The sequence below is a fragment of the Pantoea dispersa genome (assembly GCF_014155765.1).
Classification (GTDB): domain Bacteria; phylum Pseudomonadota; class Gammaproteobacteria; order Enterobacterales; family Enterobacteriaceae; genus Pantoea; species Pantoea dispersa.
In genome coordinates this window covers 1-57,671 of record NZ_SCKT01000009.1, presented here as the reverse complement: position 1 = coordinate 57,671, position 57,671 = coordinate 1, and the positions used below count along the sequence as shown (strand labels likewise).

52 protein-coding genes, 2 pseudogenes and 1 other annotated feature (1 of these 55 running past the window's edge) are annotated in these 57,671 nt (G+C 56.4%); of the genes and pseudogenes, 17 read left to right on the top strand and 37 right to left on the bottom strand.

All coding sequences use genetic code 11. The features are described 5' to 3' along the window. The 4 genes from H7K56_RS19965 to dnaK all read right to left on the bottom strand — a co-directional run. Positions 1–499, bottom strand: the 5' portion of a protein-coding gene (locus tag H7K56_RS19965; RefSeq protein WP_021314062.1) for a PadR family transcriptional regulator. Its footprint begins 41 nt before the window's first position; 499 of the gene's 540 nt are visible here — the first part of the coding sequence; the start codon lies at positions 497–499; its stop codon lies beyond the left edge, outside the window. An 85-nt stretch (positions 500–584) separates the two neighbouring features. After that, a complete protein-coding gene (locus H7K56_RS19960; RefSeq protein ID WP_132464497.1) occupies positions 585–1,358 on the bottom strand; it encodes a siderophore-interacting protein in 774 nt (257 codons plus the stop codon). A 375-nt stretch (positions 1,359–1,733) separates the two neighbouring features. Next, complete coding sequence (gene dnaJ, locus H7K56_RS19955) at positions 1,734–2,870, bottom strand: molecular chaperone DnaJ (RefSeq protein WP_021508663.1); 1,137 nt, start codon at positions 2,868–2,870, stop codon at positions 1,734–1,736. Between the two features lie 103 nt (positions 2,871–2,973). Then, positions 2,974–4,884: a molecular chaperone DnaK gene (dnaK, locus tag H7K56_RS19950; protein WP_021508662.1), complete on the bottom strand. Its 1,911-nt coding sequence runs from the start codon at positions 4,882–4,884 to the stop codon at positions 2,974–2,976. A 297-nt stretch (positions 4,885–5,181) separates the two neighbouring features. Here dnaK and satP point away from each other — a divergent pair, with 297 nt between their 5' ends. Further along, positions 5,182–5,742 carry an acetate uptake transporter gene (gene satP, locus H7K56_RS19945; RefSeq protein WP_058757128.1) on the top strand — a complete coding sequence of 187 codons (561 nt, stop codon included), beginning with the start codon at positions 5,182–5,184 and terminating at the stop codon, positions 5,740–5,742. Between the two features lie 39 nt (positions 5,743–5,781). On the opposite strand, the gene H7K56_RS19940 is transcribed toward satP, so the two are convergent. From H7K56_RS19940 to tal, 3 genes are all read right to left on the bottom strand, one after another. Beyond that, positions 5,782–7,092 (bottom strand): MFS transporter, encoded by a 1,311-nt coding sequence (locus H7K56_RS19940; RefSeq protein ID WP_058757129.1) that lies wholly within the window; start codon positions 7,090–7,092, stop codon positions 5,782–5,784. A gap of 113 nt (positions 7,093–7,205) precedes the next feature. After that, positions 7,206–7,793, bottom strand: a complete 588-nt coding sequence (gene mog, locus H7K56_RS19935) for a molybdopterin adenylyltransferase (RefSeq protein ID WP_021508659.1) — start codon at positions 7,791–7,793, stop codon at positions 7,206–7,208. A gap of 124 nt (positions 7,794–7,917) precedes the next feature. Beyond that, positions 7,918–8,871, bottom strand: a complete 954-nt coding sequence (gene tal / locus H7K56_RS19930; protein ID WP_058757131.1) for a transaldolase — start codon at positions 8,869–8,871, stop codon at positions 7,918–7,920. A 212-nt stretch (positions 8,872–9,083) separates the two neighbouring features. Between tal and yaaA the strand changes: the two genes are divergently transcribed. Continuing rightward, the gene (gene yaaA, locus H7K56_RS19925) at positions 9,084–9,857 is read left to right on the top strand and encodes a peroxide stress protein YaaA (protein ID WP_058757132.1); all 774 of its coding nucleotides are present in this window, start codon (positions 9,084–9,086) and stop codon (positions 9,855–9,857) included. A gap of 119 nt (positions 9,858–9,976) precedes the next feature. On the opposite strand, the gene thrC is transcribed toward yaaA, so the two are convergent. From thrC to H7K56_RS19900, 5 genes are all read right to left on the bottom strand, one after another. Next, the gene (gene thrC / locus H7K56_RS19920; protein ID WP_021508656.1) at positions 9,977–11,260 is read right to left on the bottom strand and encodes a threonine synthase; all 1,284 of its coding nucleotides are present in this window, start codon (positions 11,258–11,260) and stop codon (positions 9,977–9,979) included. Between the two features lie 3 nt (positions 11,261–11,263). Continuing rightward, positions 11,264–12,193 carry a homoserine kinase gene (gene thrB / locus H7K56_RS19915; RefSeq protein WP_031279903.1) on the bottom strand — a complete coding sequence of 310 codons (930 nt, stop codon included), beginning with the start codon at positions 12,191–12,193 and terminating at the stop codon, positions 11,264–11,266. Positions 12,194–12,195: 2 nt separating this feature from the next. Beyond that, entirely contained in the window at positions 12,196–14,658 is a 2,463-nt protein-coding gene (gene thrA, locus H7K56_RS19910; protein ID WP_021508654.1) for a bifunctional aspartate kinase/homoserine dehydrogenase I, read from the bottom strand. A 26-nt stretch (positions 14,659–14,684) separates the two neighbouring features. Beyond that, positions 14,685–14,808 (bottom strand) — a sequence feature (Thr leader region). Further along, positions 14,744–14,815, bottom strand: coding sequence for a thr operon leader peptide (gene thrL, locus H7K56_RS23210; protein WP_128601299.1), 72 nt, complete (start codon positions 14,813–14,815; stop codon positions 14,744–14,746). It overlaps the preceding feature by 65 nt. Positions 14,816–14,986: 171 nt before the next feature. After that, a complete protein-coding gene (locus tag H7K56_RS19900; RefSeq protein WP_150361804.1) occupies positions 14,987–15,706 on the bottom strand; it encodes a tRNA/rRNA methyltransferase in 720 nt (239 codons plus the stop codon). A gap of 609 nt (positions 15,707–16,315) precedes the next feature. Between H7K56_RS19900 and arcA the strand changes: the two genes are divergently transcribed. Continuing rightward, the gene (gene arcA, locus H7K56_RS19895) at positions 16,316–17,032 is read left to right on the top strand and encodes a two-component system response regulator ArcA (protein WP_021508652.1); all 717 of its coding nucleotides are present in this window, start codon (positions 16,316–16,318) and stop codon (positions 17,030–17,032) included. A gap of 50 nt (positions 17,033–17,082) precedes the next feature. Here the strand turns inward: arcA and creA are convergent, their stop codons facing one another. Then, positions 17,083–17,556 carry a protein CreA gene (creA, locus tag H7K56_RS19890; RefSeq protein ID WP_022548913.1) on the bottom strand — a complete coding sequence of 158 codons (474 nt, stop codon included), beginning with the start codon at positions 17,554–17,556 and terminating at the stop codon, positions 17,083–17,085. 193 nt (positions 17,557–17,749) lie between these two features. Between creA and robA the strand changes: the two genes are divergently transcribed. Then, positions 17,750–18,625: an MDR efflux pump AcrAB transcriptional activator RobA gene (robA, locus tag H7K56_RS19885; RefSeq protein ID WP_021508651.1), complete on the top strand. Its 876-nt coding sequence runs from the start codon at positions 17,750–17,752 to the stop codon at positions 18,623–18,625. 165 nt (positions 18,626–18,790) lie between these two features. Here robA and gpmB read toward each other — a convergent pair whose 3' ends face one another. Then, positions 18,791–19,438, bottom strand: coding sequence for a 2,3-diphosphoglycerate-dependent phosphoglycerate mutase GpmB (gpmB, locus tag H7K56_RS19880; RefSeq protein ID WP_104093703.1), 648 nt, complete (start codon positions 19,436–19,438; stop codon positions 18,791–18,793). Positions 19,439–19,489: 51 nt separating this feature from the next. On the opposite strand from gpmB, the gene yjjX reads away from it, so the two are divergent. Continuing rightward, on the top strand, positions 19,490–20,008 hold the full coding sequence (yjjX, locus tag H7K56_RS19875) for an inosine/xanthosine triphosphatase (RefSeq protein WP_021508686.1): 519 nt from the start codon (positions 19,490–19,492) through the stop codon (positions 20,006–20,008). Here yjjX and trpR read toward each other — a convergent pair whose 3' ends face one another. Next, positions 20,009–20,317 carry a trp operon repressor gene (trpR, locus tag H7K56_RS19870; protein WP_021508685.1) on the bottom strand — a complete coding sequence of 103 codons (309 nt, stop codon included), beginning with the start codon at positions 20,315–20,317 and terminating at the stop codon, positions 20,009–20,011. It abuts the gene before it with no gap. A gap of 43 nt (positions 20,318–20,360) precedes the next feature. Next, positions 20,361–22,280, bottom strand: coding sequence for a murein transglycosylase (gene sltY / locus H7K56_RS19865; RefSeq protein WP_150361806.1), 1,920 nt, complete (start codon positions 22,278–22,280; stop codon positions 20,361–20,363). A gap of 256 nt (positions 22,281–22,536) precedes the next feature. On the opposite strand from sltY, the gene atzF reads away from it, so the two are divergent. From atzF to ettA, 10 genes are all read left to right on the top strand, one after another. Then, entirely contained in the window at positions 22,537–24,333 is a 1,797-nt protein-coding gene (gene atzF / locus H7K56_RS19860) for an allophanate hydrolase (RefSeq protein ID WP_182689047.1), read from the top strand. Between the two features lie 2 nt (positions 24,334–24,335). Beyond that, on the top strand, positions 24,336–27,953 hold the full coding sequence (gene uca, locus H7K56_RS19855; RefSeq protein ID WP_150361298.1) for an urea carboxylase: 3,618 nt from the start codon (positions 24,336–24,338) through the stop codon (positions 27,951–27,953). Positions 27,954–27,962: 9 nt separating this feature from the next. Then, positions 27,963–28,664, top strand: a complete 702-nt coding sequence (locus tag H7K56_RS19850) for a GntR family transcriptional regulator (protein ID WP_150361297.1) — start codon at positions 27,963–27,965, stop codon at positions 28,662–28,664. Positions 28,665–28,694: 30 nt separating this feature from the next. After that, on the top strand, positions 28,695–29,963 hold the full coding sequence (gene urtA / locus H7K56_RS19845) for an urea ABC transporter substrate-binding protein (protein WP_031279577.1): 1,269 nt from the start codon (positions 28,695–28,697) through the stop codon (positions 29,961–29,963). A gap of 279 nt (positions 29,964–30,242) precedes the next feature. Then, complete coding sequence (gene urtB, locus H7K56_RS19840) at positions 30,243–31,808, top strand: urea ABC transporter permease subunit UrtB (protein WP_150361295.1); 1,566 nt, start codon at positions 30,243–30,245, stop codon at positions 31,806–31,808. Continuing rightward, complete coding sequence (gene urtC / locus H7K56_RS19835; RefSeq protein WP_150361294.1) at positions 31,808–32,884, top strand: urea ABC transporter permease subunit UrtC; 1,077 nt, start codon at positions 31,808–31,810, stop codon at positions 32,882–32,884. Before urtB ends, urtC begins: the two co-directional genes overlap by 1 nt. Further along, entirely contained in the window at positions 32,877–33,668 is a 792-nt protein-coding gene (gene urtD / locus H7K56_RS19830; RefSeq protein ID WP_058771510.1) for an urea ABC transporter ATP-binding protein UrtD, read from the top strand. The genes urtC and urtD overlap by 8 nt, the downstream gene beginning before the upstream one ends. 1 nt (position 33,669) lies before the next feature. Further along, on the top strand, positions 33,670–34,368 hold the full coding sequence (gene urtE / locus H7K56_RS19825) for an urea ABC transporter ATP-binding subunit UrtE (protein WP_021506813.1): 699 nt from the start codon (positions 33,670–33,672) through the stop codon (positions 34,366–34,368). Between the two features lie 113 nt (positions 34,369–34,481). Beyond that, on the top strand, positions 34,482–35,246 hold the full coding sequence (gene deoR / locus H7K56_RS19820; protein ID WP_058757230.1) for a DNA-binding transcriptional repressor DeoR: 765 nt from the start codon (positions 34,482–34,484) through the stop codon (positions 35,244–35,246). 116 nt (positions 35,247–35,362) lie between these two features. Continuing rightward, complete coding sequence (ettA, locus tag H7K56_RS19815) at positions 35,363–37,030, top strand: energy-dependent translational throttle protein EttA (protein ID WP_071813584.1); 1,668 nt, start codon at positions 35,363–35,365, stop codon at positions 37,028–37,030. Positions 37,031–37,079: 49 nt separating this feature from the next. On the opposite strand, the gene nadR is transcribed toward ettA, so the two are convergent. The 3 genes from nadR to serB form a co-directional block, all read right to left on the bottom strand. Further along, entirely contained in the window at positions 37,080–38,306 is a 1,227-nt protein-coding gene (gene nadR, locus H7K56_RS19810) for a multifunctional transcriptional regulator/nicotinamide-nucleotide adenylyltransferase/ribosylnicotinamide kinase NadR (protein WP_150361292.1), read from the bottom strand. Positions 38,307–38,530: 224 nt separating this feature from the next. Continuing rightward, entirely contained in the window at positions 38,531–39,913 is a 1,383-nt protein-coding gene (gene radA, locus H7K56_RS19805) for a DNA repair protein RadA (protein ID WP_021506810.1), read from the bottom strand. A gap of 13 nt (positions 39,914–39,926) precedes the next feature. Continuing rightward, positions 39,927–40,904 carry a phosphoserine phosphatase gene (serB, locus tag H7K56_RS19800; RefSeq protein ID WP_150361291.1) on the bottom strand — a complete coding sequence of 326 codons (978 nt, stop codon included), beginning with the start codon at positions 40,902–40,904 and terminating at the stop codon, positions 39,927–39,929. 107 nt (positions 40,905–41,011) lie between these two features. Between serB and H7K56_RS19795 the strand changes: the two genes are divergently transcribed. After that, positions 41,012–41,686, top strand: a complete 675-nt coding sequence (locus H7K56_RS19795) for a YtjB family periplasmic protein (RefSeq protein ID WP_150361289.1) — start codon at positions 41,012–41,014, stop codon at positions 41,684–41,686. 156 nt (positions 41,687–41,842) lie between these two features. Here H7K56_RS19795 and H7K56_RS19790 read toward each other — a convergent pair whose 3' ends face one another. The 3 genes from H7K56_RS19790 to H7K56_RS19780 form a co-directional block, all read right to left on the bottom strand. Further along, the gene (locus H7K56_RS19790; protein WP_150361288.1) at positions 41,843–42,115 is read right to left on the bottom strand and encodes a hypothetical protein; all 273 of its coding nucleotides are present in this window, start codon (positions 42,113–42,115) and stop codon (positions 41,843–41,845) included. Positions 42,116–42,127: 12 nt separating this feature from the next. Next, a complete protein-coding gene (locus H7K56_RS19785; RefSeq protein ID WP_150361287.1) occupies positions 42,128–42,397 on the bottom strand; it encodes a hypothetical protein in 270 nt (89 codons plus the stop codon). A 287-nt stretch (positions 42,398–42,684) separates the two neighbouring features. After that, complete coding sequence (locus H7K56_RS19780; RefSeq protein WP_150361285.1) at positions 42,685–42,912, bottom strand: hypothetical protein; 228 nt, start codon at positions 42,910–42,912, stop codon at positions 42,685–42,687. A gap of 565 nt (positions 42,913–43,477) precedes the next feature. Here H7K56_RS19780 and H7K56_RS23500 point away from each other — a divergent pair. Next, the gene (locus tag H7K56_RS23500) at positions 43,478–43,600 is read left to right on the top strand and encodes a hypothetical protein (protein ID WP_310736062.1); all 123 of its coding nucleotides are present in this window, start codon (positions 43,478–43,480) and stop codon (positions 43,598–43,600) included. 120 nt (positions 43,601–43,720) lie between these two features. Here the strand turns inward: H7K56_RS23500 and H7K56_RS19770 are convergent, their stop codons facing one another. From H7K56_RS19770 to tssI, 15 genes and pseudogenes are all read right to left on the bottom strand, one after another. Further along, positions 43,721–43,996 carry a DUF6966 domain-containing protein gene (locus tag H7K56_RS19770; RefSeq protein ID WP_150361284.1) on the bottom strand — a complete coding sequence of 92 codons (276 nt, stop codon included), beginning with the start codon at positions 43,994–43,996 and terminating at the stop codon, positions 43,721–43,723. Further along, positions 43,981–44,400 carry a hypothetical protein gene (locus H7K56_RS19765; protein WP_150361283.1) on the bottom strand — a complete coding sequence of 140 codons (420 nt, stop codon included), beginning with the start codon at positions 44,398–44,400 and terminating at the stop codon, positions 43,981–43,983. The genes H7K56_RS19770 and H7K56_RS19765 overlap by 16 nt, the downstream gene beginning before the upstream one ends. 502 nt (positions 44,401–44,902) lie before the next feature. After that, positions 44,903–45,220, bottom strand: coding sequence for a hypothetical protein (locus tag H7K56_RS19760; protein ID WP_150361282.1), 318 nt, complete (start codon positions 45,218–45,220; stop codon positions 44,903–44,905). Position 45,221: 1 nt separating this feature from the next. Then, positions 45,222–45,854, bottom strand: a pseudogene (locus H7K56_RS19755) (RHS repeat-associated core domain-containing protein); the annotation flags it as partial. Positions 45,855–45,963: 109 nt separating this feature from the next. After that, on the bottom strand, positions 45,964–46,170 hold the full coding sequence (locus H7K56_RS19750) for a hypothetical protein (protein ID WP_150361281.1): 207 nt from the start codon (positions 46,168–46,170) through the stop codon (positions 45,964–45,966). Positions 46,171–46,791: 621 nt separating this feature from the next. Beyond that, a complete protein-coding gene (locus tag H7K56_RS19745) occupies positions 46,792–47,112 on the bottom strand; it encodes a hypothetical protein (protein ID WP_150361280.1) in 321 nt (106 codons plus the stop codon). 448 nt (positions 47,113–47,560) lie between these two features. Further along, positions 47,561–47,821: pseudogene (locus H7K56_RS23560) on the bottom strand (RHS repeat-associated core domain-containing protein); the annotation flags it as partial. A gap of 125 nt (positions 47,822–47,946) precedes the next feature. Then, a complete protein-coding gene (locus H7K56_RS19735; RefSeq protein ID WP_150361278.1) occupies positions 47,947–48,318 on the bottom strand; it encodes a hypothetical protein in 372 nt (123 codons plus the stop codon). Continuing rightward, complete coding sequence (locus H7K56_RS19730) at positions 48,315–52,751, bottom strand: glycohydrolase toxin TNT-related protein (RefSeq protein WP_150361277.1); 4,437 nt, start codon at positions 52,749–52,751, stop codon at positions 48,315–48,317. The genes H7K56_RS19735 and H7K56_RS19730 overlap by 4 nt, the downstream gene beginning before the upstream one ends. Positions 52,752–52,753: 2 nt before the next feature. Then, the gene (locus H7K56_RS19725) at positions 52,754–53,194 is read right to left on the bottom strand and encodes a DcrB-related protein (RefSeq protein WP_127834554.1); all 441 of its coding nucleotides are present in this window, start codon (positions 53,192–53,194) and stop codon (positions 52,754–52,756) included. A 134-nt stretch (positions 53,195–53,328) separates the two neighbouring features. Next, positions 53,329–54,255 (bottom strand): hypothetical protein, encoded by a 927-nt coding sequence (locus H7K56_RS19720; RefSeq protein ID WP_150361276.1) that lies wholly within the window; start codon positions 54,253–54,255, stop codon positions 53,329–53,331. Positions 54,256–54,348: 93 nt separating this feature from the next. Then, on the bottom strand, positions 54,349–54,750 hold the full coding sequence (locus tag H7K56_RS19715) for a hypothetical protein (protein WP_249042743.1): 402 nt from the start codon (positions 54,748–54,750) through the stop codon (positions 54,349–54,351). After that, positions 54,741–55,493, bottom strand: a complete 753-nt coding sequence (locus tag H7K56_RS19710) for a hypothetical protein (RefSeq protein WP_249042742.1) — start codon at positions 55,491–55,493, stop codon at positions 54,741–54,743. Before H7K56_RS19710 ends, H7K56_RS19715 begins: the two co-directional genes overlap by 10 nt. A gap of 213 nt (positions 55,494–55,706) precedes the next feature. Beyond that, positions 55,707–56,054, bottom strand: a complete 348-nt coding sequence (locus H7K56_RS19705) for a hypothetical protein (protein ID WP_241494905.1) — start codon at positions 56,052–56,054, stop codon at positions 55,707–55,709. A gap of 11 nt (positions 56,055–56,065) precedes the next feature. Beyond that, positions 56,066–57,671 (bottom strand): type VI secretion system tip protein TssI/VgrG (gene tssI, locus H7K56_RS19700; protein ID WP_182689045.1); only part of this gene is annotated, 1,606 nt, incomplete at its 5' end.

Below are 57,671 nucleotides of genomic sequence, written 5' to 3'. Positions count from 1 at the left end.
CCACGACAATCTCCACCGTGGCCGGTGAAATCTGCTCCTGCGACAGCCGGTGATTGAGCGTATAGCGAAGCGTATGGATCGCCTGCTCCACCTGCGGAATGCTGCGGTTGTTGACCAGGATCGCCAGCGAAGTGAGCCGCCCGATAATCACCGCCACGTTTTCGCCATTTTCCGCCAGCAGCGCGCGGCCCGCATCGTTAAGCGCGTAGGCTTTGCGCGTGGCCTGGGCATCCACCACGCGAATGGCGTCCATCTCTTCCAGCAGCGTCAGGTTGGGATAAATAATGCCGGGGCTGGGGGAATATTCGCCTTTCGACAACTCTTCCACCGATTTGATCAGCTCATAACCGTGCGCCGCGCCGCTGGCCAGAAAGTGCAGCATCAGCAGGCGAATATCACTGGCATCCAGCATCCTTTCGCGCCGCTTTCTGCGTGCGCCGGCACAGCTGGCACGCTGTGCCGCATCGGCGTGCTCTGGAACATCCCGCTGCTGTTTCATCGCCTTCCCGGGGTCAGTTGAGGGAGGTTGATAGTAGTCTGGTGCCTGGTAAAATTCAACACAGGCGGCAGCGGGCGGGCGCCGGTTATTTCTGATGCCAGTAAGCGACGGCGCGCACCAGGTCGCTGTGCGCCGCGCGCTGCTGAGTAAAGTAATCGCTCAGCTGTTTCACCGCCGCGCCTTCGCCGGTCAGCCAGATGAAGTAGTCATCAGCAGGCAGCATAATCGGGTCCAGCAGCGGCGTCAGCGCCTCAGCCTGCATGTTGCCGCTGCCAAGCCAGCTCACCGTGACGTCCGGCAGGTCGCCAAGATACGCGCGGCCGACTGGCTCATCAACACAGGCCAGCAGATGAATCTGTTGTGCCTGCATTTCCTGATAGCGGCGCTTAAATGCCGGCAGACCGGTCTCATCACAGACATAAATCTGACAGGCATAATCCACCGGCACGACGCACGATCCGCGCGGGCCGCCCATCGCAATGCGATCGCCCGGCTGAGCGGCACTCGCCCAGCTACTGGCGACGCCGCCGTCGTGGATGTAAAAATCCAGCGTCAGCGAATCGCTGCCGTTAAAGGCCAGCGGCGTATAGTCGCGCGCCGCCGGACGCACGCCGTCAGGCCAGACGATACCTTCGTCGGTCATGTGTGGTAGCGCCAGCGCACCGCCCGGCGTATCCGGGAAAAACACTTTGATGTGGTCGTCAAAAGAGGGCGAGTGGAAACCCGCCAGATCGCTGCCGCTAAAGACGATGCGCCAGAAGGCATCGGCCACCCGCGTTTTGCTGGCGACGGTGATGTGACGGAAGCGTAATTCATTGCGCACGCGTTGTGGAGCGCGATAGTGAGTCGGGTTTGGCAACGTTTCTCTCCCTGCAGCGACGGTCCCGCGCTACTGCGCTGCCGCACACCGCTGATGGTGCATGTTATCGAAAATCATTCTCATTAAACGCCTTGCAAGATACCTATGATATATTTTCGACGCAATGCCGAAAAATGCTATTGGCGAAAACGGAACCAGTTTTTGCAATGTGAGGGGGCGTTTGTTGGCGGGGATTTTCACGGCTTGAGGTCGCCATAAATGGCGCCCCTACAGCGTGTCAGCGTATTTTTGAAAGGTAACGGCTGTCAGGGATGTGAATGACGAAAAACAATGCCGTTGAGTATTTGCACAGCAGAACTGCGCATAAAAAAAGCGGAGAGTTGCCTCTCCGCTTGTTACTGTCTGCGCACCCGATTAGCGGGTCAGATCGTCAAAGAACTTCTTTACGCCGTCGAAGAAGCTTTTCGAACGCGGGCTGTTTTTCTCGCCGGTAGGTCCGCCGAAGCTCTCTTCCAGCTCGCGCAGCAGCGCTTTTTGCTTGTCGTTGAGGCTGACCGGGGTTTCCACCACCACGCGACACAGCAGATCGCCGACCGCACCGCCGCGCACCGACTTCACGCCTTTGCCGCGCATGCGGAACAGCTTGCCGGTCTGGGTTTCTGCCGGCACTTTCAGCTTCACGCGACCGTCGAGCGTCGGCACTTCAATCTCGCCGCCCAGCGCTGCCATGGCAAAGTTGATCGGCACTTCGCAGTACAGGTTGTTATCTTCACGCTCGAAGATCGGGTGTTTCTTCACCGAAACCTGCACGTACAGATCGCCAGCCGGTGCGCCATGCTCACCCGCTTCACCTTCTCCGCTGAGGCGGATACGGTCGCCGGTATCGACGCCCGCCGGGATTTTCACCGACAGCGTTTTCTGGCGCTCAACGCGGCCGTGGCCGTGACAGGCGTTGCACGGATCTTTAATCACCGAGCCGCGACCGTGACAGGTCGGACAGGCTTGCTGCACGGTAAAGAAGCCCTGACGCATCTGTACCTGGCCCGCACCGTGACAGGTCGGACAGGTCTGCGGCTGGGTGCCCGCTTTGGCGCCGCTGCCGTGGCAGACATCACACTCTTCCAGCGTTGGAATGCGGATCTCTTTGGTCACGCCGCGTACCGCTTCTTCCAGCGTCAGTTCCATGTTGTAGCGTAAATCGGCGCCGCGTGAGGCGCGCTGACGGCGACCACCACCAAAGATATCGCCGAACACGTCGCCAAAGATATCGCTGAAGTCGGCACCGCCGCCACCAAAGCCGCCGCCGAAGCCGCCACCACCGCCCTGCTCAAACGCCGCATGACCGTACTGATCGTAAGCTGCACGCTTCTGCGCATCGGTAAGGATCTCGTAGGCTTCCTTGACCTCTTTGAATTTCGTCTCGGCCTCTTTATCGCCCGGATTACGGTCCGGGTGATACTTCATCGCCAGGCGCTTATAGGCCTTTTTGATTTCGCGCTCATCGGCGGATTTTGAGACGCCTAAGATCTCGTAAAAATCACTCTTAGCCATTTTTCTCTGCCCTTAACATGATCGCACGGGCGTGGAGAGATCTCCGACGCCCGTGCTGGTTTCAACGGCTGTCAGGCCAGCCGTCGCGCCCGGTCAGGGGCAATTATTTTTTATCTTTCACTTCTTCGAATTCAGCGTCGACAACGTCGTCATCTTTCTTCGCCGAAGCGTCGCCGGCATCCGCTGCGCCGGCCTGAGCCTGTTGCTGCGCCAGTTCCATCAGCTTGCTGGACACTTCCATCAGCGCCTGCATTTTGGCTTCGATTTCTGCTTTATCTTCGCCTTTCAGCGCGGTGTTCAGCTCGTTCAGGGCAGACTCGATCGGTGCTTTGTCTTCCGCTGACAGTTTGTCACCGGCTTCATCCAGCTGCTTACGCGTGCTGTGCGCAATCTGGTCACCCTGGTTGCGCGTCTGCACCAGCTCTTCGAATTTACGGTCTGACTCGGCGTTAGCTTCCGCGTCACGAACCATTTTTTCGATCTCTTCCTCGTTCAGGCCAGAAGAAGCTTTGATGGTGATCTTCTGCTCTTTACCGCTGTTTTTGTCCTTCGCAGACACGTGCAGAATACCGTCAGCATCGATGTCAAAGGTCACTTCGATCTGTGGCATACCGCGCGGCGCTGGCTGAATACCGTCGAGGTTGAACTGGCCCAGCGATTTGTTATCCGCCGAACGCTTACGCTCACCCTGCAGCACGTGAATGGTCACGGCAGACTGGTTGTCTTCAGCAGTCGAGAACACCTGGCTGTGCTTGGTTGGGATCGTGGTGTTCTTGCTGATCAGCGACGTCATCACGCCACCCATGGTTTCGATACCCAGCGACAGCGGGGTCACGTCCAGCAGCAGAACGTCTTTTACTTCACCGGCCAGCACGCCGCCCTGTACCGCAGCACCCACAGCGACTGCTTCGTCCGGGTTCACGTCTTTACGTGGCTCTTTACCGAAGAACTCCGCCACTTTCGCCTGCACCATTGGCATACGCGTCTGACCACCAACCAGGATCACGTCGTTGATGTCAGAAACCGACAGACCAGCGTCATTCAGCGCCACTTTCAGCGGCTCAATCGAACGGGTAACCAGATCTTCCACCAGTGATTCCAGCTTCGCGCGGGTCACTTTAATGTTCAGGTGCTTAGGACCAGTCGCATCCGCCGTGATGTACGGCAGGTTAACGTCGGTCTGCTGCGCAGAAGAGAGCTCGATTTTCGCTTTCTCTGCCGCTTCTTTCAGGCGCTGCATCGCCAGCGGATCGTTGTGCAGATCGATGCCCTGATCTTTCTTGAATTCGGCAACCAGGTAGTTGATCAGACGGCTGTCGAAGTCTTCACCACCCAGGTGGGTATCACCGTTGGTCGCCAGTACTTCAAAGGTTTTCTCGCCGTCGACTTCGTCGATCTCAATGATAGAGATATCGAAGGTACCGCCACCCAGGTCATATACCGCGATGGTGCGGTTGCCCTGACCTTTATCCAGGCCGTAAGCCAGTGCCGCTGCGGTCGGTTCGTTGATGATACGTTTTACGTCCAGACCCGCGATACGGCCGGCGTCTTTGGTCGCCTGACGCTGCGCATCGTTGAAGTAGGCTGGTACGGTGATAACCGCTTCGGTCACCGGCTCACCGAGGAAATCTTCCGCGGTTTTCTTCATTTTTTTCAGCACTTCTGCAGAGATCTGCGGCGGTGCCATTTTCTGGCCTTTCACGTCCAGCCAGGCGTCACCGTTGTCAGAACCGATGATTTTGTACGGCATGATTTTAATATCACGCTGCACTTCTTCGTCCTGGAAACGACGGCCGATCAGGCGCTTGATTGCAAACAGGGTGTTCTGCGGGTTGGTCACCGCCTGACGTTTAGCCGGTTGACCGACCAGAGTTTCGCCATCCCCGGTATATGCAATGATTGACGGTGTGGTGCGATCGCCTTCGGCGTTTTCAAGCACGCGTGCTTTGCCACCGTCCATAATCGCCACACATGAGTTGGTTGTACCCAGGTCAATACCAATAATCTTACCCATCTAAACGTCTCCCACTTAAATTCTTTGCCAAATTGGGTTGTGAAGCAGAGATGCGGTCACGCTGACCACTTTCAACTGCTGCGGCAGATTTTTTTGCTGCCTCACAATGCTTGATGACAACTAAATGGGGCCGCTTCGAAGCGCATCAAGGGTTAAAACTAAAAAAAATTTAGATTCTCTTACCGCGTGAGATCAAAGTGCGGCAAAAGCCACCTGATTATGATGCAGCGCCCCGCGCCCCACCGCTGTTGGCGCGGGCGTTAAACCAATAAACAATAACGCTGCTGCTGAGGAATTATGGGCAACACCACGCTGGCGAATCCCGCCCCACTGGGCCTGATGGGTTTTGGTATGACCACCATCCTGCTCAACTTACACAACACCGGTCTGTTTGAAATGGATGTGATTATCCTGGCGATGGGCCTCTTTTATGGCGGCATCGCGCAAATCCTTGCCGGGCTGCTGGAGTATAAAAAAGGCAACACCTTCGGCCTGACCGCCTTTACCTCCTACGGCAGCTTCTGGCTGACGCTGGTGGCGATTCTGCTGCTGCCAAAAATGGGACTGGCTGCCGCCGCCGATGGCCATTTCCTCGGCGCTTATCTGGCACTGTGGGGCCTCTTCACGCTGTTTCTGTTCTTTGGCACGCTGCGGGCCGCAAAAGTGCTGCAGTTTGTGTTTGCCAGCCTGACGCTGCTGTTTGCGCTGCTGGCTATCGGCCATCTGCTGGATCACGCGGCGCTGCTGCGCATCGCCGGCTGGGTGGGCATCGTCTGTGGTGCCAGCGCCTTTTATCTGGCGATGGGCGAAGTGCTGAACGAGAAGTTTGAGCGCAGCGTGTTGCCGATTGGCGAGTAATCAACTGCGCGCGGAGCCATGCCGCTCCGCGCGCTGCCATTACGATGAATGCAGCGAGACATCCAGCTGCGCATTAGCCTGGCGGCTGTCATGCCATAACCACAGCGCCACCAGCATGCCGATCAGCGCCAGCGCCAGCACGTACCAGGCCGGCGCCATCGGCGTCAGCGACATCATCAGCGTCACACTGATCGGCGTCAGACCGCCAAAGATGGCATACGACACGTTGTAAGAGAAGGAAATGCCGGTGAAGCGCACCGCCGCCGGAAACGCCCGCACCATAACAAACGGCACCACGCCGACCACGCCCACGCTCAGTCCCGCCAGACCGTACCAGATGAACAGCATCTGCGGCGTGCCGCCAAGCTGCTGGAAAAAGCTCCAGCTGCACAGCGCCAGCAGCAGCGAACCAATCAGTAAGGTACGCGCCGCACCGTAGCGATCGACAATCCAGCCCGCCAGCACGCAGCCGATCAGCAGCATCACGGTCGCGAAACTGTTGGCCTGCAGACTGAGCGCCGCCGGCACGCCATGCTGCTTCTGCATCAGCGTCGGCGCCATCAGAATCACCACCACAATACAGGCTGATAATAGCCAGGTAAGCAGCATCGACACCGCAATACCGCGCTTATGGCTGGCGAGAATGGTCTGTAGCGGCAGTTTTTCCGCCAGCGCTTTGCGCTGCTGCATCTGACGAAATACCGGGGTTTCATGCAGCCAGCGACGCAGATACATCGCCAGCAGGCCAAACAGGCCGCCGAGGAAGAAAGGAATGCGCCAGCCGTGATCGCGTATCGCCGCCGGCGAGAGCGAAGTATTCAGCACCGTCGCCACCAGCGACCCGAGCAGAATGCCGGCGGTTAAGCCTGCAGTCAGCGTGCCGCAGGCAAAGCCGATGCGCTTTTCCGGCACATGCTCCGCAACAAACACCCACGCGCCCGGCACCTCGCCGCCAATGGCCGCGCCCTGCAGCACGCGCATCAGCAACATCAGTAACGGTGCGGCAATGCCAATGCTGGCGTAGGTGGGCAGCGCCCCCATCGCCAGCGTCGGCAGCGCCATCAGCAGAATACTCAGGCTGAACATCTTCTTGCGCCCGACTTTGTCGCCAAAGTGCGCCATGATGATGCCGCCCAGCGGACGCGCCAGATAACCGGCGGCGAAGATGGCAAACGTCTGCACCTGACGCAGCCATTCCGGGATGTCTGGCGGAAAGAACAGCTCGCCAATCACCGCAGCGAAGAAGACGAAGATGATAAAATCGTAGAATTCCAGCGCCCCGCCCAGGGCAGCCAGCGCCAGGGTTTTGTAGTCCTGGCGGTTGAGTCGACGCGTTGTCAGCGAATCCATAAGAGTGCGGTATCCAGAGGCCATGTCAGTATAGTTGTAAAGCTTCAGTTACTATACCGTCAATATTTTGCCACACCAGTCACTCTGCATTTTATGCCTGAAAACGGCAATTTTCAGACGTTTGTCTCACGTCGTGCGCTTTTCGGGCGAAAAGCTGCTACCACCTCCGGGTGGGTTTCGACGTAAGGCCCTTCCAGCAGCTGTAAACAATAGGGTACAGCCGCGAAAATCCCTGGCACTTTCACCGTGCCGTCATCCGCTTTCAACCCTTCTAGCGTCTCTTTAATCGATTTCGGCTGTCCCGGCAGATTGAGGATCAGCGACTGCTTGCGGATCACGCCCACCTGGCGTGACAGAATCGCGGTCGGCACAAACTGCAGGCTAATCTGCCGCATCTGCTCGCCAAAGCCGGGCATCTCGCGGTCGGCTACCGCTAAGGTCGCATCCGGCGTGACGTCGCGCCGGGCCGGACCGGTACCGCCGGTGGTCAGCACCAGGTGGCAAAAACGTTCGTCGACCAGCTCGCAAATCGCCTGCTCAATCATCGGCTGTTCATCCGGAACCAGGCGGGTGTCAATCTCAAACGGTGTCGCCAGCGCAGCGCTCAGCCAGCTTTCCAGCGCCGGAATGCCCTGATCCTGATAGATGCCGTTAGCGGCCCGATCGGACACGGAAATTAAGCCAATACGTAAAGTATCCATAGAGTTATCGCTGTGTTGACCGCGGGGCGGTGAGAAAAAGGGGAATGGCAGAAAGGATAATACAAAGCATCAGCGAGGGAAACGCGAAAACCGTGGCGACCGGCAGCCGCCACGGCACATCACCTTACAGCAGTTCGGCGATCATCTTCTCAAGTTTGCCCTGGTCGATGGCAAAGTTGCGGATACCTTCGGCCAGTTTGGTCACCGCCATTGGATCCTGGTTGTGCTGCCACAGGAATTCCGCTTCGGTCATTTTAGCCGGACGCGCTTTCACTTCGCCGCTGTAGCTCAGTTTACGCTCTACGCTGCCTTCGCTCTCGGCCAGCTCTTTCAGCAGGCCCGGGGAGATAGTCAGGCGGTCGCAACCGGCCAGCTCGATGATTTCGCCGACGTTACGGAAGCTGGCGCCCATCACCACGGTTTCATAGCCGTGCTGCTTGTAGTAGTTGTAGATCTCAGACACGGATACCACGCCTGGATCTTCATGCGCTGCGTACTCTTTCTTGTCGGTGTTCTGCTTGTACCAGTCGAGGATACGGCCAACAAATGGCGAAATCAGGAACACGCCCGCTTCGGCACAGGCACGCGCCTGGGCGAAGGAGAACAGCAGCGTCAGGTTACAGTTGATGCCTTCTTTCTCCAGCTGCTCCGCCGCGCGGATGCCCTGCCAGGTTGAGGCCAGTTTGATCAGAATACGATCGTTGCTGATGCCGGCATCGTTGTACAGTTTGATCAGGCTGCGTGCTTTCGCGATGCTCGCTTCGGTGTCGTAAGAGAGACGCGCGTCAACTTCAGTAGAGATACGTCCCGGGATCAGTTTGAGAATTTCCAGACCAATGTTGACGGCCAGCTTGTCAGAAACCAGCGCCAGCTGCTCTTCTTTGTTGCTGCTCTGCTGACGTGCCCAGCTAATGGCTTCGTCAATCAGTTTGCGGTATTCAGGGATTTGCGCAGCGTTGAGGATCAAAGAAGGGTTAGTGGTGGCGTCCTGCGGTTGGTAGAGTTTCATTGCCGCGATATCACCGGTGTCGGCGACCACAGTAGTCAGCTGACGCAAGGAAGTAAGTTTGTCCGTCATGGTTCTCTTTTCTCTTAAGTTGACTGTCAGGGTGTAAAAGGCTGTTGCGATAATATCACGCAGGCTAAGCGGCGCAACATCGCCGCGTGCCCTTTACGATAGCGCTAACAAATGGGAGCGATTTGCCGATCCGTGCAGCTTTTTTGCTACACTCGTCGCGACATTTTTCCCATCCATCCCCTGAAAACAGCGGGTCAACGAGGACAGACACAATGCTGATGGTTATCTCGCCAGCCAAGACACTGGATTATGAAAGCCCGCTGGCAACGTCACGGTTTACCCAACCGGCGCTGTTAGAAAAATCACAGCAGCTGATTGACGTGGCGCGCGATCTTTCCCCGGCGCAAATCGCTTCGCTGATGGGCATCAGCGACAAACTGGCGCACCTCAACGCCGACCGTTTCAGCCAGTGGCAGCCGCCCTTCTCACCCGATAATGCGCGGCAGGCAATTCTGGCCTTCAAAGGTGATGTTTATACCGGTTTGCAGGCCGAGACCTTCAGCGAAGCCGACTTTGATTTTGCCCAAAAACACCTGCGTATGCTTTCGGGTCTGTATGGCCTGCTGCGCCCGCTGGATTTGATGCAGCCGTACCGCTTAGAGATGGGCATCAAACTGGCGAATCCGGCCGGCAAAGATCTCTACAGCTTCTGGGGCGACCTGCTGACGCAAAAGCTCAACGACGCGCTGGCGGAACAGGGCGATGACGTGCTGATCAACCTCGCCTCCGATGAGTATTTCAAAGCCATCAAGCCGAAGCAGCTGAATGCCGAGCTGGTTAAGCCGGTGTTCCTCGATGAGAAAAACGGTAAGTTCAAGGTGATCAGTTTCTACGCCAAGAAGGCGCGTGGCCTGATGAGCCGTTACGTGATTGAGAAGCGCCTGACAAAACCGACGCAGCTGAAGAAGTTTGATGTTGACGGTTATTTCTTTGATGCGGCGGAGAGTAAGGGTAACGAGCTGGTATTTAAGCGCCGCGAGCAATAACGCCAGCTTCACCTGAATCGTAGCGGCGCAAATTAATGCGCGTCTGTTAAAAACCCGCGCGTTAAATCGCGCCGCGATAAAAATGCATAACGGGCCGATGTGACCGGCCCGTTGGGTATTTACTTCAGCAAAAACGCCCGCAGCGCGGCGAAATCCGCCTTCATGGCATGCGACAGCAGCGGCAAATCGGCGCGCGCGGCCAGCGCTTCCGGCAGCGGCAGCGGCTGGCCGAGAATCTCTTCCACGCTCTCCTTAAACTTCGCCGGATGCGCGGTGCCGAGGAACAGGCCAAACTCCCCTTCCTGCAGCTGATCGCGCAGCAGACGATAGGCAATCGCCGCGTGCGGTTCTGACAGGTAACCCAGCTCTGCCAGCTCGCGCATGGTGGCTTTGGTGGTCTCATCCGACACCGCGCCGTAGGCCAGATCGGTCAGGCGCCAGGTTTTGCGGCGGAACAGCTCTTCCACGCGCGGCCAGTTGTTAGGCTGGCTGACATCCATCGCGTTCGACAGCGTTGCCACGGTCGCGTTCGGCTGCCACTGACCGTCGGCAAGGAAGCGCGGCACGGTATCGTTGGCGTTGGTCGCGGCGATAAAGCGCTTGATCGGCAGACCGAGCGATTTCGCCAGCAAGCCGGCCGTGAGATCGCCGAAGTTGCCGCTTGGCACCGACACCACCAGCTGATTACGTTTCTCCTGCGGCAGTTGCGCCACCGCCTCGAAGTAATAGCAAATCTGTGCCAGCAGACGGCTGATATTGATGGAGTTAGCCGAATTCAGGCCGATGGCTTTTTTCAGCTCTTCGTCATCAAACGCCTGCTTAACCAGCGCCTGACAGGCATCGAAGTCGCCATCGATCGCGATGGTTTCAATGTTGCCGCCCAGCGTACAGAACAGCTTCTCCTGCAGCGGACTGATTTTGCCCTGCGGATAGAGGATGACCACGCGCACGTTTTCCATGCCGTAGAACGCGTGCGCCACCGCTGCGCCGGTATCGCCGGAGGTCGCGGTCAGAATGGTGATCTGCTCATCCGCGCCAGACACGTACGACAGCATCTGCGCCATAAAGCGCCCGCCGAAATCTTTAAACGCCAGCGTCGGACCGTGGAACAGTTCGAGGCAGGCCACATCGTCGCTCACCTGGCTCACCGGTGCCGGGAAAGCAAAGGCGTTCTTCACGCGCTCGGCCAGCTGGTGCGCGGCAATTTCATCGCCGATGTAAGCAGAGAGAATCTTGCTGCTGCGGCTGACGAAATCCATCTCCAGCATCGCATCAATGTCGGTCAGCTCGAATTCCGGCAGTTCCAGCGGGAAAAACAGCCCCTGCTGCGAGCCGAGGCCCTGTTTCACGGCCTGCGCGAAGCTAACCTGCTCGTTATGATCCTTAAGGTTGTAGAGTTTCATGCGTTATCCCAGTTTACGTGCGCCAGCCGTATCAAGACGGCAGATATGGACGAAGCCTTCCTCATTCTGCAGATAGTGCTGGCTCAGCCAGTCCGCCATCCGCTGTGCCGTTGCCATCTCGTTGCAAACGGCGAAAAGTGTCGGGCCAGAGCCCGAAATCCCGCAGGCCAGCGCGCCGATGTCGCTGGCAGCCTGCCGCGCCTCAGCAAAGCCCGGCAGCAGTTTGGTGCGATACGGCTCGGCGATCACATCCTGCATCAGTTTAGCCGCCAGCAGCGGCTGACGGGTGTGGCAGGCGTGAATAAAGCCGGCCAGCAGACGACCATGTTTGATGGCATCCTGCTTGCGATACTGCGCCGGCAGGATGGCGCGTGCTTCCGCCGTGGAGACTTTGATGCCCGGATAAGCCATTACCCACAGCCAGTCATCAAAGCACGGCACCTCCTGGCTGATGATCCCGTTCTCTTCAATCATCAGCTGTACGCCGCCCAGGAAGCACGGCGCGACGTTGTCATAGTGCACGCTGCCGGAGATGCGCCCTTCCAGCTCGCCCATCAGCGCCAGCAGCTCGGTGTCGTTAAGCGGCTGGCCGCAGAACTCATTCATCGCCATCAGGCCGGCCACCACCGAGCAGGCGCTGGAACCGAGGCCTGAACCAATCGGCATGTTTTTCTCCAGCGTCATCGCCACCGGAACGTCTTTACCAATCGCCTGGCAGAAACGCTGCCAGCACTGGTAAACGATGTTGTCCTGCGGATCGGCGGGCAGTTTGCTGACAAAGCGCCCTTTATTCTGCAGGCTAAACTGGTCTGCCGCTTCGACCGACACGCAGTCGCCCAGCAGCGAGCCATCCACCGGCGAAACCGCCGCGCCCAGCACATCAAAGCCGACGCTGACGTTACCTATCGAGGCCGGTGCATAAATTTTTACCATCATTAAACTCCCAACTTCCACGTCAGCGTGCGCAGCAAATCGGCAAACACACCCGCCGCGGTGACATCATTCCCCGCGCCATATCCGCGCAGAACCAGCGGAATCGGCTGATAATAGCGGCTGTAAAACGCCAGGGCGTTCTCGCCGTTCTTCACTTTGTACAGCGGATCGTTGCCGTCCACCGCATCGATTTTAACTTTGCAGGCGCCGCCCTCTTCAATCGCGCCGACGAAGCGTAACACTTTACCCTCATCACGCGCTTTGGCAACGCGCGCGGCAAAGGCGTTGTCCAGCTCCGGCAGCCGCGCCATAAACTGATCGACGTCGGCGATGTCCGTCAGGCTGGCGGGCAGCAGCGGTTCGATGTCGATGTCGCTCAGCTCCAGCTGATGACCCGCCTCACGTGCCAGAATCAGCAGCTTACGCGCCACGTCAGTACCGGACAGATCGTCACGCGGATCCGGCTCGGTAAAGCCCAGCTCGCGCGCCATGCGGGTAGCTTCGGACAGCGTCACGCCCTCATCCAGCTTGCCAAAGATAAACGACAGCGAGCCCGACAGGATGCCGGAGAATTTGATCAGCTCATCGCCGGCGTTCAGCAGGTTCTGCAGGTTTTCAATCACCGGCAGACCGGCACCGACGTTGGTGTCGTAAAGGAACTTACGGCGCGATTTCGCCGCCGCCGCACGCATCTGCTGGTAGTAATTCCACGACGAGGTATTGGCCTTTTTATTCGGCGTGACCACGTGGAAACCTTCGGCGAGGAAGTCCGCGTACTGATCGGCCACCGCCTGGCTGGAGGTACAGTCGACGATCACCGGGTTGAGCAGATGGTACTCTTTCACCAGACGAATCAGCCGGCCGAGGTTAAACGGCTCTTTGGCTTCCGCCAGCGCCGCCTTCCAGTTGCTGAGGTCGATGCCGTGCACGTTGGTCAGCAGCGCATGCGAATTGGCGATGCCGCACACGCGCAGATCGATATGCTTGCCCTTCAGCCACGCCTGCTGACGGTGCAGCTGCTCAAGCAGCGCGCCGCCGACGCCGCCGACGCCCACCACAAACACTTCGATCACCTGATCGGTGGCGAACAGCATCTGATGCACCACGCGCACGCCGGTGGTGACGTCATCGTTGCTGACCACGACCGAAATGGAGCGCTCAGAGGAGCCCTGGGCAATCGCCACGATATTGATGTTGGCGCGTGCCAGCGCAGAGAAGAATTTAGCAGAGATGCCGCGCAGCGTGCGCATGCCGTCGCCCACCACCGAAATCACCGCCAGCTGCTCCAGCACGTCGAGCGGATCGAGCAGGCCATCTTTCAGTTCGAGGTAGAATTCCTCTTCCAGTACGCGACGCGCGCGCGCCTGCTCGCTCTGCGGCACGCAGAAGCTGATGCTGTATTCGGAAGAGGATTGGGTAATCAGCACCACGGAAATGCCGGTGCGCGACATCGCGGCAAACACGCGCGCCGCCATGCCCACCATCCCTTTCATGCCCGGACCGGAGACGTTAAACATCGCCATGTTATTCAGATTGGTGATGCCTTTTACCGGGTTCTCATCCACTTCGCCTTCGCCGCCAATCAGGGTACCTGGCGCCTGAGGATTGGCGGTATTTTTGATTAAGCACGGAATCTGGAACTGAGCAATCGGCGCGATGGTGCGCGGGTGCAGCACTTTGGCACCAAAGTAGGAGAGCTCCATCGCCTCCTGATAGGACATCGACTTCAGCAGACGCGCATCCGGTACCTGACGCGGATCGCAGGTGTAAACGCCATCGACATCGGTCCAGATTTCACAGCAGTCCGCGCGCAGACACGCCGCCAGCACGGCCGCCGAGTAGTCGGAGCCATTACGCCCCAGCACCACCAGCTCGCCCTTCTCATTGCCGGCGGTGAAGCCCGCCATCAGGATCATGTGGTCGGTCGGGATCTGGCTGGCCGCGATACGCCGGGTGGATTCGGCGATATCCACGGTCGATTCAAGATAGTGGCCCACCGCCAGCAGTTTCTCGACCGGATCGATCACCGTCACTTTGTGGCCGCGCGCCTGCAGCAGCGCTTCCATGATGGCAATCGACAGCTTCTCACCGCGACAGATAATGGCGGCGTTGACGGCATCCGGGCACTGCCCCAGCAGGCTGATGCCGTGCAGCACCTGTTTCAGCTGGGCAAACTCCAGCTCAACGCGGGTTTTCAGGCCATCGTAATCGAAACCTGGCTGAGCATCGGCCAGCCCCTGCAGCAGTTCGGCAAAAATGCGTTCGGCATCGCTGATATTCGGCAGCGCATCCTGGCCGCTGATGGTTTTCTCAATCATCGCTACCAGATGATTGGTGATTTTCGCTGGCGCAGAGAGCACGGTGGCAACCTGTCCCTGTTGCGCATTGCTTTCCAGAATATCTGCCACGCGGAGAAAACGTTCCGCATTGGCTACCGAGGTTCCGCCGAATTTCAGCACTCGCATGATTGAAGCTCTCCTGAATTTTTGCCGAAAAAAAAGCCCGCACTGTTGAGGTGCGGGCTTCTTTCTTTTGTTTTTCCTGTATGCGTCAGCCCGCACCGTTACCTGTGGTAATGGTGGTGGTAATAATAATGGTGGTGTTCAGGCTGTGGTTACGCATTGAGATTTTTTCTGTCTGTCTTTGTCTTGTCCGTCTGCCTTCCAGAAGTAAAGCAAAGCGCACGTTAAGTCAACGAATTTGTCTTTGCACCCGAATGGTGCTGCTGCGCAGTGCTGCGCCGCAGACGCCGAATCGGATTGCGATCGTTCAGGCAGCGTCACAGACGCCCGATCACTCACTGTCCGGAGCCGGTTTTCCCGAGCAATTATCTATAAGTTTTTTTTCTACGTCGTGCAGCAAACGGTGCAGCATGGCGCTGTCGCGCTGCTCAAGCAGACCGATGCGCTGATCGATCCAGTCTGCCAGCTTGGCATCATTGCTGACTTCCAGCGTCACCAGCAGCTGATGAAAGCGCTGACGCAGCGCCTGCAGCTGCTGCGCGTTAGCCGCCTCAACCGGCGCGGCTGCCACCTGGTGCAGCGCCGACAGCTGATAGCAGTACACCATCACCGCCTGGCCGAGATTCAGTGAAGGATAGTCCTGCGCCATCGGAATGCCGGTCAGCAGATCGACCTGTTCCAGCTCCTCATTAGTCAGCCCACTGTCTTCACGGCCAAACACCAGCGCGATGCGATTCAGCCACTGACGCTTCTCCTGCAGGATGGTTTCGACCTGCGCCGGCGTGGCGTAATAGCGAAACTTCGCCCGGCTGCGGGCGGTCGTGGCCACGGAAAAATCGACATCCGCCAGCGCGGCGCTCAGCGTGTCATAGGTTTGCACGTGGTCGAGAATCTCACCGGCGCCGTGGGCCACACGCCGCGCGGCCGGATCCTGCCAGGCGTCACTGGCGACAATACGCAACTCGCTAAATCCCATGGTTTTCATGGCGCGGGCGGCCGCGCCGATATTCTCCGGGCGAGCGGGTGAGACAAGGATCAGGGGGAAATGCATGATTTTTCCATCGAACGGTTAATAACCCGACCTATGTTGGCATGCAGGCGACAAAATACCAACCGCACGGGCATGAGAAAATAAGATGTTAAGGATGTTAAAACAGGGCAAAAGTGCCGGGCAGGCGCAATTATGCGTAATAAGCAAAATTTATGCGCCAAACCCATATTAAAACATTATTTTTCATGCAATTGAAAAGTTATTACCTGCAGGTTTTACTTTTGCGCTGATGCAGCTGAAATGTAGCGAAAATGCTGCTTTTTGTGAGCTAAGCTGGCATTCCAGTAGAAGTTTTTCATAAAAGTGTTAACGTGCTACACTTGCATTTGATATAAGTCAACGAAGCGTTGTTTTTATGCTTATCGGTTGTTGTTGGTGCTGTTAGGTTGCTGTTAATACGGTTAGGATAAGCGCCAGTCCGATACCCACGGGGCACGCAAATATTCATCCTGACTGGCTGAGCTAACACTGAAGTTGACGTAGATGGATGGTGTATTCCGAAGATCATTTCGTACACCGGTTGCGAACGGCCCACTGTTCAGTGGAACAGTTATGGCAACCGCCGTACGCCCTGTTTTCGATTTGTTGGCAAATTTTAGGTAGCGAAACATGCAGACCCCGCACATTCTTATCGTTGAAGACGAACTGGTCACGCGTAACACCCTCAAAAGTATTTTTGAGGCCGAAGGTTACGTGGTCTATGAAGCCACCGACGGCGCCGAGATGCATCAGGTTTTGACCGATAACGACGTCAATCTGGTGATTATGGATATCAACCTGCCGGGCAAAAACGGTTTACTGCTGGCGCGTGAACTGCGCGAACAGGCTAACGTCGCCCTGATGTTCCTCACCGGCCGTGATAACGAAGTGGATAAAATCCTCGGTCTGGAGATCGGTGCCGACGACTACATCACCAAGCCGTTCAATCCGCGTGAGCTGACGATTCGTGCGCGCAACCTGCTGTCGCGTACCATGAATCTGGCGATGCCGAGCGAAGAGCGCCGTCAGGTCGAGAGCTATCGCTTCAACGGCTGGGAACTGGATATTAACAGCCGCTCGCTGATCAGCCCGAACGGCGATCAGTACAAGCTGCCGCGCAGTGAGTTCCGCGCCATGCTGCACTTCTGTGAAAACCCAGGCAAAATCCAGACGCGTGCTGACCTGCTGAAGAAGATGACCGGTCGCGAGCTGAAGCCGCATGACCGCACGGTGGATGTCACCATTCGCCGCATCCGCAAACACTTTGAGTCGACGCCGGACACGCCGGAAATCATCGCCACTATCCACGGCGAAGGCTACCGCTTCTGCGGCGAGCTGCAGGATTAAGCGTCCGTCGCGAAACAAAAAAACGCCCGTCAGGGCGTTTTTTTATCGACTCAGTGCCACGGCATAATCGGCACCGCGCTCAGCGCATTTTTCGGTGAGCCATCGACCACTTTATCCGAATAGCTCAGGTACACCAGCGCATGACGTTTCTGGTCAAAGAAGCGCACCACCTGCAGCTTTTTAAACACCAGCGAAGTGCGTTTGCGGAACACCACTTCACCCTGCGCCTTGCCCTGCGCGATTTTATCGCTAAGCTCTATCGGTCCCACCTGCTGACAGGAGATGGCCGCGTCGGAAGTATCTTCCGCCAGACCCAGTCCGCCCTTAATACCGCCGGTTTTTGCCCGGCTGATATAACAGGTTACATTTTTAACGTCGGGGTCGTCGAAAGCTTCCACCACGATCTTATGATCGGGGCCAAACATCTTGAATACGGTGTCAACGGAGCCGATCTCCTCGGCCAGCACGCTCTGACTCAACATAAATGTTGCCAGCGTGACTATAAGATTGCGAGCTATTGTCATTGAGTTACCATTGCAAACGGAATAGATGTGAATGTAATGTACTGTTAATCGAACCGAGAACCAAACCTAACGGGTTTCAACCCGCATTGATGTAGCACAGTTAACTGGCAAACCACCCCCGCGCCGTTGTGCAATTCGTGCTACTATTCGGTGACTTCATCGTTGCGCCACCAGAGAGTTATGAGGATGTTTTATGGACCAAGCCGGTATCATTCGCGATTTGCTTGTCTGGCTGGAAAGCCATCTGGATCAACCCCTTTCGCTCGATAACGTTGCGCTAAAAGCGGGCTATTCCAAGTGGCACCTGCAGCGAATGTTCAAGGAAGTTACTGGCCACGCCATCGGCGCGTATATCCGCGCCCGCCGGCTGTCCAAGGCCGCCGTCGCGCTGCGTCTCACCAGCCGGCCGATCCTCGACATTGCGCTGCAGTATCGCTTCGATTCGCAGCAAACCTTTACCCGCGCGTTTAAAAAGCAGTTCAATCAGACACCTGCGTGGTATCGCCGCTCGTCGGAGTGGAATTCGTACGGCATTCGCCCGCCGATTCGCCTCGATGATTACCCGATGCCGCAAGCGCAGTTCGTCACGCTGCCGGAAACGGTGCTGGTGGGGCAAACGCAAAGCTATACCTGTACGCTGGAGCAGATCTCCAGCTACCGCGACGAGATGCGCATCCACTTCTGGAAGCAGTTCCTGCTGGAGACCGATACCGTGCCACCGGTGCTGTATGGCCTGCATCAGGTACGCGCCAGCCATGAGAAGGATGATGAGCAGGAGATTCTGTACACCACGGCGGTGCCGGCCGACCAGCAGGCGCTGAGCATGCAGTCAAACCAGAGCGTGATTCTGGAAGCCGGGGATTATGTGCAGTTCAGCTATCAGGGACCGCGCACTGCGCTGCAGGAGTTTATTCTGCTGCTGTACGGCACCTGTATGCCGACCCTCGGCCTGGTGCGCCGTCAGGGCCAGGATATTGAGCGTTTCTATACGCACGGTGGCAAGAAGCGCAGCGAGCCGCCAATGGAGATTCGCTGCGAATATCTGATTCCGATTCGTCCGCAGCAGTAACGGGCGTTGTCGATGGTCGCCATGAATGGCGACCCTACAGAAGCATCACCGTTTGTCGCCGATGCGTACTGACCGTGCTCCCGTAGGGTGCGCATTCATGCGCACCGATACGCGATCATTGATACGCACCGATACGCAGTCATTCTGCGCCATGCGCTACCGCGCTTAACGCTGCAGCTCATCCAGCGCCGGGGCATCCAGATGCGACACATCGCCGGCCGTCTCGACCACCCAGCCGGCGGCGAGCCACGCGCTTTGCTGATGATCAACGCGCGAAATCGAGCAGTTACGCAGACGCAAACGGCGCTCCGCATGGGCCGGCAGCCCCAGAATGGTACTCACCAGCACACCCAGCGCCATGCCGTGGCTCACCAGCAGCGGGCGGCTACCCGCCGGCAGATCGAGACAGGCATTGAGCGCGTCATGCATGCGCGTCGCCATCTCTTCCATCGACTCACCACCCGGAATCCGGCCGCCTTCGGTGCCATCCACCAGCGCTTTACGCCAGCTCTCCTCTTCCGCCGTCAGGCCGTCGAGCGGACGCTGCTCCAGACAGCCCATATTGAGCTCGCGCAGGCGGGCATCCAGCGTCACCGTACAACCGCAGGCATCAGCGATAATCTCCGCGGTGCGCCGGGTACGTCCTAAATCGCTGGCAATCACGTGAGTAATACCCAGCGATTTCACGCGCTCGCCCACCTGATGCGCCTGCTGCTCACCTTTATCCGTCAGCGGACTGTCGGACTGCCCCTGAATGCGTCGGGCCGCATTCCAAACCGTTTCACCGTGACGAACAAGATAGACCTGTAACATGCTTAATTTCCGTTATACTGCGACAAATTTGTCTCGAGGGTTCAGGTAATTATGTACCATGTTGTCGCAGCCACCATCAATCCGGCAAAAATCCGCGCAATTGCTCAGGCGTTCAACGACGTTTTCGGCGAAGGATCCTGCCATATTGAAGGGGTCGAGGTCGAGAGCGGCGTCGCCGCGCAGCCCTTAAGCGATGCCGAAACGCGAACTGGCGCACGCCAGCGCGTGGCGAACGCGCGTCATGTGCGGCCACAGGCGGATTACTGGGTGGCGATTGAAGCGGGCATCGAAGGCGACTGCGCCTTTGCCTGGATGGTGGTGGAGAATGCGCAGCAGCGCGGTGAATCCCGCTCTGCCAGCTTTACGCTGCCGCCGGTGGTGATGGCCGGTCTGGCTGCCGGGCATGAGCTCGGTGACGAAATGGCGCGCTTAACCGGCGTGGAGAATATCAAACACAAGGGCGGTGCGATTGGCGCCTTCACCCACGGCCTGCTGAGCCGCTCCAGCGTCTATCATCAGGCCCTGATTCTGGCGCTCTGTCCGTTCACTCACCCGCTGTATCAGCAGTAATCAGCTGCGCCCGAGGCGCGCTTCCAGCCAGCGTTTGAGCTCGGGCGGCGCCTCTTTCAGGCTGTTGGATCCACGGGTGATGGTGGCAATCCCGACGCCCAATTCGTTTTTCAGCTCGCGCTGACTGATATCACCGTTGATCAACGCTTCGATAATGCGCAGGCGCGTGCCTAAGGCTTCGCGCTCATCCGGCGTCATCATCAGCTGCAGCAAGGGCAGCGCTACGTCATCGGAAAACGCGTTGTGCATCAGGTCGATGAAACGCAGCCAGTTGTCTTCAACCGGCTGCGGGGAAAGGGGTTGGCTCATGAAGGCTTCCGTACTCATTAACGAGTACGGAAGCATAACACAGTCAGTAACGGCGATTCCACTCGCCGTCGGCGAGAATCTTATCCGGCTTGCCCATGAAGTAGCGGTAATAGGCATCGTAGGCCAGCACGTTTTTCACGTAGCCGCGGGTTTCCGAGAAGGGAATGGTTTCGATAAACGCCACCGCATCCAGTTTGCCGCCGCTGATATTCAGCCAGCTGCGCACCCGCCCCGGGCCGGCATTATAGGCGGCAGAAGAGAAGATGCGGTTCTGACCAAACTGCTGATAGACATACTCCAGATACTGCGTACCAATCTGAATATTGGTCTGCGGATCGAGCAGCTGGCTGCTGTTAACGTAGCCCGGAATGTTGTACATCTTCACGGTATGGCTGGCGGTGCCCGGCATCACCTGCATCAGGCCACTGGCGCCAACCGGTGAGCGCGCTTTCGGGTTCCACGCGCTCTCCTGGCGGGAAATCGCCATGGCGTAGCTTGGCGTGATGCCTTTATCGCTGGTGTATTGCTGATACAGATTGCGCCACGCCAGCGGGAAACGCTCTTTCAGGCTGTCCCACATTTTCGCGGTGATGGTGGCCTGCACGCTGAGATCCCACCAGTCCTGTTCATTGGCGTAGCGCGCCAGCATCTGCTGCTGGGTATGAGTTTTGCTGCTGATCAGGTTGGCCCACTCGCTGCGCGCCAGGTTATCCAGCCCCCAGTACATCAGCTCGCGCACGCGCGCCATCTCCGGCCCCTGCACCACGCTATTGTCCGCCGCCGGGGCCTGATCCACCTGCAGCGGATACTCGACGCCCAGCCGCTGTGCCGCCACCATCGGATAGAAGCCGCGCTGCTGCATCAGCTTACGCAGAATCTCATCCGCTTCCTCTTTGCGCCCCTGCGCCATCAGTAAATCGGCCTGCCAGTACTGCCACTCATCTTTCTCTTTGGCTTCCACCGGCAGCCGGGCAATCCAGGTGTTCAGGCCGCGACGGTCGTTTTCACTCAGCGCCAGCCGCACGCGCCGCTCAATCAGCGCGGTGGATTCGCTGTTCATCACCACCGCATCGCGCCAGCGCGCCTGCTCCGAGGTGAGATCGGCACCCATCATGCGCCACACCACCGTCTCTTTCAGATCCTGCTCTTCCGCCGGACTCATCTTCTGCGCCTGAACCAGCTGCGGGATCATCATGCGCGCGTTGTCCATATCCTGACGCGCCACGCGGGCAAAGGCGTAGCTGGTGGCCATGCGGGTAAAATCGGTCGGGCCGAGGGTGCTGGCAAAAGTGGTGACGGTCTGGGGATTTTGCTGTAGCGCAATCAGCGCGCTGGCGGTGGTTTGATAATCCGCCGGCAGCATTTTCGCCAGGTAATTAACCAGGCTGTCGTTGCCGGCTTTCATCGCCAGGCGGATGCGTTCGAGGATGGTGATCGGCGACAGCTGCCCTGACGCCTGCCACACCGAGAACAGCTTGTCGCAGTCGTTCGGTAACGCTGTGCCGCGCAGCCAGATGGCTTTGGCCCCGTCAAACGCCGCCTGCTGCTGACCGGTCGCCCATTTGGCGTAGTACCAGTTACAGCGCGCCTGCACCGGCTTTGGCTTATCCGGGCTGAAGCTGAGCACGCCCGGCCAGTCCTGGCGGTGCGCCAGCACGTTAACAAAGCGCGTCTGCAGCGAACGCGCCGGCGGCAGCGTCGGATACTGCTGAATAAAGTTTTTCACCGCCAGCCCGGTCTCCTGATCGAGATCCTGCGCCAGCAGGCGGTACTGCAGGTACGGATAGAGCGGATAATCCTGCAGCGTTGGCATCAGCTGCTCAACCTGGTCCATCTGTTTGTTGTCCCAGGCCTGTTTGATCTGCGCATAGCGCTGTCGTTGCTGATCCAGCGAATCGGCCCACACGCTGCCGGCCGTGCTGACCAGACAGATCCCTATCATCCAGTTACGCCACTTCTCCACTCCGCTCTCCTCATTGCTGCGCTCCAGCTTATGCCGGACTCCCTTCATGCTAACCAGGCCAACCGGCTCTTGCCACGTTCTTCACAAAATTTACCCAGGCGCACCGTGATTGTTCAGCGCCTGCGCCGCAATTGTGCAAATAATCATCACAAAAACTTATTACCCATCAAATAGCTATGCGTTTTCATTCAGTTACAACTCTGGCACGTGCTTTGCTCTGTTGAATGCCATCTTGTATACCAGCTGGAATTCACTCATGGCATCGACCTTCGGTTTTACGCTTCAGGATTGGCAACGTTGCGCACAGCAGGATGCACAGCAGATCCCTGCACTGCTGGCCGCACATCTCGACGCACTCGATAACCAGGATAATGCCTGGCTGTACCTCGCTTCGCCGGCCCAGTTGCTGGCGCAGGTTGAACCGCTGCTGGCGGCGTATCAGCGCAATCCGGCCGCGCTGCCGCTGTTTGGCGTGCCGTTTGCCGTCAAAGACAACATTGACGTGGCAGGCTGGCCGACTACCGCCGCCTGCCCGGCGCTGACGTATCAGGCGGCGGCCGATGCCTTCGTGGTGGCCAGGCTGAAAGCGGCAGGCGCTATCGTCATCGGTAAAACCAACCTCGATCAGTACGCGACCGGTCTGGTTGGCACCCGCTCGCCGTATGGCGCGGTGAGCAACACCTTTAACCCGGCCTACGTCAGCGGCGGTTCCAGCTCCGGCTCCGCGTCAGTGCTGGCGCGCGGCCTGGTCGGCTTCTCGCTCGGCACCGATACCGCCGGCTCCGGCCGCGTGCCGGCAGGTTTTAACAATATCGTCGGACTGAAGCCGACCAAAGGCTGGTTCTCGGCCAGCGGCGTGGTACCGGCCTGCCGTCTCAATGACACCATCTCGGTGTTCGCCCTGACGGTTGCCGATGCCTTTAGCGTCGCCAGCATCGCGGGCGGCTACGACGCCGATGATGTCTATGCGCGCCAGTCGCCGCGCAGCGCACCGGCCAGTTTCCAGCCGCAACCCTCGCTGGCGATCCCTGCCGCGCCGCAGTTTTACGGTGACCAGCAGGCGGAAGCGGCGTGGCACAGTGCGCTGGAGCAGCTTACGGCGAGCGGTGCGACGCTGCACCCGATCGACTTCGCCCCTTTCCACCAGCTGGCAGAGCAGCTCTATTACGGCCCGTGGGTCGCCGAGCGCACTGTGGCGGTCGGCGAGATGCTCGACCGCCCGGAAGAGATGGATCCGGTGGTGTACGGCATCGTCAGCAGCGGCCGCCAGTACAGCGCCGTCGAGGCGTATCAGGCCGAATACCTGCGTGCCGAACTGACGCGCCAGATCCAGCAGACGCTGGCCCGGTTCGATGCGCTGGTAGTGCCGACCTCGCCCACCATCCATACGCTGGAAGAGATGCAGCAGGAGCCGGTGCACTACAACTCGCAGTTCGGCACCTATACCAACTTCACGAATCTGGCCGATCTCAGCGCGCTGGCGCTGCCCGGCCCGTTCCGCGCCGATGGACTGCCCGCGGGCATCACGCTGATCGCCCCGGCGTGGCACGACCGCGCGCTGGCGGCGTTTGGCCTGCGCTGGCAGCAGCAGCTGGCGCTGCCGCTCGGGGCCACCGGCAAAGCGCTGCCGCCGCAGCCCGCCGCGCTGCCGCCGTCACCTGACCACGTGCGCGTGGCGGTGGTCGGTGCCCATCTCACCGGCATGCCGCTGAATTTCCAGCTCACCACGCGTCAGGCGGTGTGGGTCGAAGAGACGCAAACCGCCAGCCACTATCGCCTGTTCGCCCTGCTTGATGGCCCGATCAAAAAGCCCGGCCTGCTGCGCGGCGACAGCGGTGCCGCCATCACCGTCGAACTGTGGGACATCCCGCTGGCGCGCTTTGGCGAATTCGTCGCGGAAATCCCGGCACCGCTCGGCATCGGCTCGCTGACGCTGGCGGATGGACGCATCGTGAAAGGCTTTATCTGCGAACCGGCAGCGCTGACGCAGGCGCTGGAAATCACTGAATTCGGCGGCTGGCGCAACTGGCTGACGTCACAGGGGAATCACTAATCATGTTCAGCACCGTTCTGATTGCTAACCGTGGCGAAATCGCCTGCCGTGCCATCCGCACCCTGAAGCGCCTCGGCGTAACCAGCGTGGCGGTCTATTCGGATGCCGACCGCAACGCGCGTCACGTTACCGAAGCCGATGTGGCCATCGCCCTTGGCGGTGACAAAGCCAGCGACAGCTATCTGCGCATCGACAAAATTCTCGCCGCTGCGCAGCAAAGCGGCGCGCAGGCCATCTGGCCCGGCTACGGTTTTCTCTCCGAGAGCCTGCCGTTTGCCGCCGCCTGCGAAGAGGCCGGCATCGCGTTTGTCGGCCCGACCGCACAGCAGATCGGCGAATTTGGTCTCAAGCATCGCGCCCGTGAGCTGGCGGCCAGCGCCGGCGTGCCGATGACGCCGGGCACGCCGCTGCTCAGTTCGCTGCAGGACGCACTCAGCGCGGCGGAAGACATTGGCTATCCGGTGATGCTGAAAAGCACCGCCGGCGGCGGCGGCATCGGTCTGACCCGCTGCGCCGACGCCACGGCACTGGAAAATGCATGGGAGAGCGTGCGTCGTCTGGGCGAGCAGTTTTTCAGCGATGCCGGCGTATTTCTTGAACGCTGCATCGACCGCGCGCGCCACGTGGAAGTACAGATTTTTGGCGACGGCAAGGGCAAGGTGATTGCGCTGGGCGAACGCGACTGTTCGCTGCAGCGCCGCAATCAGAAGGTGGTGGAAGAGACGCCGGCCCCTAATCTGCCGCAGGCCACGCGTGAAGCGCTGCTGGCTTCAGCGGTGCGGCTGGGCGAGCTGGTTAATTACCGCAGCGCCGGCACCGTGGAGTACATCTATGACGCCGCGCAGGACGCGTTTTATTTCCTCGAAGTGAACACCCGCCTGCAGGTGGAGCATCCGGTGACCGAGTGCGTCACCGGCCTTGACCTGGTAGAGTGCATGCTGCAGGTGGCGGCGGATGATGCCATCGACTGGGATCGTCTGCAGCAGGCACCGCACGGTGCATCGATTGAGGTGCGGCTGTACGCCGAAGATCCGCTGAAAAACTTCCAGCCGAGCCCGGGCGTGTTAACCCACGTCAGCTTCCCGCCGGGGGTGCGCGTCGACGGCTGGATCGAGACTGGCAGCGAAGTGACGGCGTTTTACGATCCGATGGTAGCCAAACTGATCGTGCATGGCGAAACGCGCGACGCCGCGCTGGCGAAGCTGCAGCAGGCGCTCGACGCCACCCAACTGCACGGCATCGCCACCAATCTCGATTATCTGCGTCAGATCGTGGCGACCGACGCCTTCCGCAGCGGCAACGTCTGGACGCGCTTCCTTGACGGCTTTACGCCAGCGGCCAGCGTCATCGAAGTGCTGCAGCCGGGCACGTTCAGCAGCATTCAGGACTTTCCCGGCCGCCTGGGCTACTGGGACATCGGCGTGCCGCCGTCCGGCCCGATGGATGACTTCGCCTTCCGCCTGGCCAACCGTATCGTTGGCAACCACGCCAGCGCCGCCGGGCTGGAGTTCACCCTGCAGGGCCCGACGCTGCGTTTCCACAGCGATGCGCTGATCGCGCTGACCGGTGCCGACTGTCCGGCCGATCTCGACGGCAGCGCGGTCGACTACTGGCAGCCGGTGGCGGTGAAAGCCGGACAAACCCTGACGCTGGGCCGCGCGCAGAGCGGCTGCCGCACCTATTTAGCGGTGCGTAATGGTTTCGACGTGCCGGAATACCTCGGCAGCCGCGCCACCTTCTCGCTGGGCCAGTTTGGCGGCCACGCCGGACGTACGCTGCGCGTCGCCGACATGCTGCCGATCTCCCAGCCGGCGCTCGCCGCCTGCACCACGCCAGCCCCGGTCAGCGAACCTGAAGCGCTGGATCGCGCGCTGGTGCCGCACTACGGCAGCGAATGGCGCATTGGCGTGCTGTACGGCCCGCACGGCGCACCGGATTTCTTCACCCAGGCTGCCATCGATGAGTTCTTTGCCAGCGACTGGCAGGTGCATTACAACTCCAACCGGCTGGGCGTCCGTCTGGTCGGGCCTAAACCCAGCTGGACGCGCGCTAACGGCGGTGAAGCCGGGCTGCATCCATCAAACGTACACGACTGCGAATACGCCATCGGCGCGGTGAACTTTACCGGTGACTTCCCGGTGATCCTGACGCACGACGGCCCAAGCCTTGGTGGCTTCGTCTGCCCGGTCACCATCGCCAAAGCCGAGCTGTGGAAAGTCGGCCAGGTCAAACCGGGCGATCGTATCCGCTTCCACCCGATCAGCGCCGACGAAGCGGTCGCGCTGGAGAAAGCCCAGGCGCACAGCGTAACCACGCTGCGCAGCCAGCACGCACCGGCCTTCGCGGTGCCTTCGCTGGCAGCGAGCGACATCGGTTCTGCCACCCTGTTAGCGGCGCTGCCGGCAACCGCCACCACGCCTGCTGCGGTCTACCGCCAGGCGGGCGACAAATATGTGCTGATTGAGTACGGCGATAACGTGCTGGATCTGGCGCTGCGCCTGCGCGTACACCTGCTGATGCAGGCGCTGCGCCAGCGTGCAGAGCCCGGCATTGAAGAGCTGTCGCCCGGCGTGCGCTCGCTGCAGGTGCGCTATGACAGCCTGGTGATCGGTCAGCAGCAGCTGATGACGCTGCTGCTGGAGCTGGAAGCCGGGCTGGGTGACGTCAGCGCGCTGAAAGTGCCGTCGCGCATCGTCTGGCTGCCGATGGCGTTTGAAGACAGCGCCACGCTCGGCGCGGTGGAGCGTTACAAAGAGACGGTTCGCGCCAGCGCGCCGTGGCTGCCGAATAACGTTGACTTCATTCAGCGCATCAATGGACTGGCGAGCCGCGAAGCGGTACGCGACACCCTGTTTGCCGCCAGCTATTTGATTCTCGGTCTCGGCGATGTCTATCTCGGCGCGCCGTGCGCGGTGCCGATCGATCCGCGCCATCGCCTGCTGAGTTCTAAATACAGCCCGGCGCGCACCTTTACCGCCGAAGGTACGGTGGGCATTGGCGGCATGTACATGTGCATCTACGGCATGGATTCACCGGGCGGCTATCAGCTGGTGGGGCGCACGCTGCCCATCTGGAATAAGTTCCTGCAAAACGATCAGTTTGCCGCCGGCGAACCCTGGCTGCTGCGCTTCTTTGACCAGGTGCGTTTCTATCCGGTGAGCGAAGCGGAACTAACGCAGCTGCGTGACGATTTCCGCGCCGGCCGCGCCCGCATTCGCATCGAGCAGAGCGAGTTTGATTTCGCGGCGCATCAGCAGTTCCTCGCCGACAACGCGCCGGAAATCAGTGCCTTCCGTGAGCGTCAGGCCGCGGCGTTTGAGCAGGAAGTCACGCTATGGGCGCAGGAAGAGCAGGAAGCGCCGCTCACCAGTGAAGAGACGCTGGTGGTCGCCGACGCAGAGGACGACGCGCTGGCAGTGTGCGCTGACATGAACGGCAACATCTGGAAAGTGCTGGTTGCGCCGGGCGATACGGTGCAGGCCGGTCAGACGCTGATCATCGTGGAAGCGATGAAGATGGAGCTGGCGATTGTCGCGCCGCAGGCCGGCACGGTGAAACGCATTGCCTGCCAGGCGGGCCGTCCGGTAAGTCCGGGTGACACCCTGCTGTGGCTGGCTTAAGGAGCAGGTATGAACAGTAGCGCGCCCCGCAGCAAAGGCCGTCCCGAAGCGCTGGCCGAAAAGGTTTATCAGGCGCTGAAGCAGGACATCTTTGAATTCCGTCTGATGCCGGGTGACCGCTTCAGCGAAAACGAAATCGCCGAGCGGCTGGCGGTGAGCCGCACGCCGGTGCGTCAGGCGCTGTTCTGGCTGGAGCGCGAAGGCTACGTCGAGGTGTGGTTTCGCAGCGGCTGGCAGGTGCGGCCGTTCGATTTCGCCTACTTCGAGGAGCTGTACGACTTCCGCACCGTGCTGGAACGCGAAGCGGTGCGCCGCCTGTGCGCGCTGCCGCCGCTGGCCTGCGCGGAAACCCTGACCGCGCTGAAAACCTTCTGGATCGACGATGCCCGGCTGGCAGATGGCAAAGCGGTATCAGCGCACGACGAAGCGTTTCACATGGCGCTGGTGGCCGCGGCGGGCAATCAGGAGATGGCGCGCATCCACGCCGAGCTGACAGAAAAAATCCGCATCATTCGCCGTCTCGACTTCACGCGGGATGACCGGGTCGATGCCACGTACCGCGAGCACGCTCAGATCTTACGGGCGATTTTTCAGCAACACACCGAGGAGGCACAGCGCATTTTAACCGACCACATTGCCGTCAGTAAAGCCGAGGTCAGGAAGATTACGTTGCACATGTTACAGCAGGCTCGGCTTCAACCCATTGAATAACAACAGATAATACAGTTAGGGGTTTAAATGATGAAACGACGTTCGTTGCTTAAAGCTTTCGCGCTCTCCGCTACCGTTGCCAGCATGGGCTTCGCCTTTACCGCACAGGCGGCAGACACCATCAAAGTCGGCATTATGCATTCGCTGTCCGGCACCATGGCGATTTCCGAAACGCCGCTGAAAGATGTGGCGCTGATGACCATCGATGAGATCAACGCCAAAGGCGGTGTGCTGGGCAAGAAGCTGGAACCGGTGGTGGTCGATCCGGCCTCTAACTGGCCGCTGTTCGCCGAAAAAGCGCGCCAGCTGCTGACTCAGGACAAAGTGGCGGTGGTGTTTGGCTGCTGGACGTCGGTCTCGCGCAAATCGGTGCTGCCAGTGTTTGAAGAGCTGAACGGCCTGCTGTTCTATCCGGTGCAGTACGAAGGCGAAGAGATGTCGCCGAACGTGTTCTACACCGGCGCCGCGCCGAACCAGCAGGCGATCCCGGCGGTGCAGTATCTGATGAGCGAAGATGGCGGCAGCGCGAAACGCTTCTTCCTGCTTGGCACCGACTACGTCTATCCGCGCACCACCAACAAGATTCTGCGCGCCTTCCTGCATAGCAAAGGCGTGCAGGATAAGGATATCGAAGAGGTGTACACGCCGTTTGGTTACAGCGATTACCAGACCATCGTGTCCAATATCAAAAAATTCTCCGCCGGTGGCAAAACCGCGGTGATCTCCACCATCAACGGTGATTCCAACGTCCCGTTCTACAAAGAGCTGGCGAACCAGGGCATTAAAGCAACCGACATTCCGGTGATCGCTTTCTCGGTGGGGGAAGAAGAGCTGCGCGGCATCGACACCAAACCGCTGGTCGGTCAGCTGGCAGCGTGGAACTACTTTGAGTCAGTGGATAACCCGACTAATGCGAAGTTCGTGGCCGACTACCGCGCTTACGCCAAAGCGCACAACCTGCCGAACGCCAGCACCGTAGTGACCAACGATCCGATGGAAGCCACCTACGTTGGCCTGCACATGTGGGCGCAGGCGGTAGAGAAAGCCGGCACCACCGATGTGGACAAAGTGCGCGCCGCGATGGCCGGACAGACGTTTAAAGCGCCGGACGGATTTACGCTGACCATGGACAAAACCAACCACCATCTGCACAAGCCGGTGATGATTGGTGAAGTGGAGGAGAACGGCCAGTTCAACGTGGTGTGGCAGACCGAACAGCCGGTACGCGCCCAGCCGTGGAGTCCGTACATCGCCGGGAATGATAAGAAGCCGGACTACCCGGTGAAGTCGGCGCAGTAAGGGGAGGCTGATGGTCCTCGCCCTATGGCCCGCTGGCCCTCACCCTAACCCTCTCCCGCTTGCGGGAGAGGGAACCGATCGAGCCAGCACGCCGCTACCGAACTCACCTGTAGCAGCGTCTCCCTCTCCCTGTGGGAGAGGGCCGGGGTGAGGGCCTTGCACCGCACTCACCCATTTTTCTCCCTCTCCCTCCGGGAGAGGGCCGGGGTGAGGGCCAGACAACGCCCTGCCCCCTAAGGGCCACACCGCACCCAACGTAACCATAACAGGATGATCACCATGACACTCCGCCGTATTCTCAGCTGCCTGCTGTTACTGCTGCCGTGGCTGGCGCAGGCCGGTGATGGCGCTGACTTCGCCGCTGCCAGCCGCACGCAGCAGGCGACATTGCTGCAGCAGTGGGCTGCGGCGCCGCAGGCCAGCCGCTTGCCGCTGCTGCAGGCGCTGCGCAATGAAAGCGTGGTTATCGACCAGAACAAACAGCCGTTCAGCAAACAGGCTGACCAGCTTCTGCCGCTCGACAGCGCCCGGCAGCCGGACGGCGAAACCAAAAAACTCTTCATGAACAACCGGCTGCGCGTGCTGATTGCCAGCGCCCTCGCCGCCCACCAACTGGTGAGTGATGATGCGGCGATTCGCCTGCGCGCAGCGCAGCAGTTACAAAACGATGCCGCGCCTGACCAGCTGCCGCTGATTGAACAGCGCCTTGCCGCCGAGCAGGACAGCAAGGTGCACGCGGTGCTGGCGATGGCCGCCGCGAATCTGCAGCTCGCCAGCCCGGACGCCGCGCTGCGTCTGAAAGCGGTCACGCTGCTGGGTGAATCGGGCGATCCGGCAATGCAGGCCAGCCTGACGCGCTTAACCCAGGCCAGCAACGAACCCGATGCGCAGGTGCGCGCCGCTGCGGCCGCCAGCCTGCAGCACATCAGGCAGCGCCTGATGTGGGGCGATTGGCTCGGGCAGGCGTTTACCGGCCTTTCGCTCGGCTCCATTCTGCTGCTGGCCGCGCTCGGCCTGGCGATCACCTACGGCCTGCTGGGCGTAATCAACATGGCGCACGGCGAGATGCTGATGCTCGGCGCCTACGCCACCTGGCTGGTGCAGAATCTGTTCCAGCAGTTTGCCCCGCAGTGGCTGGCGTGGTACCCGCTGCTGGCGCTGCCGGTGGCCTTCACCGTCACCGCCGCGATGGGCATGCTGCTGGAACGCACCATCATCCGCCATTTGTATGGTCGACCGCTGGAGACGCTGCTCGCCACCTGGGGTATCAGCCTGATGCTGATTCAGCTGGTGCGCATGCTGTTTGGCGCGCAGAACCTCGAAGTGGCCAACCCGGGCTGGCTGTCCGGCGGCTGGCAGCTGCTGCCGAATCTGGTGCTGCCGTATAACCGCATCGCGGTGATCCTGTTTGTCATCGCGGTGCTGGCGCTCACCTGGCTGCTGCTGAATAAAACCCGGCTGGGGCTGAATGTGCGGGCGGTCACGCAGAACCGCGCCATGGCGGACTGCTGCGGCGTGCCGACCGGGCGCATCGATATGCTGGCGTTTGGCCTCGGTTCCGGCATTGCCGGACTCGGCGGCGTCGCGCTGTCGCAGCTGGGCAACGTCGGACCGGAACTGGGTCAGGGCTACATCATCGACTCATTCCTCGTGGTGGTGCTCGGCGGCGTCGGTCAGCTGGCCGGCACCGTGGTGGCGGCTTTTGGTCTCGGCATCCTCAACAAAGTGCTGGAGCCGCAGATTGGCGCGGTGCTCGGCAAAATCCTGATCCTCGTGCTGATTGTGCTGTTTATCCAGAAACGTCCACAGGGTCTGTTTGCGGTTAAAGGGAGGGTGATTGACTGATGAGCCAGCCACTGACCTTACGCGCGGTGCGCAAAGCGCCGCGCCTCAGCCTGATTCTCGGCGTCATCGTGACCGCGCTGCTGCTGGTGCTGCCGTTCTGCGCCCTGCTGCCCGCCAGCCATCCGCTGGCGATCTCCACCTATACGCTGACGCTGGTGGGCAAAATCCTCTGCTATGCGATTGTCGCGGTGGCGCTGGATCTGGTGTGGGGCTACGCCGGGCTGCTGTCGCTCGGCCACGGGCTGTTTTTTGCTCTCGGCGGCTATGCCATGGGCATGTACCTGATGCGCCAGGCCGCAGGCAGCGGTTTGCCGGCGTTTATGTCGTTTCTGTCGTGGAATGAGCTGCCGTGGTTCTGGGCCGGTAGCCAGCACTTTCTCTGGGCGCTGTGTCTGATTGTACTGGTGCCGGGCCTGCTGGCGCTGCTGTTTGGCTTCTTCGCCTTTCGCTCCAGAATCAAAGGCGTCTACTTTTCTATCATGACGCAGGCGCTGACTTACGCTGGCATGCTGCTGTTTTTCCGCAACGAAACCGGCTTTGGCGGCAACAACGGCTTTACCGGTTTTACTACCCTGCTCGGTTTCAGCGTCACCGCCACCGGCACGCGTATCGCACTGTTTATCGCGACCGTGCTATTGCTGCTGTTCAGCCTGGCGCTGGGCTTTGCCCTGGCGCGCAGTAAGTTTGGTCGCGTGCTGACGGCGGCGCGCGATGCGGAAAACCGCCTGATGTTTATTGGTTACGATCCGAAGGGTTTCAAGCTGTTCGTCTGGACGCTCTCCGCCGTGCTGTGCGGGCTGGCCGGTGCGCTGTATGTGCCGCAGGTCGGCATCATCAACCCGAGTGAAATGTCGCCGACCAACTCGATTGAAGCGGCGATTTGGGTGGCGCTCGGTGGACGCGGCACGCTGATTGGCCCGCTGCTGGGTGCGGCCATCGTCAACGGTGCCAAAAGCTGGTTCACCGTCGCCTTCCCGGAATACTGGCTGTTTTTCCTCGGCCTGATGTTCATCCTGGTCACGCTGTTCCTGCCGCGTGGCGTAATTGGCCTGCTGCGCCGGAGGCGTCATGACTGAGCAACTGTTTACCCAACCGCACCCGGCGGATCGCCATCGTCAGCAAACCGATCCGGTGCTGCTGCTGGAGAACATCAACGTCTCGTTTGACGGCTTCCGCGCGCTGACCGATCTGTCATTGCAGATTGGCGTCGGCGAACTGCGCTGCGTGATCGGCCCGAACGGCGCGGGAAAAACCACGCTGATGGACGTGATCACCGGCAAAACCCGCCCGGACAGCGGCCAGGTGATCTACGACCAGGATACCGATCTGCGCCAGCTGTCGCCGGTCGAAATCGCCCGTGCCGGCATTGGCCGCAAGTTTCAGAAACCCACGGTGTTTGAAGCGCTGACGGTGTTTGAAAACCTCGAAATCGCGCTGAAAAACGATAAATCGGTGTGGGCCAGCCTGCGCGCCCGGCTTAGCGGCGAGCAGCGCGATCGCATCGACGAGGTGCTGAAACTGCTGCGGCTCGGCGGCGAACGCCAGCGGCAGGCAGGTCTGCTGTCGCACGGGCAGAAGCAGTTTCTCGAAATCGGCATGCTGCTGGTGCAGGAGCCGCACCTGCTGCTGCTGGACGAACCGGCAGCCGGCATGACCGATGCCGAAACCGACTACACCGCCGAGCTGTTCCGCAGCCTGGCGGGCAAGCACTCGCTGATGGTGGTGGAACATGACATGGGCTTTGTGGAAACCATTGCCGACCACGTGACGGTGCTGCATCAGGGCCAGGTGCTGGCTGAGGGATCGCTGCGCGAGGTACAGGCGGACGATCGGGTTATCGACGTATATCTGGGGCGCTGAGATGTTACAGGTAGCAGAACTGCATCAATATTACGGCGGCAGCCATATCCTGCGCGGTCTGTCGTTTGAGGCTCGCCCGGGCGAGATCACCTGCCTGCTGGGGCGCAACGGCGTGGGCAAAACCACGCTGCTGAAGTGTCTGATGGGGCTGATTCCGGTCAAATCCGGCGAGGTTCGCTGGCAGAACCAGCTGATTAACACGCGCAAGCCACACCAGCGCGTACAGGCCGGTATTGCTTACGTGCCGCAGGGGCGCGAAATTTTTCCGCGTCTGACGGTGGAAGAGAACCTGCTGATGGGGCTGGCGCGCTTCTCCGGCACCCAGGCCAGCCGGGTACCGGAAGAGATCTACCAGCTGTTTCCGGTGCTGCGCGAGATGAAAACGCGGCGCGGTGGCGATCTGTCAGGCGGCCAGCAGCAGCAGCTGGCGATCGGCCGGGCGCTGGCCTGCCAGCCGCAGCTGCTGATCCTCGATGAGCCGACCGAAGGGATCCAGCCGTCGGTGATCAAAGAGATCGGTGCAGTGATCCGCCAGCTGGCACAGCGCGGTGACATGGCGATCCTGCTGGTTGAGCAGTTTTACGATTTCGCCGCCGAACTGGCCGACAGCTATCTGGTGATGTCGCGCGGCGAAATTGTGCAGCGTGGCGCAGGGGCGAATATGGAGAGCGAGGGCGTGCGCGGGCTGGTGGCGATTTAGCCGTGCGGCGGGCGGGCAGGCAGAAGACAGGTTGTTAATCTGCAAGAAAAAACTTATGTTTACCCTCCACCCGGCCATTCCGGCCGCAGCGAAGGTTGAGCGAACTGTTACTGATGGAAACCCGCCGCGACGAACGAATCAATAAGCTGGCGCAGGCGCTGAAACACAGCGACACCCTGCACTTAAAACAGGCCGCGCAACTGCTGGGCGTGTCAGAAATGACCATCCGCCGCGATTTAACCGGCGCGACGCAGGGCGTGGTGCTGCTGGGTGGCTATGTGATGCGCGACCCGCGGCAGAACGTGGCGCACTATTTTGTCAGCGACCAGCAAAACCTCAACGTCAGCAAGAAACGTCTGCTGGCACAGCGGGCTGCCGCGCTGGTACAGGCCAACGACACGGTGTTTTTCGACTGCGGCACCACGTTGCCGCTGGTGATCGAAGCGATCGATAACGATCTGCCCTTCACCGCCATCTGCAGCGCGATCAACACCTTTCTGGCGTTAAAAGAGAAGCCGCACTGTCGGGTGATTCTGTGCGGCGGCGAATTCCACGCCGATAACGCCGTGTTTACCCCGCTCGAGCAGGTCACGGTGCTGGATGCGCTCTGCCCCAATAAAGCCTTTATCTCTGCCGCCGGCATGGACGCCGCGCAGGGTGCCACCTGTTATAACCTCAACGAACTGCCCATCAAGCATCTGGCGCTGCAGCGGGCGCAGACCAAAATCGTGGTCGGCGACAGCAGCAAGTACGGCAAGGTACTGCCGGCGCGCATTGGCGACTTCTCGCTGTTTGATATGCTGGTCAGCGACAGCCCGCCTCCGCCCGCGCTGCTCGCCGTGCTGCAGGCGGCCAGGCTCACCCTGCACTGCGGTTAGCATTATTCCGCCGCTGCGTAAGATTGCGCGCAATGCGGCTGTGATTGCCGGGTGAAAACGGCTAAACTTCAGCATCTGACGTTCCACCCATTACAGACCAAGAGGCTCATCACAACGTGGCTCAATTCGTCTATAGCATGCATCGCGTCGGCAAAGTGGTTCCGCCGAAGCGTCACATTCTGAAGAATATCTCCCTTAGCTTTTTCCCTGGCGCCAAAATTGGCGTACTCGGCCTGAACGGCGCGGGTAAATCGACCCTGCTGCGCATCATGGCCGGCATTGATAAAGATATCGAAGGGGAAGCGCGCCCGCAGCCGGGCATCAAAGTCGGCTATCTGCCGCAGGAACCTCAGCTGAACCCGGAACACACCGTGCGTGAGTCGGTGGAAGAAGCCGTCGCGGAAGTGGTTGGCGCGCTGAAGCGTCTCGACGAAGTGTACGCGCTGTACGCCGATCCGGATGCCGACTTCGACAAGCTGGCCGCTGAGCAGGGCCGTCTGGAAGAAGTGATCCAGGCACACGACGGGCACAACCTGGAAACCCAGCTGAACCGCGCTGCCGATGCCATGCGTCTGCCGGAGTGGGATGCCAAAATCGCGAACCTGTCCGGTGGTGAACGCCGCCGCGTCGCGCTGTGCCGTCTGCTGCTGGAAAAGCCAGACATGCTGCTGCTCGACGAACCGACCAACCACCTGGATGCCGAATCCGTCGCGTGGCTGGAGCGTTTCCTGCACGACTTCGAAGGCACCGTGGTAGCTATCACCCACGACCGTTACTTCCTCGATAACGTTGCCGGCTGGATTCTGGAGCTGGACCGTGGTGAAGGGATTCCATGGGAAGGCAACTACTCCTCATGGCTGGAGCAGAAAGATCAGCGTCTGGCGCAGGAGGCTTCTCAGGAAGCGGCACGTCGCAAATCGATCGAGAAAGAGCTGGAGTGGGTGCGTCAGGGCGCGAAAGGCCGTCAGTCCAAGGGCAAAGCCCGTCTGGCGCGCTTTGAAGAGCTCAACAACACCGATTATCAGAAACGTAACGAGACCAACGAACTGTTCATTCCACCTGGTGCGCGCCTCGGCGACAAAGTGCTGGAAGTGAAGAACCTGAGCAAAGCGTATGGCGATCGCGTGCTGATTGACGATCTATCGTTCTCGCTGCCGAAAGGCGCCATCGTCGGCATCATCGGCCCTAACGGCGCCGGTAAATCGACGCTGTTCCGCATGATGTCAGGCCAGGAGCAGCCGGATTCCGGCAGCATCGAGCTGGGCGAAACCGTGAAGCTGGCGTCGGTCGATCAGTTCCGCGATGCAATGGATAATTCCAAAACCGTGTGGGAAGAAGTTTCCGGCGGTCAGGACATCATGCGCATCGGCAACACCGAAATGCCGAGCCGCGCTTATGTCGGTCGCTTCAACTTCAAGGGCACCGATCAGGGCAAACGCGTCGGCGAACTGTCCGGTGGTGAGCGTGGTCGTCTGCACCTGGCGAAACTGCTGCAGGTGGGCGGCAACCTGCTGCTGCTCGATGAGCCAACCAACGACCTGGACATCGAAACCCTGCGCGCACTGGAAAACGCCCTGCTGGAGTTCCCGGGCTGCGCGATGGTGATCTCGCACGACCGCTGGTTCCTCGACCGTATCGCCACCCACATCATCGACTATCAGGATGAAGGTAAGGTGGAGTTCTTCGAAGGTAACTTTACCGAGTACGAAGAGTACAAGAAACGCACCCTCGGCGCCGAAGCGCTGGAGCCGAAGCGTATCAAGTACAAGCGCATGGCGAAGTAATCGCTGTGATAACAAAAAGGCGCCGCGGCGCCTTTTTTGTTGTGCTGAGCTAGCTGCCCAGCATCTGCTTCACCAGCTCGACACAGCGCAGGAAGCGTGTGTCGTAGTCATCCTCTTTGACGTGCACATATTCAATGTGATTTTCACGCAGCATGGTGACCAGCATCGACTGGAACTCGCGGCGATCCATCGAACTGCCGAGGCTGCGCAGGCCGTCGGCCACCCACGGCACATTATTTTCCAGCAGAATCACCAGGTCAAAGCGGTACTTATCGATCAGCGCCTGCACGAACGGGTGCTCGCGCCCTTCATACTTAAGGCAGAACGCCTGGGTAGTGATGAAGTCGGTGTCAATAAACGCCACTTTGTTGGCGTATTTGACGGCAAAATCGATGTACTGCGCCTGGCCGAGCGCGATTTTGTCGTAGTCGGAGTATTGCAGCGCCATCTCGTCGCCGCCGAGGTGCGAGAAGACATAATCGCGGCCATACTCCCACGCGCTGGTGGTGTTAAAGATGTTGGCCAGCTTGTTGACCAGCGTCGATTTGCCGCTCGATTCACCGCCGAGCACCGCCACGGTGCGCACGAAGAACGGCTTCACTTCAGTCGGGATGTACTCCCAGTAGCGGAACGGATCCTGACGAATCTGGCTGCCGCTGATGTTCATAAACGATCGATGCGGATCGATCACCACTGCCGGAATGCCCAGATGCTGCTGATACATCGGCGCATCCGGTTCTTCGCTGGTATACACGCAGTCGGGCTCAATGCCCTGCTCCGCGAGGAAGGTTTTCACACCGGCGCTCCACACATCCCAGCCGTGCGGATAGGGCTCGATGCCCTCTTCGTTGAACGAATGGATACGGATGTTTTTCTGGTACTTGAAGGTCTGCAGCAGCCAGCGCAGACGATCGCTGATGGTGGGCTGCTGCGACATGGCGCTGTTCTCAAACAGCTGACGATCGCGCGGATCGTCATGGCCCATGATGATGTGCAGCTCATCGACCTGGCTACAGGCGCGCTGGATCAGGTAGATGTGGCCAGTGTGCAGCGGATAGAACTTCCCGAACACCACGCCCACGGTTTTGTCGCGACGCGGGAATTCCAGCCCGAGAAAACGGTGCAGCGCTTCCAGCTTCTGCGCGCTCGGGCTTTTGATTTTGGCATTCAGCAACTGGCTCAGATAGCCTTTGGTCATCCCGCTGGCATCAGCCACCTGCTGCAATGTGTGTCCCTGCTGGCGAATCGCGGTTTTCAGATAGTCAAACGATGACATGTGGTGCCTCCTGCATGGAATTAGAGGGATGGTGCGCGCGGGCCCTCACCCCGGCCCTCTCCCGCCCAGCGGGAGAGGAGGAAAATCCTGAACAGAGCGGTAAATGGCAGAACAACGCCGTACTTTCCGCCTCTCCGATCGGTCCCCTCTCCCGCAAGCGGGAGAGGGTTAGGGTGAGGGAAAAGGTGGAGCCACAAGCCAAACCCCCTCCCCAACAACCCGCCTTACAGCTCGTCCAGAATCGCCAGCGCGTCCGCCAGCTTCTTCGCGCTATACACCTTCATACCGTCAATCGCCTTCTTCGGCGCATTCCCTGCCGGCACAATGGCGCGCTTAAAGCCGTGCTTGGCCGCTTCGGAAATGCGCTCCTGACCGCTCGGCACCGGACGAATCTCCCCGGCCAGCCCGACTTCGCCAAAAATCACCAGATCCTGCGGCAGCGGGCGATCGCGCAGGCTCGACACCATCGCCAGCAGCAGCGCCAGGTCTGCACTGGTCTCGGTGACTTTGACGCCGCCGACCACGTTCACAAACACGTCCTGATCGGCCATCTGCAGGCCGCCGTGCCGGTGCAGCACCGCCAGCAAAATCGCCAGACGGTTCTGCTCCAGCCCAACCGCCACGCGGCGCGGGTTGCCCATCATCGAATGGTCCACCAGCGCCTGAATCTCAACCAGCAGCGGGCGCGTGCCCTCCCAGACCACCATCACCGAACTGCCGGAGGTGATCTCATCGCCGCGTGACAAAAAGATAGCAGACGGGTTACTGACTTCGCGCATGCCCTGCTCGGTCATGGCAAAGACGCCCAGCTCATTCACCGCGCCAAAGCGGTTTTTGTGGCTGCGCAGCGTGCGGAAGCGCGAATCGGCATCGCCGTCCAGCAGCACCGAACAGTCGATACAGTGCTCCAGCACCTTCGGCCCGGCCAGCGAGCCATCTTTGGTGACGTGACCGACCATGATGATCGCCACGCCGCGCGTCTTGGCGAAGCGCGTCAGGTAAGCGGCAGTTTCCCGCACCTGCGCCACGCTGCCCGGCGATGACTGGATCTCCGCCATGTGCATCACCTGGATCGAGTCGATCACCATCAGTTTCGGCTGCTCCTGCTCGGCGATCAGGCAGATCTGCTCGATGCTGGTTTCCGACAACATATTGAGGTTTTCCGTCGGCAATCCCAGACGATGGGCGCGCATCGCCACCTGCTGCAGCGACTCTTCGCCGGTGACGTACAGGGTTTTCATCCCTTCCGCCAGCTTACACATCACCTGCAACAGCAGCGTCGATTTACCGGCACCAGGGTTACCGCCAATCAGTATCGCGCTGCCCGGCACCACGCCACCGCCCAGCACGCGGTCAAACTCTTTAAAACTGGTCGAGAAACGCGGCAGCGCTTCCAGACTGATCTCCGACAGCTTCTGCACCCGGCTGGTGCCGGCGCTGCCGGCATAGCCGCTCAGGCGCTCATTGCGCGCAGCCGCAGGCGAGGCGGCAATGCGCACCTCGGTAATGGTATTCCAGGCGTGACAGGCGCTGCATTGCCCCTGCCAGCGCGGATAGTCAGCGCCGCATTCGTTACAGACGAAGGCGCGTTTTGCCGCTTTGGCCAAATCAAATCCTCAGTTAACGCTCTTCGTGAATCAGGCTGCCGGTGAGAATGCAGAACACCCCCATCAGGTCAGCGTGGCGGATAATCACTTCCGTCTGCTCATTCACTTTGGGTTTAGCATGATAGGCGATACCCAGCGCCGCGGTTTTAATCATCGGCAGATCGTTAGCACCATCGCCAATCGCCACGGTTTGTTCCGGTGCGATGTCAAAGCGCTGGGCCAGACTGTTCAGGGTATCGGCTTTAAATTGCGCGTCGACGATTTGCCCCAGCACTTCGCCGGTCAGCTTACCGTCACGCATTTCCAGTTCGTTGGCTACCGCAGCGGCCAGATGCAGCGTCTGTCGCAGGTGATCGGCATAGAAGGTGAAACCGCCCGAGGCAATCGCTACCTGCCAGCCCAGCGCCTGCAACTTGTACACCAGCGTGGTCAGGCCCGGCATCAGCGGCAGCGTATCGCGCACCTGCTTCAGGATGTTGGCGTCAGCGCCGGCCAGCTTCGCCACGCGCTCGCGCAGGCTGGCTTTAAAATCCAGCTCGCCGCGCATCGCGCGTTCCGTCACTTCCGCCACCTGCTCGCCGCAGCCCGCCAGTTTGGCGATCTCATCGATGCACTCGATCTGGATGGCGGTGGAATCCATGTCCATGACCAGCAGCCCTGGCGTTTTCAGATGGGGGATTTTGCCGAGCGGCGCCACATCAAAGCCAGCCTCATGCGCCAGCTTGCTGGCACGCGGTGTCAGCGAGCCCGCCAGCCGGATTACCTGATACTCATCGACATTCCACGCGCTGACGATCACCATCGCCGCGCCCAGCTGATGCTGATAATCGGTCAGTTTTTGTTTATCGAGCCCGCGCCCATACAGTAACCAGCCAGTCCGACCGGCACGGTAATCCAGCGGCATCACTTCATCACCGCTCAGGGAAAGGGGTAAACCCGGCCAAAGAGAGACATCGGCGGGCAGATCGCACCAGGTAAGACGATTTGGCATTACAGCTCCTGTAGGGACAACAAAACCACGCAAGAGGCTACCTTGTCTGCGCGGGTTCTGGCAACATAATTGCCAGCCTTTCTGCTGTTACGTCACACGGGTTTCTGATGGTCAAAACCGCACTGAAATTTCGCCTGCATCGCACGGTGATCGTTCTTATCTCGCTGGCGCTGTTAGTGGTGCTGATGCAGGGCGCGTCATGGTTTAGTCTTGGCCATCAGATGGCCCGTTCCGAACAGGTTGAGGAACTGGCGCACACGCTGACGCGCCAGGTGGCGTTCAGCCTGAAACCGCTGATGGACAACAGCGACGATAACCGCACGCAGATTGAAGCCATCCTGAATCAGATGACGGATAACAGCCGTGTGCTGGACGCTTCGGTCTATGCCGACGACGGCAGCCTGGTGGCCCACAGCGGCGAGAGCATTAATGTGCGCGACCGCCTGGCGCTCGACGGTAAACGTGCTGGTAGTTATTTCAATCATCAGATTGTCCAGCCGCTGGAAGGGAAAGAGGGTCCGCAGGGTTTTCTGCGTATTACGCTGGATACGCATGTGCTGGTGACGGAATCGCGTCAGGTGGATAACACCACCAATATTCTGCGCCTGATGATGCTGCTGGCGCTGGCGATCGGCATTATCCTGACCCGTACCCTGCTGCGCGACCGCCGCACCCGCTGGCAGCAATCCCCGTTCCTGCTGACGGCCAGCAGAACGGTGAAAGAGGATAAAGAGGAAGAGACGGCGGCGGAGAGTGTGAAGACGGAGAGGAAAGAGGGTTGAGTTCATTTGGGCAGTGCGGTCTGATCGCTTGCTGAAACGAGGTTTAACACCGGTCAGGCGATGACAGTCAGGATAGAGGCGGCTGCATGATCCTGACGGCGGGCGGCTAAAGAGAAAAGCCGGGAGGATCACGGGGATCGCTTCCGGCTTCTTTAACTATATTTCTTTTTCTAAATAGCTATCGACTGCTTTTTCCATTCTATCCAAAACATCTGTAATTGGATTAAGGTAGTCGTTATACATTTCTGCATAACGACGGGCAAAGCCTCTTAAGACATTGCTCTTTATTTCATTATTAATAACTTCCACTTTTAAATGTTCAAGATCATTAATAAAAGCCCGCAAATCTTCTTTGCGCTCATTTTTTATAACAGATTCAATATCATCAATTGCTTTATCTATTTCAGATAAAAGTGATTTTTTATACAAGCGTAATGTTCCTTATGTGGAAAGATAACTCTTCACTACTTCTTCAGCATCAGACATTTGATAAAGAAGAGGATTATCATAATCATTATATATTTCTAAATATGCTTTTACTGAGTTGTGAATTTCATTGCAAGTCAAAATATCCATTTCAACATATTGGATAGTTTTCTTATATTTATCAACGATATTATTGAGATCAGCTTTATGAAAAGCCACTTTTTCTTTTTCCAGATTCGAAAGAGTTCCCCTTAATATATTTAACTTTTCGGTTTTTGTTTTCATGAAATTAGTCTAAATCGATTTAATCTCCCTAATATTCAATATCCAACTCTGATGCCATCCTCGGGGAAGAATGATTTAGTCTGCTCCGTCAGAGATTATTGAACCAGACTTGATTTCGCGGTGCAACCTCCCCTAACTGTAGAACGGTGCTTTTTTAGCGGAATTAATCTTCTGATGTGTCTCATTTTTTGCGGACAGTTTTTCCTGCGTTCTGCCGCCCGATTACACGATGATCTCGACGCGCACCTATTCCTTGATAACCAGTTTAAAATCAGCAGCATAGAAAATCATGGGCCATAAAAATGCATTAAAGTATCAAGATCGCCCTGATCTTTTTTAGTTAATGTATTTTTATCCATGCTGTCATATTTATGTCTAATTCCTTTCATTGGAATAGAGCTATTGTTGGTTTTTACTAAATCCATTAATTCATCAATATCAGACTGATTTTTTAAAGTCCTTTTCAGCAGTTCCAACAGCATTAATTCTGCATCTTTTTTATCTAGTGTATACATTCTATTAATCCGGTAGCATTGTAATTGAGTCAAAATGGATAATTTGTCCATCTGCATGTAACTGTAAAGCAACACCTTTATCATATTCGGGGTATGCAGAGGCAAAGGGTTCTAATCTGGTTGGATGAATATTACCATCCCATTTTGGACAAAAGATGCAGGCTTACCATTTTTGATATAACTGTAAAGTATCGAAAGTATCACGCATGCGGGCATCACTCCATGCCGGGGCAATCTGGAAACCATCCCTGGCAACACTATCGGGTAATAGGGGAAATTCCGGCGCCGTCATACTTTTTAGCGAGGGTAATCTGCTGATGCTAATGCATTTTACGGACAGTTTTCCCGCATTCAGCCGCCCATTAACACGCTGCCCCCGACGCGTACTTTAGCCCCGCTTACGCTGCCTCCCCGCTTTAACCGCTAACCACAGTCACCACGGAGGAGTTGATTATGGCTGAGTACGTTCTAAGTCAGTACGGGGAATATTCAAAATGCAGTGGCGTATTATCGTTGACTGGCACCCCATGGTGATATGCCGCAGATGAAAATTGCGGGTAGATGCTTGGCTGAAGAGGGATTTGAGATGGGCACCAGCGTCAGTTTTAAGTTGCTGGACGGCTGTCTGCTGTCGATCCCCGACAGTTGCGAAGAGAGCCGGCTGCGCCAGGAGCAGGTGCGGCTTTAGCAGCAGCGGCGGAAGATTGAGCTGGCCCGGCAGCAGGCGTTGGCGTTGCTGGCTCAGGCTGGCAGCTAAAATAAAAGCCGGAAGGATCTTCTTGATCACTTCCGGCTATATATAGATATTTTAACTTGTTACTTGATAAAGTTCTTTTCGCAACTGATCTAACCGTGCATTTTCCTTTTTTAAAGGATTTCCGTTACTGTGCAAAACCAAATCATTAAAAGAGCCCATGCCACCATAGGCCGTTCTTAAATTATAAATACCCTCATGATAATCATCATCCAGTTGCCTTAGACACTTATCAAAATATCTAGCCCAAGATACTTCACCATTATCCAGTAGTATTTTTATTATTTCTTTTGTTACTCTTTTAATTTCATTTTTCATAGCAGCGGCCATTTTCCTATCACTGTTCCCACGTTCCAGGGTTCTAATATCACTATTTGCTCTGTCCCACCAAGATAGAAGCCATTCTGATAGCCAACCTCGCCCACATAAACTTTAGTTCCAGCGGGTATTTTTATTTCATATACGCTATCAAGTGGGGAAGCAGAGCCATTAGGCCATTTTGGCAATACTGCTTTATCCACTCGAGTCTGAATAATACTTTGTGGTATATCTAAACTAAAGAAGCGACCAAATGCATTTGTTGACACACCCGACCGATAAAAATATTTATCCTCAGAAAGGATTATTTCTCTATATTTTCCACCGGAAAAAGTTTCAGCCAACTCTTTATCTAAAGGTCCGGGTTTTATTGCTGAGTACCTGCCTGTCTCTTTTCCAAGAGAGTATTTACTCAACCCCCACGGATCCATCCACCCCAGCGCATTCGGCGCATAATGGTACAGGTTCAGCCCACCCGCCAGTCCTATCTGGTCATAGGGAGGACTCTAACATCGTCATACCTTTTAGTGGGATTAACATGCTGCTTTTATTATCTTTTCATGGGGGCCTTTCCCACTTTCAGCAGGCTGTTAACACGATGAACCTGGACGCGTAATTTTGCCCTGCCCACGCTACCGCCCAGTCATGACCTTCCCTGTCTGTACCCCAAATACTACCAGCCACGCTTTGAACGGCAACCCGTGCACGGCAGCTTGCTGTTCGCCGGGCACGGCCAGCACAGAGCCCACTGGTGATGCCACTACCACTTGGATTTACCGGGGGTAGCGGCTTCATGTGGCGGGGTTCGGGGTCGGTAAGAAGTTAACCATGCAGGTTGAACAGGGCTGTCTGATCCTGACGGCGAGCGTCTGAAGTTAAAAATCCGGAGGATCTTTAGGATCATTTCCGGATTCATTGTTATTTATCAATTATTTCGTAGTTATTAGGCGATCGCCACATTATAACTTTATATGGAAATTTAATTTTTCCATCATCTTTTAAGTATCCCATTACTTCAGATGGTGCCCAACCTTGCCCATAAGAAAATAATGCGTTAGCATTAGCCAGTTGTTCAACTATGGATAGTTGTTCTTTTTCATTGTTTGTCTTAATGGAATAAGAGTTATTTTTTTTAGAAAACCCGAGACTTAATAATATCGCACCGTCATTACTCCCTCTTACTTCAACGACAATTCTGTTCGGATCCAATATCGTTACTAACATATTGTTAAGCATATCACTTCCCTACGTTAACAGTTAGGATTGTATTAATAATTGAGTTATCTATAGTTGATTGTGAGTTGATAACCATTTCAGGAGCGCCACCCGGCAGATGCTGGCCGGGTCCTTTAAAGTAATCATTACCACTTAATGGGCTTCTTGGGCTTAGATCTCTTATACCTGTGACTTTTCTGACTTTGAAGCCCTCTGATAATGAATCCTTATAAAGTCCCATATCTCTTTCAATGGCTCTTGCTCTGGCTCTTGTTATCGTTATTTCCTTTGAATTACCTGCATGAGAGAAATACTGCATTATTCCTTGCTTATCGCTGATAAATGAGCCATCCCTACCAATAGTTGGATATACATCCCAAGATTTAGGGCTGATGTTATATCCTTCATTAGAATTTTTTAGCATGGCATGTTGCCGCTTACGCGCCTGATCTACACCACACTTACTCAGCCCCAGAGGATCTATCCAGCTGAACGAATTCGGCGCATACTGGTACAGGTTCAGCCCACCCGCCAGCCCTATCGGGTCCTGCTGCGTAAACCGGGCACTGTCCGGGTCGTAGTAACGAAACAGATTGTAGTGCAGTCCGGTTTCACGGTCCAGGTACTGGCCCTGCATACGCAGGTTCTGGTCGTAGCCGGGCAGTTGCTGATGAGTAAAGGTGGAAAGGGATTACTTGATCCTGACATTAGGCGGCTAAAGAGAAAAAAGCCGGAAAGACAGTTAAGATTACTCCAGACTATTCTCAGCAATAATAGAAATATATATCACTTATTAAATCGCCATCAGCCTGTTCTACAGTTACTGCTTTAACTTTATTTAAGTCTGCCAGTACCCCTTTTACTGGGACATCATCTCTTGATAGATATACATAAAAATTTTCTCTTTCACTCTTAGGCACATATTTATTTATCAAATAAAGAAGGTTTTCTCTTAATTCTTTATCTGTCATGGTATTAACTCTTTAAGAACGCTGACTTTATCGAAGTGTAATAGCATAGCATTTTTACGTTGATAATAATTTAATGCACCGCCTCTATCACATTCTGGATGTACGCTGGTATAAAAGCGTATATCCGTGCCCTGTGTCACTTTTGGCAAAAAGGCGATGGTTCGCTTAACGCGAATACCAAATTCCGCTTTTAATCCATCATTGCCAGATCCAAATCATCTATAAAGAAAATGATTTTATTTTCTTTGCATATCCAATGCAATTGACCATTTTCTTTATCGCAAATTAAGTCATTATTCATTTTCAACTCAATAATTATGGCTTACGCCGGGACTCGTCAATAACCTTCAAGTAATCCCTCCGCTCTGCGTGAGGTACCGCCATTTCACCTTGTGAACCGCCCCAAGTAGATACACATTGTACCTTAATCTACTCGAGGGCTGTCATAGGATTGCGAAGCATTAAATAGTTCATTTGATATTTCATGTCTATAGGCTGCGGGAGGTCGGATTTGAGAGCGGCCAGCCGGTTACCGTTCGGGTGGAGGTGGGTTGTCTGATCCTGACGGCGGGCGGCTAAAAAAAAGCCGGCAGGATCATTGAGATCGCTTCCGGCTTAGAGTTAATTGTTATTCACAATATCCCATATGTTATCCTTTATCTTTTGATATATTTTATTTAACCGGACTCTTTCATCAAAATCATCCCGCCATATAAAATATTCAGAAAAAGAACCATTTCCTTTATCCATCGTTTTCCATGTGTCACAAGCACTGTTAAAAAAACATTCTGGGTCATCACATCTGTTGTCATTAGACCATTCTAGTTTTTCTATTATTGATTCGACACCGCGAATCCAGTTAATTTCCTTCTCACTTATGAGAATGTCTCTCAACTTTTTAAATTCATTTAATAGATCTTCTGACAATATCTTACTATGCATATCACTACCTTAAAGGCCAGCTATCCATTATCTTAACCCCTGCCAGTTGCCAAGGCTGCTCAACAAATATCTGAGTAACATTTTGACCACCAAAATAATAGCCTCCCTGATAACCCACTGGCCCCTCGTATATAGTTGTTCCTTTAGGTATTAAAACTTTGTATACAGATTCTAAAGGAGAAGTACCAGTTAATACCCCTTCGTTATCAATCCATTGAGGTTTAACAGCTAAATCAACACGAACTTTTGCTGCTGACTCAGCAGGGTCTCTCGTGAACCACTGGCCAAAAGCATTTTTCCCACCGCCAGCCTTTCCTGCTCGAAATAAAACAAGATCTTCTTTTAAGATATTCTTATTATATTTACCGCCTGCAAAATTTGCAGCTGGATTATTTCTTAATTTAGCAAGTGGGCCAGGGTTATTAACCATGTCATATTTATAATCGCCCTTGCACCTGCTTAGGCCTAAGGGATCCACCCACCCCAGCGCATTCGGCGCATACTGGTAAAGGTTCAGCCCACCCGCCAGCCCTATCGGGTCCTGCTGCGTAAACCGCGCACTGTCCGGATCGTAGTAACGAAACAGATTGTAGTGCAGTCCGGTTTCACGGTCCAGGTACTGGCCCTGCATACGCAGGTTCTGGTCGTAGCCGGGCAGTTGCTGATGAGTTTCGCGCAGCAGCTTGCCCCATGCGTTATTGATGCCTTCCCTGAATAAAACATCCCTAATTTAAGCTGCATGAGTATAATAATTTAAATTGGTATTACAATTACCAATGTTTTTACATGTTTCATCTAAAAATCATTAAGCGTGATAAACTGCATAAAATACATCTAACCAAAAACACCTATAAGATAAGATAAATATCTTGAAGGTTGAACCTCCGAAAAAGTAAAAAATGTCAAAATTTCATGTTTATGTAGAGAACATTTGCTTTCAAAAAAGCATATGGCCTGTCCTTTATAACTGAAACTTCCATTCCTTGTTAAACTTTCTTTCACACCTTTGATATGACTTACAATCTCTTTTTTAAAGGTTTCACTTTCCAAATCCAATCTCTTAGAATTGAATACTGTAAATTCTACCTGACCGTCACAATATGGACAATCAATAATATTTCTTTTAAGGATGAAGTCATTTTCAAAACCATCATGCAATAATATAGCTTTCTTAATAAAGTTCTTTTTTATATTAATTTTACTCATAACTTTTTTAACACTCCATCACTTATAAGATCTTCAATAAAGTCATGTGTTTCATACTGAGTACCCATACCTGTTTTACCAAACCATGGTATAGCAGGCCCTGCATCCACATCATAAGGCTTCAATACTTCATAAGTAGAAAACGGTTTTGTTAACGTACTATCTGGAAGAGCTCGCCCTTCAAATGAGGATCCTGCTGGTGACAAAAAATTCCCTGTATCACGGAAGCCACTTGCGTCGGTCCATCCACCATAACGATCCACCTTAGTTCCAGGTATAAGAGTCTTATTTTTTACAGTAACAAAACCACGGTTTGGAGGCCAAGCTCCCGAACCCATTAATTTTTCAAGCGCTGCCCAATCTTGCTTTTTCCATAAGCCGTAGGCTTTGGATGCTTGAGAGCTGGATTTAAAATGACCTTTGGATTTAGACTGAAATTGATTCCATGTATTTTTACAACTTAGCCCCAGAGGATCGATCCAGGTTAGCGCATTCGGCGCATAAGCATACAGGTTTATCCCACCCGCCAGCCCTATCGGGTCCTGCTGCGTAAACCGCGCACTGTCCGGATCGTAGTAACGAAACAGATTGTAGTGCAGTCCGGTTTCACGGTCCAGGTACTGGCCCTGCATACGCAGGTTCTGGTCGTAGCCGGGCAGTTGCTGATGAGTTTCGCGCAGCAGTTTGCCCCATGCGTTATTGATGCCTTCCCAGCTGATGCGGCCTTCGCTGTCTGTCAGGCGTTCCGGCATACCGTTAGCGGCATTGTGGAACCAGAAAATCTCCGCGCCCTCATTGCCGTCAATACGCGCCAGCGGTTCATAGCTGTTTGCGTCGCTGTATACGTAGGTCAGTGGCACTTCGTCGTGTATTTCCTGCAGCAGACGAAAACCGTCCCAGACGAAGCGGGTGAGGGTCGCTGCTCCGGCCGGCTTGCCGTGCAGTAAACGCTGCACGCGCTTGCTGATGCGGCGCCCGAGCGGATCGTAGCGGAAACTCACCTGCACTTGAGGCTTGTTGCGATCGCGCGGTTCGCTGACGACTTCGATCAGGCGATGCTCGTCATCATAGCGGTAGCGCCAGCGCGTCTGACCGTCATCCTTTTCACTGGTGCGACCGTGCACGTCATAGCGCCAGCGGATGCCGTTCAGCTGCGTAACACGGTTGTGCGTAACCGCTGCTGCCGCGCTGCGGTCCAGCGGATTGCCCGCGCCATCCCATCGCCACGTATCATTACCGGGCTGAGCACCTTCCTGCACCAGCAGACGGCCAGCGCTGTCGTAGTGCCAGAGCGTCTGGCTGAAAGGATTGTCGTCGCGCTGTTCGCGGATCAGGTTGTTGCCGTAGTCGAAATCACGCCGGCGCGACCAGCGGCGCGGTGCCGGGCGCTGTGCCTCGCCGTCGAACACATCGCGACGCACCAGCCGACCCAGTCGATCGTAATCGCTGCGCGTGGTCAGTCCGCCCTGACTGCGGCTCAGCTCGCGATGCAGTGTATCGCGCGTAAATTCGCTGACCGGTAGGTTATCCAGCGCGATGCTCAGCAGATGGCCGCTGCCGTAATACAACTGTTTCAGCTGGCGGCCATCCGGCAACGTCAGCGCAGTGCAGTTGCCCAGCGCGTCGTACTGCCACGCCAGGCTGCCCTGATCGCCCTGCTCCGCTATCACGCGACCAGCCTTGTCATACGCGAAGGTAATCGCCTGCTCGGCTTCACGGCTCCACTGGTTTTCCCCCAGTGGCAGATGCTGCGCCACGCTTGCCAGCTGGCCCGCCGCGGTATAGTCATAGCGCGTCTGGCCTTCCGGGGTGATGCGCGCCATGAGTTGCCCTGCCGGGCTGAAGGCAAAGCGGTGCGTAATCGCCTGCGGGTGACCGGCGGCGAAAGTGCGGGCAACTGCGCGTCCGGCGGCATCGTAGTCGTAGCGTGTTGCCACACCGTCCAGCCCGATCTGCGCCAGCAGCAGCGAATCTGCGCCCCATTCGAAGTGGTAGCTTTCACCGTTTTGATTTTGCAGCGAGATTAAACGTCCACGGCTGTCCCAGCGGCGCTGCACCTCTTCGCCCTGCGCGTTTCGCGAGAGAGTCAGTCTGCCGGCCTGGTCGTAAGCGAATTCGCTGCGTTTACCGTCTGCCGAGGCATACGCCACTGGCAGACCACGTTCGCTCCACTCCAGACGTTCTTCCCAGCCTTCAGCACGTTCCATCTGCCGGGGCCGCCCGGCGGCATCATAGTAGTATCGCGTTTCTTCGCCATCGGCTGCTGTAACACAACTTAGCCAGCCCAGCGGATGATAACGGTAACGCGTAGTCTGGCCGGAGCAGTCCGTCTCGCGAATGACCTGCCCGGCATCGTTATACTCACGGCGATAGCGATTGCCCGCCGCATCAATCTCTTCAGTGATCAGCCCAAACTCATCGCGCAGATAACGCGTGCTGTACCCGAGCGCATCGACCACCCGTTCCAGTCCGTGATGGATATCGTAGTAATAACGGATGGCAGCGCCGCCAGGCTGGGTGATGACGCTGGGCAGGGCACGATGCGTTAACCACTCTGTGGTCTGCGCATTGCCATCGGCATCCTGCTCTTCAATGCGGTTACCGAGCTCGTCGTAGGTAAAGTTCACCGCATGGCCGAGCGGGTCAATACGGCGCGTCAGTAGTTCATTGTCATCCCACTCGTAGCGCCATTGCTCGCCGCGCTCGTCGATGTAGCAGGTAATCAATCCCTGTGCATTCCAGTGATGCTCGCGCTGCTGACCATCGTAGGTAGAAACGCGGGTAATGCCCGCCGTGAGATCGTACTGCATACGGCAGCCATCGCCGCTGCTGGTGCGATTTTCTATCACCCGCCAGTGATCAAACAGCTGCCAGCGATACTCGCTCTCCAGCCCGCCCGGCAGGCGGTGCCACACCATCAGGCCATCCACGTTATAACGGAAACGGCGCGTTTCAATGCCTGCCGCATCGGTGACGCTGGCAAGCTGGCCGTGATCATCAAAGCTCCAGCGCATCAGCGGCCAGTGCTGTTCACCGTCAAAGTGACTGGCAGCGGTAACGCGTTGCGGATGGCGTTCGTCGTTGTAGTGCAGCGTCACGTCAATTGCCAGCGGTTCATCATGGATGCGCACCAGCCGGCTCTGCTCATCCCAGCCCATCTCCAGCGCGTTGCCGTACTCGTCGCTCAGCGAGGCGAGACGCAAGAGCTGCGGGTTTCTGGCGGTGGGTTTGTACAAGCGCCAGACCGCGCCGTCATCGTCAGCGATTGCCACGTCACCGTGCGCATTGCGTCGCACCATCAGTCCTTCGCTGATGCTGTAAAGCACCTCTTTTTCACCGGGCAAGGCAAAACGCAGTTCGCGGCCGTTGTCATCAAACCAGGTGGCCTGATTGCCTTCCAGCGTCAGATAGCTGTCGAACACCGTCGACCAGCCGCGGCCAAACAGGCCGGCGCGCTGCGTCAGGCTGTTATAACTGCGCTGCCAGCGCAGGGGAAAACGTCCCGGCAGCGAGAAATCTCGCTCGGCATCATCATTCAGCACTTTCACGCCGGTAGCGGCATGTACCGGGTGCAGCGCGGAAAATATCGCGTTGATAGACATATCGGCCAGCATACCGCCGCCCGCCATTGCCAGCGCACACGGCATATTTTTCAGGATCTGGCCGGGGCGACCGCGGATCAGCGACAGGCCGATCATCGCCAGCGCCAGTCCCGGCTGTTTACCGCTTTTGATATCCCGCACCGTTAGCGTTTCACCGCCAATGATGACGTTGGCTGAAACATCATCGCTGATGGTCGCTCCACAGGTGGTGCGATCTTTAGCACGTGCCGCCGGCTGGCCGTTGATGAGTACGCTTTTAGATCCTTCAGCGAGATACTGTGGTCCGCTGTGTTTTTCGCACGCAACTTTATCCTGTTCCAGTGGCGAGGTACCTGCGGCAGCGGAGGCAATCGTCGGCTGCCACATCGCCCCGGCGAACTGGTCGGCAACCGCCAGCAGTTTGCCGGCATAGTCGGCAAAAAATCCGGCCGACTGCGCTTCCGGTGGTGGCGTATCGCCTGCCGTCAGTTCACCTGCCGCACGAGCCGCCGCCAAGCCATTGATGATCACATTATCCGAACCGCTGGCAATGATACCCGCAGGTGACGGCGGGAACAGCATGTCGCCAATGCCATCCGCAGCCGCGCTGATGTCGTCCGTGATACCTGCCACATTCGCCACCGCACCCGCGATGATACCGCTCAGCAGACAGCTACTGCCTACCGCCGCCAGCGCACCCACGCCAACCAGCGGAGCGGCTACGGTAGCCACACCGGCAACAATCGCGCCCATCGCGGCGTAGACCGCACCTTCAGCGACGATGCTAGTGATATCGGCGAAAATACTGGAATGAATGATGTCATCGCCCTGGCGGGCCGCGTGCTTATCCATAATTATCCCTTCCGTGGGGCGTTCAGTGTCAGGCTCTGTTTGAAGGCATGCCAGCGTGCCCCGTCTTCTTCATCAAAAGGCCGCATGGCTGAAAAAGTAAATATCATCAACATATTGGTTTCAGGCACGTTTACTGCCAGCTGACGTTGCCACAGTGCCTGCCCGTTGCGATCAAAAGCCGTTTCCACTTCGATGGCGCGCAATGTGTTGTCGGCTCCAGCCAGCACGCGTGTAAATTCGCTCTGCTCTACATGGCCCATCTGGCTGCGCAACGTATCCCACTGGCGGTGAAACTCCTGCTCAAAATCGCTGCCTTCGGCGATTGGCCCACGGCTGACGATCAGCGCCAGCCCGGTGGCCTCATCGCGCAGAATATTCATGCTGGTGTCCTGCCAGCCAGCCGGAAACAGGGCGAACGCGCCCTCGTTGAATTGGTAATGCATGTTGGATATCCGTTAGAGGAATAAATGAGGATGGATCTATGTGGAATCACTTTAGCGAAACGAACTTAATTAAGCTGGTCCATCGCCAGTTGATAATTTTATTTGCATATTAGCCAGTAATTGACAGTGACACATTACGCATCATTAAAAACCATCATAATGTGACTTATGCGATGATCTTCAATCTGAAATAAGAGACGTTTTCCATCACCCTCGTAATAAATCCAGTATTGATCATCACTGTCATCAACAGCGCCTTTGCCATAACGACGCTGCAGAGCGCTTTCGCTGTCACCAACTGAAACACCCCTGTACGTTTTGAACCCCGGCGAATTAAGGGTGATTTGCGCTATAATATAGCTATCACGGTCACGATGCTCTTTCTCCCAGTATAAATTGGAAGAGTAAATATCAAAACCTGGATAGTTATACTGATAATAATGATAATTTCCGTCGTCTGAAGGTCTGTCGCCAGCATAGCTTTCAGCAATCGGCACTCCGGCGTGCTGCTTTGTCAGATTATCCCATTCGTCTCCCAGTGAGACACGATAATGATTGATTTCCACACTGAAGTCGGAGGCTGAAAGAGGTTTACGGGTACAGTTTGCTTCTAAGTTACCTGCAGAATCCCCCGCAGGGTCGCTATTGAAACGCTTTGCCCAGGCAGCAATATCAGGCTGCGGATTTTTCTCAGTATTATCATTACATCGATAACTTATTTTGCCCGTTTTAGCATCTGTCCATGCAGCATAGGTCCTGCCATCAGGTTGTATTACAAAGGCTGAAGCCTGTTCCAGATAAAGATCACTTAACCAGCCTTCCACAAACAATCCGCCTGCTGATGTCAGGTGCGGTTCACCATACACATCAAAGTTTTGACTGAAGGTATCGTAATCAGGGCCCAAAATGCTCTTTAGCTTCAGCAGTACATCTTTGTTGCTAAAAACGGATGAAACTTTATCAAGGCTATTATAATCAGACATCACTACGTCTGCTCTGGCTGACATCATGCCGAAAGCCATAACTGCCACAACACTAAATAAAGATAATTTTACACGCATCAACTTACCCGACAAGCCGAATTTTAATAACACTCACAGACGTTCGTTCCGGATGATAAAGCCGACTAAAAGAACAATAAAAACCCGTAGAAATTACTTTTTAACTGGATGAAAAACTCCGTTATCAGATCCTGCATCAGTTAACAAAGAATAATTTTTCTTATCGACTTTAAAACGAAAAAGATGTACAGAAGTATTTGGATCTCCACCACAAATAGCATAGCGTTTATCCTCTCGAACATCGACAATGAAATATTTACTGTCAGAGACATCATCATAATCATAGGCTAAACAATGATCGCGTAATAACGATAGCTTATTATCCCTGATAGCTTTATGTACCGTCAGGACAGCAATATCTTCATCAGTTTGAGCTACATTTTTAGTGTCATAATGGATATTACTTTTAGCTGAAAGAACAGAATAACTTAAAACGGCACAAGAAAAAAACAAGATACACTTTAAGCAATACGATCTAGACATTTTTATTCCCACTTACCATCCTGTGATAGCAATACCTTTTTGTCTCTTGATACCGTCAGCGTCAACGGATCAAAAGTAATGCCATACTCTATATTTCCATTATTGAAAATCATACCAACTGCTTTGGCTGCATCAGGGGAATTAATTGTGTGGCCGGTAAGTGAAATCTGGCTACCATCGCTATTTCTCATGCCATAGTACTCTACATTTTTACAATTGGCATAAAACTCCCCACAGTTATTTACAAGAGTCACGGTGAATCCTGATGTCGAAAAAACCCTGGCTTTTAACATTGCATTTATATTTGGCTCTATCTTTTTAAGGGAAAAATATTTGGGAGCATAAAACTCACCATGGCTCGGCAGTACAGTTAAATGCCAGAGCATGCAATTATTATTTAATGTCAGCTCAGCCTCTCCATTTTTACCACCAAAGGCAGAGTCAAATTTCACAACAGCTTTATTATTCTTAACAATGCCATGTAAGTTACTCTCATCACCATCAGGGCAATCAATACGATTACCACTATTCGTAATGTAGCAGTAACGCCCAACAACCTTTCCGTCAACTTGCCTAATCTTGATATTTAACGTGGAATAATCGGAGCTATTTTCATTACCCGCAGCACCAGACCACTCACCGTTGAAATCTATCGCAGCCCATAAAGGAGCCGCAAAAGAAAGCAATATCATTGAGAAAAAACAGGCCTTTTTTTTTAAAAAAACATATTTCTTAATCATATTCGTAAGCGACATTAGTATGGGCTCCAGCTAACCCTGCCTTCGAAATTCAATCTGTACGCTGTTCTCCAACGCATAGAGAAGTTTATATTGCAGTAATTATCGGGCTTACTGTAGCCATATAACCCACCAAAATAGAAAAAACCTATGATTGCCAGCGCACTTAATTGTATAGAAAACTGATTCCCTGACACTCCCCCTGGCAGCCCAGGAGGTTGAGAAAAATAATTAATTGGGATTGTTATAGTCAGGAGCCAAACCCTTGTGGGTTGCAAGCAATCTGTCTTTTTTAACCCAGCCCATGATTTGATCACCGTCGTTAGTGAGGTACATGACCCGGTAAAATCCATTCTGCTCAACATAGGCATAAAGATCATCATTTGGCACAACAAATATCCCTTTTAATAAACACTTTTCATCAGGCGCTGAATAAAACTGCAAATGTCCTTTCCCTCCCACTTTGTACAGATTATCAGTATTATCAAACCGGACCCCGTTAGAAATCCCTGACTTATCTAACTTTGCACAAAAATCATTAGCTGAAGCAACCAGGGGCAAGGCAATCATCATCGCCATTAAAAACCTAATCATATCATCCCTCTACCTTTCATAATCCCGATAAGTTTTTTAGCATACTCCGGATCTGTTGCATAGCCATTCTCTTGTAGCCCCTTCGCCCATTCAACAGGATCTGAAGATTTGAAAAGACTACTGTAACGTTTATTATCCATCAAAAACTGACCATGTTGTTCAATACTCTCTTCAACCGAGCCATAAGTTGCAAAGCTATCAACAATTTTGATTTTCTTACCGTTGACATACTCATGCGTTACGGTTTCCGCAGCATTTTTAGAACCAAATGATTTTATTCCAAAAATATTGTTACTACTTGTATTCGTTTTCTTATCAAATGGAACCAAATCTCCCCAGCTTGATTCAAGGATCGCCTGCGCCGTAGTGATTTCTGCCGGAACGCCCGTTTTCTTTTCACTGATCTTAGCTGCAGCATAGACCTTATCAAAAAAAGCTTGTTTATCTGCTGGTAACGGGCGTGCTTTGCGAGCCGGGTGATTTGCTACAGGTGCAGCGGTCGGCTTAGCGGCAGCAGAGACCGCAGCTTTCGGCGCAGCCGGAGCCGCCTGTCCTTTCTGTTTAGGGGGGAACAGGTTCTCCACCGCTTTACTGATATTCTGTTTGTGATCGGCACCAGGCGCACCGGTGCCGGGCTTTGCACCGTCAGTATTCAGGTTCAGCTTGCCGCCGGACGTTGTAATGTGGCCATCGCCCTGCACGAAAATATTGAAGCCTTTACCGACAATATTAATGTGACCGTTAGCGTTGAGTTCAATGGCGCTTTCACCGCACTCCAGACGCAGTTTGGTGCCGGATCCCAGAACATAGGTATCAACTGCTGCATCCAGCTTGCCTTGTCCGGTCAGGAGCTCCTCGCCGCCTTTGATACCGTGTACACGGTTGGTCTCAACGCGGTACAGCTCATTGCCGCCAGCATAATGGCTGTGGTTATTGGCGACCGAGTGGCTGGCATCGTTTTTAACGTGCGTATCCATGTTTTTCTGCGCCTGGATCCAAAGATGCTCCTCGCCCGCCTTGTCCTCGAAGCGCAGCGCGTTTGCCGTGTCCGCCGTGCCGTCCTTCGAACGGCTTAAAAACCCCATCTGCGTCGCCGCCGCCGGCAGCGCCCACGGCGGCATGCTCGCCTCGTTGTACACGCGACCGATGATCAGCGGCCGGTCCGGGTCGCCGTTGATGAAGTCCACCACCACCTCGTCGTTCACCCGCGGGATCTGCACGCCGCCGAACCCCTGGCCCGCCCACGCGCTCGACACCCGCACCCAGCACGAGCTCGTGTCGTCGCCCTTCGCCAGGCGGTCCCAGTGGAACTTCACCTTCACCCGGCCGTAGCGGTCCGTCCAGATTGACTCACCCGCCGGGCCCACCACCTTCGCCGTCTGCGGCCCGTGCGTCTTCGGCCACGCCGTCGCCGGCTCCGCACGGTACGTCACCGACGACGGCAGCACCGTGAACGCGATGTTGTGCCGCGCCCCGCCGCCGCCGCTCGCGTACCCGTTCTCCTCGAAGTCGTACCGCGCCGACGTCACCAGGTACTCTCCGTTGTCGCTGAAGTGCGGCGCGTTCACGATGCCGAACCGGTACCCCGGCGCGATGCCCGTC

Bases quoted from the DNA above. Each gene is read 5' to 3' on its own strand.
- dnaJ (WP_021508663.1), bottom strand. From the start codon at position 2,870: ATGGCTAAGAGTGATTTTTACGAGATCTTAGGCGTCTCAAAATCCGCC.
- dnaK (WP_021508662.1), bottom strand. From the start codon at position 4,884: ATGGGTAAGATTATTGGTATTGACCTGGGTACAACCAACTCATGTGTG.
- satP (WP_058757128.1), top strand. From the start codon at position 5,182: ATGGGCAACACCACGCTGGCGAATCCCGCCCCACTGGGCCTGATGGGT.
- H7K56_RS19940 (WP_058757129.1), bottom strand. From the start codon at position 7,092: ATGGATTCGCTGACAACGCGTCGACTCAACCGCCAGGACTACAAAACC.
- mog (WP_021508659.1), bottom strand. From the start codon at position 7,793: ATGGATACTTTACGTATTGGCTTAATTTCCGTGTCCGATCGGGCCGCT.
- tal (WP_058757131.1), bottom strand. From the start codon at position 8,871: ATGACGGACAAACTTACTTCCTTGCGTCAGCTGACTACTGTGGTCGCC.
- yaaA (WP_058757132.1), top strand. From the start codon at position 9,084: ATGCTGATGGTTATCTCGCCAGCCAAGACACTGGATTATGAAAGCCCG.
- thrC (WP_021508656.1), bottom strand. From the start codon at position 11,260: ATGAAACTCTACAACCTTAAGGATCATAACGAGCAGGTTAGCTTCGCG.
- thrB (WP_031279903.1), bottom strand. From the start codon at position 12,193: ATGGTAAAAATTTATGCACCGGCCTCGATAGGTAACGTCAGCGTCGGC.
- thrA (WP_021508654.1), bottom strand. From the start codon at position 14,658: ATGCGAGTGCTGAAATTCGGCGGAACCTCGGTAGCCAATGCGGAACGT.
- H7K56_RS19900 (WP_150361804.1), bottom strand. From the start codon at position 15,706: ATGCATTTCCCCCTGATCCTTGTCTCACCCGCTCGCCCGGAGAATATC.
- arcA (WP_021508652.1), top strand. From the start codon at position 16,316: ATGCAGACCCCGCACATTCTTATCGTTGAAGACGAACTGGTCACGCGT.
- creA (WP_022548913.1), bottom strand. From the start codon at position 17,556: ATGACAATAGCTCGCAATCTTATAGTCACGCTGGCAACATTTATGTTG.
- robA (WP_021508651.1), top strand. From the start codon at position 17,750: ATGGACCAAGCCGGTATCATTCGCGATTTGCTTGTCTGGCTGGAAAGC.
- gpmB (WP_104093703.1), bottom strand. From the start codon at position 19,438: ATGTTACAGGTCTATCTTGTTCGTCACGGTGAAACGGTTTGGAATGCG.
- yjjX (WP_021508686.1), top strand. From the start codon at position 19,490: ATGTACCATGTTGTCGCAGCCACCATCAATCCGGCAAAAATCCGCGCA.
- trpR (WP_021508685.1), bottom strand. From the start codon at position 20,317: ATGAGCCAACCCCTTTCCCCGCAGCCGGTTGAAGACAACTGGCTGCGT.
- atzF (WP_182689047.1), top strand. From the start codon at position 22,537: ATGGCATCGACCTTCGGTTTTACGCTTCAGGATTGGCAACGTTGCGCA.
- uca (WP_150361298.1), top strand. From the start codon at position 24,336: ATGTTCAGCACCGTTCTGATTGCTAACCGTGGCGAAATCGCCTGCCGT.
- H7K56_RS19850 (WP_150361297.1), top strand. From the start codon at position 27,963: ATGAACAGTAGCGCGCCCCGCAGCAAAGGCCGTCCCGAAGCGCTGGCC.
- urtA (WP_031279577.1), top strand. From the start codon at position 28,695: ATGAAACGACGTTCGTTGCTTAAAGCTTTCGCGCTCTCCGCTACCGTT.
- urtB (WP_150361295.1), top strand. From the start codon at position 30,243: ATGACACTCCGCCGTATTCTCAGCTGCCTGCTGTTACTGCTGCCGTGG.
- urtC (WP_150361294.1), top strand. From the start codon at position 31,808: ATGAGCCAGCCACTGACCTTACGCGCGGTGCGCAAAGCGCCGCGCCTC.
- urtD (WP_058771510.1), top strand. From the start codon at position 32,877: ATGACTGAGCAACTGTTTACCCAACCGCACCCGGCGGATCGCCATCGT.
- urtE (WP_021506813.1), top strand. From the start codon at position 33,670: ATGTTACAGGTAGCAGAACTGCATCAATATTACGGCGGCAGCCATATC.
- deoR (WP_058757230.1), top strand. From the start codon at position 34,482: ATGGAAACCCGCCGCGACGAACGAATCAATAAGCTGGCGCAGGCGCTG.
- nadR (WP_150361292.1), bottom strand. From the start codon at position 38,306: ATGTCATCGTTTGACTATCTGAAAACCGCGATTCGCCAGCAGGGACAC.
- serB (WP_150361291.1), bottom strand. From the start codon at position 40,904: ATGCCAAATCGTCTTACCTGGTGCGATCTGCCCGCCGATGTCTCTCTT.
- H7K56_RS19795 (WP_150361289.1), top strand. From the start codon at position 41,012: ATGGTCAAAACCGCACTGAAATTTCGCCTGCATCGCACGGTGATCGTT.
- H7K56_RS19785 (WP_150361287.1), bottom strand. From the start codon at position 42,397: ATGAAAACAAAAACCGAAAAGTTAAATATATTAAGGGGAACTCTTTCG.
- H7K56_RS19780 (WP_150361285.1), bottom strand. From the start codon at position 42,912: ATGTATACACTAGATAAAAAAGATGCAGAATTAATGCTGTTGGAACTG.
- H7K56_RS19770 (WP_150361284.1), bottom strand. From the start codon at position 43,996: ATGGCCGCTGCTATGAAAAATGAAATTAAAAGAGTAACAAAAGAAATA.
- H7K56_RS19760 (WP_150361282.1), bottom strand. From the start codon at position 45,220: ATGCTTAACAATATGTTAGTAACGATATTGGATCCGAACAGAATTGTC.
- H7K56_RS19750 (WP_150361281.1), bottom strand. From the start codon at position 46,170: ATGACAGATAAAGAATTAAGAGAAAACCTTCTTTATTTGATAAATAAA.
- H7K56_RS19745 (WP_150361280.1), bottom strand. From the start codon at position 47,112: ATGCATAGTAAGATATTGTCAGAAGATCTATTAAATGAATTTAAAAAG.
- H7K56_RS19735 (WP_150361278.1), bottom strand. From the start codon at position 48,318: ATGAGTAAAATTAATATAAAAAAGAACTTTATTAAGAAAGCTATATTA.
- H7K56_RS19730 (WP_150361277.1), bottom strand. From the start codon at position 52,751: ATGGATAAGCACGCGGCCCGCCAGGGCGATGACATCATTCATTCCAGT.
- H7K56_RS19725 (WP_127834554.1), bottom strand. From the start codon at position 53,194: ATGCATTACCAATTCAACGAGGGCGCGTTCGCCCTGTTTCCGGCTGGC.
- H7K56_RS19720 (WP_150361276.1), bottom strand. From the start codon at position 54,255: ATGCGTGTAAAATTATCTTTATTTAGTGTTGTGGCAGTTATGGCTTTC.
- H7K56_RS19710 (WP_249042742.1), bottom strand. From the start codon at position 55,493: ATGTCGCTTACGAATATGATTAAGAAATATGTTTTTTTAAAAAAAAAG.
- H7K56_RS19705 (WP_241494905.1), bottom strand. From the start codon at position 56,054: ATGGCGATGATGATTGCCTTGCCCCTGGTTGCTTCAGCTAATGATTTT.